This window comes from Pseudoduganella buxea, from assembly GCF_009720835.1.
In the GTDB taxonomy this organism is placed as follows: Bacteria; Pseudomonadota; Gammaproteobacteria; order Burkholderiales; family Burkholderiaceae_D; genus Rugamonas; species Rugamonas buxea.
In genome coordinates, this window is sequence record NZ_WNKZ01000025.1 from 1 (window position 1) to 57,671 (window position 57,671).

General features: G+C 65.4%; 41 protein-coding genes (1 of these 41 running past the window's edge). 16 read left to right on the forward strand and 25 right to left on the reverse strand.

Going from position 1 to position 57,671, the window contains the following annotated elements; all coding sequences use genetic code 11:
- Together GM672_RS10925 and GM672_RS10930 are read right to left on the reverse strand one after the other, a co-directional pair.
- Positions 1-626: HlyD family secretion protein (locus GM672_RS10925; protein WP_371867055.1), on the reverse strand; the 626-nt coding region annotated here is incomplete at its 3' end.
- Positions 627-769: 143 nt separating this feature from the next.
- Positions 770-2,041 (reverse strand): glucan 1,4-alpha-maltotetraohydrolase domain-containing protein, encoded by a 1,272-nt coding sequence (locus GM672_RS10930; RefSeq protein ID WP_155470567.1) that lies wholly within the window; start codon positions 2,039-2,041, stop codon positions 770-772.
- 297 nt (positions 2,042-2,338) lie between these two features.
- On the opposite strand from GM672_RS10930, the gene GM672_RS10935 reads away from it, so the two are divergent.
- The 4 genes from GM672_RS10935 (at position 2,339) to GM672_RS10950 (ending at position 10,203) form a co-directional block, all read left to right on the forward strand.
- Positions 2,339-5,458 (forward strand): alpha-1,6-glucosidase domain-containing protein, encoded by a 3,120-nt coding sequence (locus GM672_RS10935; protein ID WP_155470568.1) that lies wholly within the window; start codon positions 2,339-2,341, stop codon positions 5,456-5,458.
- 322 nt (positions 5,459-5,780) lie between these two features.
- Entirely contained in the window at positions 5,781-6,809 is a 1,029-nt protein-coding gene (locus GM672_RS10940; RefSeq protein ID WP_229417675.1) for a glycosyltransferase family 9 protein, read from the forward strand.
- A gap of 1 nt (position 6,810) precedes the next feature.
- On the forward strand, positions 6,811-7,869 hold the full coding sequence (locus GM672_RS10945; RefSeq protein WP_170300016.1) for a glycosyltransferase family 4 protein: 1,059 nt from the start codon (positions 6,811-6,813) through the stop codon (positions 7,867-7,869).
- A 246-nt stretch (positions 7,870-8,115) separates the two neighbouring features.
- The gene (locus GM672_RS10950) at positions 8,116-10,203 is read left to right on the forward strand and encodes a diguanylate cyclase (RefSeq protein ID WP_229417676.1); all 2,088 of its coding nucleotides are present in this window, start codon (positions 8,116-8,118) and stop codon (positions 10,201-10,203) included.
- Here the strand turns inward: GM672_RS10950 and GM672_RS10955 are convergent.
- Positions 10,200-12,398 carry an OsmC domain/YcaO domain-containing protein gene (locus GM672_RS10955; RefSeq protein WP_155470570.1) on the reverse strand — a complete coding sequence of 733 codons (2,199 nt, stop codon included), beginning with the start codon at positions 12,396-12,398 and terminating at the stop codon, positions 10,200-10,202. The genes GM672_RS10950 and GM672_RS10955 overlap by 4 nt on opposite strands.
- Positions 12,399-12,571: 173 nt before the next feature.
- Here GM672_RS10955 and GM672_RS10960 point away from each other — a divergent pair, with 173 nt between their 5' ends.
- Together GM672_RS10960 and GM672_RS10965 are read left to right on the forward strand one after the other, a co-directional pair.
- Complete coding sequence (locus GM672_RS10960; protein ID WP_155470571.1) at positions 12,572-12,940, forward strand: DUF485 domain-containing protein; 369 nt, start codon at positions 12,572-12,574, stop codon at positions 12,938-12,940.
- Entirely contained in the window at positions 12,937-14,622 is a 1,686-nt protein-coding gene (locus GM672_RS10965) for a cation acetate symporter (protein WP_229417677.1), read from the forward strand. The genes GM672_RS10960 and GM672_RS10965 overlap by 4 nt, the downstream gene beginning before the upstream one ends.
- Positions 14,623-14,770: 148 nt before the next feature.
- Here GM672_RS10965 and GM672_RS10970 read toward each other — a convergent pair whose 3' ends face one another.
- Both GM672_RS10970 and GM672_RS10975 read right to left on the reverse strand, forming a co-directional pair.
- Positions 14,771-16,360: a L,D-transpeptidase family protein gene (locus tag GM672_RS10970; protein WP_170300017.1), complete on the reverse strand. Its 1,590-nt coding sequence runs from the start codon at positions 16,358-16,360 to the stop codon at positions 14,771-14,773.
- A gap of 14 nt (positions 16,361-16,374) precedes the next feature.
- Complete coding sequence (locus GM672_RS10975; RefSeq protein WP_155470573.1) at positions 16,375-17,631, reverse strand: acetate/propionate family kinase; 1,257 nt, start codon at positions 17,629-17,631, stop codon at positions 16,375-16,377.
- A 392-nt stretch (positions 17,632-18,023) separates the two neighbouring features.
- Between GM672_RS10975 and GM672_RS10980 the strand changes: the two genes are divergently transcribed.
- On the forward strand, positions 18,024-18,539 hold the full coding sequence (locus GM672_RS10980) for a LecA/PA-IL family lectin (RefSeq protein ID WP_155470574.1): 516 nt from the start codon (positions 18,024-18,026) through the stop codon (positions 18,537-18,539).
- Positions 18,540-18,821: 282 nt separating this feature from the next.
- Here GM672_RS10980 and GM672_RS10985 read toward each other — a convergent pair whose 3' ends face one another.
- The 3 genes from GM672_RS10985 to GM672_RS10995 all read right to left on the reverse strand — a co-directional run bounded on the left by GM672_RS10985 (position 18,822) and on the right by GM672_RS10995 (position 27,793).
- Entirely contained in the window at positions 18,822-21,248 is a 2,427-nt protein-coding gene (locus tag GM672_RS10985; protein ID WP_155470575.1) for a GH92 family glycosyl hydrolase, read from the reverse strand.
- 25 nt (positions 21,249-21,273) lie between these two features.
- Entirely contained in the window at positions 21,274-24,591 is a 3,318-nt protein-coding gene (locus GM672_RS10990; protein WP_155470576.1) for a GH92 family glycosyl hydrolase, read from the reverse strand.
- Positions 24,592-24,667: 76 nt separating this feature from the next.
- Positions 24,668-27,793 carry a TonB-dependent receptor gene (locus tag GM672_RS10995; protein WP_155470577.1) on the reverse strand — a complete coding sequence of 1,042 codons (3,126 nt, stop codon included), beginning with the start codon at positions 27,791-27,793 and terminating at the stop codon, positions 24,668-24,670.
- Positions 27,794-28,494: 701 nt separating this feature from the next.
- On the opposite strand from GM672_RS10995, the gene GM672_RS11000 reads away from it, so the two are divergent.
- From GM672_RS11000 to GM672_RS11015, 4 genes are all read left to right on the forward strand, one after another.
- Positions 28,495-29,769, forward strand: coding sequence for a dicarboxylate/amino acid:cation symporter (locus GM672_RS11000; protein WP_155470578.1), 1,275 nt, complete (start codon positions 28,495-28,497; stop codon positions 29,767-29,769).
- Between the two features lie 38 nt (positions 29,770-29,807).
- Positions 29,808-30,806, forward strand: a complete 999-nt coding sequence (locus GM672_RS11005) for a porin (RefSeq protein WP_155470579.1) — start codon at positions 29,808-29,810, stop codon at positions 30,804-30,806.
- 128 nt (positions 30,807-30,934) lie between these two features.
- The gene (locus GM672_RS11010; protein ID WP_229427749.1) at positions 30,935-32,719 is read left to right on the forward strand and encodes a sensor histidine kinase; all 1,785 of its coding nucleotides are present in this window, start codon (positions 30,935-30,937) and stop codon (positions 32,717-32,719) included.
- A 1-nt stretch (position 32,720) separates the two neighbouring features.
- Complete coding sequence (locus GM672_RS11015) at positions 32,721-34,082, forward strand: sigma-54-dependent transcriptional regulator (RefSeq protein WP_155470610.1); 1,362 nt, start codon at positions 32,721-32,723, stop codon at positions 34,080-34,082.
- A 173-nt stretch (positions 34,083-34,255) separates the two neighbouring features.
- On the opposite strand, the gene GM672_RS11020 is transcribed toward GM672_RS11015, so the two are convergent.
- From GM672_RS11020 to GM672_RS11045, 6 genes are all read right to left on the reverse strand, one after another.
- Positions 34,256-35,308, reverse strand: a complete 1,053-nt coding sequence (locus tag GM672_RS11020; RefSeq protein WP_155470581.1) for a hypothetical protein — start codon at positions 35,306-35,308, stop codon at positions 34,256-34,258.
- 105 nt (positions 35,309-35,413) lie between these two features.
- Entirely contained in the window at positions 35,414-35,917 is a 504-nt protein-coding gene (locus GM672_RS11025) for a hypothetical protein (protein WP_155470582.1), read from the reverse strand.
- Complete coding sequence (locus GM672_RS11030) at positions 35,918-36,673, reverse strand: hypothetical protein (protein ID WP_155470583.1); 756 nt, start codon at positions 36,671-36,673, stop codon at positions 35,918-35,920.
- Between the two features lie 3 nt (positions 36,674-36,676).
- The gene (locus tag GM672_RS11035) at positions 36,677-37,294 is read right to left on the reverse strand and encodes a DUF4150 domain-containing protein (protein ID WP_155470584.1); all 618 of its coding nucleotides are present in this window, start codon (positions 37,292-37,294) and stop codon (positions 36,677-36,679) included.
- Positions 37,287-38,762: a DUF2169 family type VI secretion system accessory protein gene (locus tag GM672_RS11040; protein WP_155470585.1), complete on the reverse strand. Its 1,476-nt coding sequence runs from the start codon at positions 38,760-38,762 to the stop codon at positions 37,287-37,289. The genes GM672_RS11035 and GM672_RS11040 overlap by 8 nt, the downstream gene beginning before the upstream one ends.
- A gap of 11 nt (positions 38,763-38,773) precedes the next feature.
- A complete protein-coding gene (locus GM672_RS11045; RefSeq protein ID WP_229417678.1) occupies positions 38,774-40,900 on the reverse strand; it encodes a type VI secretion system Vgr family protein in 2,127 nt (708 codons plus the stop codon).
- On the opposite strand from GM672_RS11045, the gene GM672_RS11050 reads away from it, so the two are divergent.
- A complete protein-coding gene (locus GM672_RS11050; protein ID WP_155470587.1) occupies positions 40,899-41,510 on the forward strand; it encodes a Rap1a/Tai family immunity protein in 612 nt (203 codons plus the stop codon). The genes GM672_RS11045 and GM672_RS11050 overlap by 2 nt on opposite strands.
- The gene (locus GM672_RS11055) at positions 41,507-42,016 is read left to right on the forward strand and encodes a T6SS effector amidase Tae4 family protein (protein WP_155470588.1); all 510 of its coding nucleotides are present in this window, start codon (positions 41,507-41,509) and stop codon (positions 42,014-42,016) included. Before GM672_RS11050 ends, GM672_RS11055 begins: the two co-directional genes overlap by 4 nt.
- A gap of 88 nt (positions 42,017-42,104) precedes the next feature.
- On the opposite strand, the gene GM672_RS29730 is transcribed toward GM672_RS11055, so the two are convergent.
- On the reverse strand, positions 42,105-42,335 hold the full coding sequence (locus tag GM672_RS29730; protein WP_229417683.1) for a hypothetical protein: 231 nt from the start codon (positions 42,333-42,335) through the stop codon (positions 42,105-42,107).
- Positions 42,336-42,502: 167 nt separating this feature from the next.
- Here GM672_RS29730 and GM672_RS11065 point away from each other — a divergent pair, with 167 nt between their 5' ends.
- Entirely contained in the window at positions 42,503-43,168 is a 666-nt protein-coding gene (locus GM672_RS11065; RefSeq protein ID WP_229427748.1) for an alpha/beta fold hydrolase, read from the forward strand.
- Positions 43,169-43,391: 223 nt separating this feature from the next.
- On the opposite strand, the gene glpK is transcribed toward GM672_RS11065, so the two are convergent.
- From glpK to glpD, 8 genes are all read right to left on the reverse strand, one after another.
- Complete coding sequence (gene glpK / locus GM672_RS11070) at positions 43,392-44,891, reverse strand: glycerol kinase GlpK (RefSeq protein WP_155470589.1); 1,500 nt, start codon at positions 44,889-44,891, stop codon at positions 43,392-43,394.
- Between the two features lie 88 nt (positions 44,892-44,979).
- On the reverse strand, positions 44,980-46,671 hold the full coding sequence (locus GM672_RS11075) for an ABC transporter substrate-binding protein (protein WP_371867056.1): 1,692 nt from the start codon (positions 46,669-46,671) through the stop codon (positions 44,980-44,982).
- A 115-nt stretch (positions 46,672-46,786) separates the two neighbouring features.
- On the reverse strand, positions 46,787-47,071 hold the full coding sequence (locus GM672_RS11080; RefSeq protein WP_155470591.1) for a DUF2160 domain-containing protein: 285 nt from the start codon (positions 47,069-47,071) through the stop codon (positions 46,787-46,789).
- A gap of 2 nt (positions 47,072-47,073) precedes the next feature.
- Positions 47,074-47,898, reverse strand: coding sequence for a carbohydrate ABC transporter permease (locus GM672_RS11085; protein ID WP_155470592.1), 825 nt, complete (start codon positions 47,896-47,898; stop codon positions 47,074-47,076).
- Positions 47,899-47,947: 49 nt separating this feature from the next.
- Positions 47,948-48,838 carry a carbohydrate ABC transporter permease gene (locus GM672_RS11090; protein ID WP_170300018.1) on the reverse strand — a complete coding sequence of 297 codons (891 nt, stop codon included), beginning with the start codon at positions 48,836-48,838 and terminating at the stop codon, positions 47,948-47,950.
- Positions 48,835-49,932, reverse strand: a complete 1,098-nt coding sequence (locus GM672_RS11095) for an ABC transporter ATP-binding protein (protein WP_155470593.1) — start codon at positions 49,930-49,932, stop codon at positions 48,835-48,837. Before GM672_RS11095 ends, GM672_RS11090 begins: the two co-directional genes overlap by 4 nt.
- A complete protein-coding gene (locus GM672_RS11100; RefSeq protein ID WP_170300019.1) occupies positions 49,919-51,019 on the reverse strand; it encodes an ABC transporter ATP-binding protein in 1,101 nt (366 codons plus the stop codon). Before GM672_RS11100 ends, GM672_RS11095 begins: the two co-directional genes overlap by 14 nt.
- A gap of 56 nt (positions 51,020-51,075) precedes the next feature.
- Positions 51,076-52,653, reverse strand: coding sequence for a glycerol-3-phosphate dehydrogenase (glpD, locus tag GM672_RS11105; protein WP_155470594.1), 1,578 nt, complete (start codon positions 52,651-52,653; stop codon positions 51,076-51,078).
- A 518-nt stretch (positions 52,654-53,171) separates the two neighbouring features.
- On the opposite strand from glpD, the gene GM672_RS11110 reads away from it, so the two are divergent.
- Positions 53,172-53,942, forward strand: a complete 771-nt coding sequence (locus GM672_RS11110) for a DeoR/GlpR family DNA-binding transcription regulator (RefSeq protein WP_155470595.1) — start codon at positions 53,172-53,174, stop codon at positions 53,940-53,942.
- 401 nt (positions 53,943-54,343) lie between these two features.
- On the opposite strand, the gene guaA is transcribed toward GM672_RS11110, so the two are convergent.
- Both guaA and guaB read right to left on the reverse strand, forming a co-directional pair.
- A complete protein-coding gene (gene guaA / locus GM672_RS11115; protein ID WP_155470596.1) occupies positions 54,344-55,954 on the reverse strand; it encodes a glutamine-hydrolyzing GMP synthase in 1,611 nt (536 codons plus the stop codon).
- A 60-nt stretch (positions 55,955-56,014) separates the two neighbouring features.
- Positions 56,015-57,475, reverse strand: coding sequence for an IMP dehydrogenase (guaB, locus tag GM672_RS11120; protein ID WP_155470597.1), 1,461 nt, complete (start codon positions 57,473-57,475; stop codon positions 56,015-56,017).
- Positions 57,476-57,628: 153 nt separating this feature from the next.
- Here guaB and GM672_RS11125 point away from each other — a divergent pair, with 153 nt between their 5' ends.
- A protein-coding gene (locus GM672_RS11125) for a DUF4124 domain-containing protein (protein WP_155470598.1) crosses the window boundary here: on the forward strand, positions 57,629-57,671 show its 5' end (the start). The gene runs 458 nt beyond the window's last position; only the first 43 of its 501 coding nucleotides appear in the window; the start codon lies at positions 57,629-57,631; its stop codon lies beyond the right edge, outside the window.

Genomic DNA, 57,671 nt, shown 5'->3' on the forward strand with positions numbered 1-57,671 from the left:
GCCTCGACGGCCGCGCGGGCAGCGCGCTCATGGGCCTGCGCCGCCACCAGCGCCGCGCCGGCCGTGCGCACGCGGGTGCGGTCGTCGTCCATTTCCTGGGTCGTCGCGGCGCCCGCCTGCGACAGCACGAGGGAACGCTGCAGCCGCACGTGGGCCGCTTCCAGTTCACTGGCGTGCTGGGCCACCACGGCGGCGGCAGCCTCGCGATCGCTCTCGCGCACGGCCAGCTGGGCACGCGCACCCGCCACGGCATCGCGCGCCTGCTGCTCGTGCGCGGCCGCCTCGTCGCGCCCGGCTTGCAGCGAGGCCGTGTCCATGCGCGCCAGCAGCTGACCGGCCGCGACAAAGTCGCCTTCCTGCACGAGGATGTCGGCAATACGGCCGGGCAGGCGGGTGGCGACGTCGATTTCAGTGGCTTCGATGCGGCCGTTGCCGCTGACCAGGCCCGGGGCCGTCCCGGCGGGCCGGGCCAGCAAGTACCACGCCCAGCCGAGGAGCACGGCAACGGCCATGATGGCCGCGATCGCCGCCACGCGCCGTAGCGGCGAGCGCCTGCCGGGCGGGGAACCCGGCGGCGGCTTGACTGCTTCGCCCGCGGCCGGCGCTGCGGCGGGAGGTATCGACACGGTGTCGTTCATCGGCTAGGGTACGGTGGCTTGGCCCGGCGGCCGCATGGCACCACTGTACGAGCCGAGGCGCGGCCGCTTCCATGATCGTGATCAAGCCCGATGCAGCCCCCCGCCGTGCCGGGGGGCCTGCACCTGCGCCGCTACTTGATCCAGACGGCGTAGTTGGTACCCGACGCCTGCAAGGTCCAGCCCGTGCCGGGGCTCCAGCTGTTCGGGCCGATCTTCATGGCCAGCTGCCGCGTGCTGCCCGTGACGATGGCCGCGTACAGGCCCTGGGTGGCCTGCTGGATGGCGACGGCCGACGTCGACGTCACGCCGGCCGCCTTGCGGGCCTTGATCAGGGCGCCGATCGGTGCCTTCAGGTTCCAGTCGTAGACGTGCGGATAGAACACGGTGGGAATGCCCGGGTGGCTGAGGATGTAGGCATAGCCTTCCATCACGCTGCCGCAGGGCGCTGCCCACAGGTTCTGGCCGGAGCCGCAGGAGGCCGCCGGACCCGTGTCGTGGTTGTCGACGAAGGTGACGGACATGGCCGGCCACCAGCCGATGGCGCCCTGCGGCTTGCCGGCGCTGTCCTTCAGGCGCCAGTAATTGCCGTTGGCCAGGGCGTCGTTCAGGATGCCCTTGGTGGTGAAGTCGAAGGCGCCGCACGCATTGCCCGTGCCGTTGATCCAGTTCATCAGGGCCTGGCGGTTCGCGTTCATGTCGTTCAGATTGAAATCGGGCCACAGCTCGCCCACGCAGAAGTCCGGCGCGAAGGCGTTGGCGTACTTGGCGACGTAGCTGGGGTCGAAGCCCTTCACATAATCGAAGCGCAGGCCCGTGAAGCCGGTCGGTTTCAAGGTGTAGTTCAGCCAGTGGATGATGCCGTTCTGGGTTTCGCCCACGTTCGTGTGGTCCAGGTCGCGCCCGGCGCTGAAGCCCGGTCCCGTGTCGGCATTCCCCAGGCCGCAGTTGCACTCGTCGTTGTTGACGATCGTGTAGGTGCTCCAGTTCGGGCTGGTGAAGTCGGACCAGCCCGTGCTGCCGACGCGGTGGTTGACGACGATGTCGGCGATCGACTGGATGCCCACGCCCTTCAGTGCATTGATGGCCTCGAACAGGTCGGACGAGGTGCCGTAGGACGAATTGAGCACGTCCAGCTTGCGCGGCAGGTAGCCTTCCTTGGCGGCCGAATCGGACGGCGGCGGGAACCACACGTGGGTGACGCCCAGCGCGGCCAGGTCGCTCGACTTGCCGGCCAGCGTGTCGTACCAGGTCGGGCTGGCCTGGTTGGCCGAGTTCCAGTGGAAGCCCTGCAGCAGGATGGCCTTGCTGCCCCCTGCCTGTTGCGTGGGCGTGGCGGCCCCCGCGGTCGATACGGCTGCGAACGTCCCTGCCGCCAGGGCGGCGGCCAAAATGTGTTTCTTCATATTATCTCCTCCAAGTGTCGATAAGCCGCCCGCTGCCAGCGAAGCCGACTACAGGCGAAATGTAGTCATACTACTGATCGTGAAGGGTCTCCTGTTCCCGGAGCTCCCCGTCAGATGCGTCGATTCTTGGGGTATCCATGCATCCATGTCAACTGAATTCACCCGGATGCGGTAGTTTTGATACACCAAACCTGACAGAGTAAACAGTGCGTGTAGTTTGGGTACAATGGCTTGCCGGCGTCGCTGTGCGCGGCCGCGCTCGCTTCCCGGCATTCAAAAAATCCAGAAGGAGACACCATGTTCATCAACCGTAGTTTCGCCGGGCACGCCGCCCTGGCGCTGGCGTATGCGGGCCTGTTGGCCGGCTGCGGCGGCGGCAGCGAAGACCAGCAGGCCACGTCCGCCAGCCCGGTGCGCCTGGGCGCCGCCGTCGTCAGCGCGACCGCAAGCGCAGTCGCACCCGGCACCATCCGCATGCACTTCCACCGCATCCAGAACGATGCCGCCCAGTGGGGCGTGTATTCCTGGGACGGCCCGCTGCAACCGAGCCCCGCGTGGATTTCCGGCCGCTTCATGTTCACCGGCAGCGACGCCTTCGGCGGCTACACGGACATCGCCCTGGCGCCCGGCAAGACAGCGATCCAGTTCCTCGTCACGGATGGCAGCGGCAACAAGAACTGCGGCAACGACCAGCAGGCCGTCCTGCCGGCGGACGTGGCCACCAACGGCACGGAAGTGTGGATGCTGGAAGGCGACTGCACGGTCTACACGAGCCCGCCCGCCCTCACCTACGGCAATTTGACGAGCGCCAAGGCGCACTGGCTGTCCGGCACGACCCTGGCCTGGCCGGGCGCGCCGGCGGGCGCCACCTACAAGCTGTACTACGCGGCCAACGGCGGCATGACGGCCGGCCCGGATGCAAATACCGGCCTGGCCGGCGCCGAAGGCAGCTTTGCGCTGCAGGCGGCCAGCCTGCCGGACGCGCTGCGCCAGAAATTCCCCCACCTGGCCGGCGCCACGGCCCTTCGCCTGAGCGACGCCGATGCCGCCCGCGCCGCGCGCCTGGCCAGCGGCCAGTTCGCCATCGCCCAGTTCGCCGCCAACGGCAGCCTGGTGCAGGTGACGTCGCTGCAGCAGGCCGGCATGCTGGACGACGTGTTCGCGACGCGCGCCGCCAGCGCCCAGCTGGGCCTGTCGTTCGACCGGGGCGTGCCCACCTTCCGCGTGTGGGCACCGACGGCCAAGTCCGTGCGGCTGACCGTGTATTCGGCACCCACGGGCGGCAAGTCGGACACACTGCCGATGACGCTGGATGCAGCCAGCGGCGTGTGGCGCTACACGGCACCGAACGCCTCCTGGACCAACCGCGCCTACTACACCTACACGGTGCAGGTGCTGTCGCGCTGGGCCAACAACACGGTGGTGACGAACACCGTCACCGACCCGTATTCCGTCAGCGTGTCGGCCAACAGTGCGCGCAGCTTCGTCGCCGACCTGGACAGCGCCCAGCTGAAACCGGCGGGCTGGGACGAGCACCGCATTCCGAAGCTGGATTCGCCCCTTGACATCGCCCTGTACGAGCTGCACATCCGCGATTTCTCGGCGTCGGACAGCACGGTGCCGGCCGCGCACCGGGGCAAGTACCTGGCCTTCACGGACACCGAGTCCGCGCCGATGCGCCACCTGAAATCGCTGCAGAAGGCCGGCATGACGCACGTGCACCTGCTGCCCAGCTATGATTTCTCCAGCGTCAACGAAGCCGGTTGCGCCACGCCGGCCATCCCGGGCGGCGCCGCCGATGCGACGATACAGCAGGCGGCCGTGGCCGCCACGCGCGACAGCGACTGCTTCAACTGGGGCTACGATCCCGTCCACTACAACACCCCCGAAGGCAGTTACGCCACCGACACGAGCAACGGCGCCGTGCGCGTTCGCGAGTTCCGCGCCATGGTGCAGGCGCTGCACGAAGCGGGCCTGCGCGTGACCTTGGATGTCGTCTACAACCACACCAGCTCGGCCAAGCAGGACCCGCTGTCCGTGCTGGACCGCATCGTGCCCACGTACTACTACCGCCAGGGCGCGGAAGGCAACCTGCTCAATGACAGCTGCTGCGCCGACACGGCCCAGGAAAACGTCATGATGGCGAAACTGATGCTCGACTCGGCCAGCCTGTGGGCGCGCCAGTACAAGATCGACAGCTTCCGCTTCGACATCATGGGCTTCACGCCGCTGGCGCTGATGCAGCGCATGCAGGGCGCCGTGGACGCTGCCGCCGGCCGCCCCATCTACCTGTACGGCGAAGCGTGGAACTTCGGCGCCGTCGCCAACGACGCCCGCTTCGTGCAGGCCCGCCAGGCCAATATGTTCGGCACCGGCATCGGCTCGTTCAACGACCGCATCCGCGACACGGTGCGGGGCGGCGGCTGCTGCGACACGGGCGCCTCGCTCGTCAACCAGCAGGGCTTCGTCAACGGCGCCTGGTTCGATCCGAACGGCCAGTCGACGCAGACCCGTGACGACGCCTTGCGCCTGGCGGACCTGGCCCGCGTGGCCCTGTCCGGCACCTTGCGCGACTACCGCTTCACGGACCGCTTCGGCACCGTGCGCAGCAATGCCGAGATCGACTACTTCGGCCAGCAGGCGGGCTTCGCCGGCAGCCCGGCCGAGACCATCAACTATGTCGAGGCGCATGACAACCAGACCCTGTTCGACGTCAACGCGCTGAAGCTGCCGCAAAACACGCCGCTGGCGGACCGGGTGCGGGTGCAGACCCTGGGCGCGGCCGTCAATATCCTGTCGCAAGGCGTGCCCTTCTTCCACGCCGGCCAGGAAATCCTCCGCTCCAAGTCGCTGGACCGGGACAGCTACAACGCCGGCGACTGGTTCAACCGCCTCGACTACGGCTACACGTCGAACAACTTCGGCGTCGGCCTGCCGATGGCCGGCTCGAACGAATCGAGCTGGTCCATCATGGCGCCCGTGCTGGCCAACCCGCTCATCAGCCCGGACACCCGGGCCATCCTGGCGGCCCGGGCCGGCTTCGAGGAGCTGCTCGCCATCCGCAAGGACAGCACCTTGTTCCGCCTGCGCACGGCCAAGGACGTCAGCGAACGCCTGGCGTTCCACAATACGGGACCGAATCAGGTGCCGGGCATCGTGGCAATGAGCATTTCAGGCGACCAGCCGAGCCACTACCCCGGGGCGCAATATAAAAAGGTCGTCGTCGTCTTCAATGTCGACAAGACGGCGAAAAGCGTGGCCATTCCCGAGTTGAAAGGCTTGAAACTGCAGTTGCACCGCATCCAGAAGAGTGGCAGCGACGCGGTGGTGAAAACCTCTGCCTATGACACCGCCATCGGCAGTTTCACGATCCCCGCGCGCACCGCGGCCGTCTTCGTGCAGAACGCCGGCGACTAAAGCGGCGTGACGACCCGGCACTGACGCAAGCCCCTGGAAACAGGGGCTTTTTTGTCGCTTCGGCGGCACTTGCAGTAAAGCGTTGTAATGCCTTGTAAAGAATGCGGTGGCGGCATACCCAAATTGCCACCGAAAACGGTAAAATCCGGCACGTTTCTCCTTGGCGAACCGGCCACACTTTATTCACAGGCTTGCGTAAAACCGGGAAAGATCGGAAGATGCTTGCGCGCGCCTGAATGAAACACTTTTCGTGACGACGTTTCGCAAGGGCTCCATCGAACCCTGATAAAGTTATTTGACCATCCCAGTAATGCCGCCTGCCTTGTCCCGTATTCTCATTTGCCGAACCGATAATATCGGCGACGTCGTGCTGACCCTGCCGCTGGCGGGTTACCTGAAGCAGCTGCTTCCCGGCGTGCGCGTGGACGTGCTGTGCCGCGCCTACGCGGCGCCCGTCGTCAGCTGCTGCAGCTTCGTCGACCGCACCCTGCGGCTCGAGGAGCTGGACGTCGACCGCCTGTTCGAAGAGGAAGACTACGATACCGTCATTTTCGCCTTCCCCCACCGCGCGCTGGGCCGGGCGGCACGCCGGGCCCGGGTGCCGAACCGGGTCGGCAGCAGCCACCGCCTGCATCACTGGTGGACCTGCAACCGGCTGGCCCATTTCAGCCGTGTGCGCTCGCGCCTGCACGAAGCCCAGCTCAATTTCGCCCTGTTGAAACCGCTCGGCATCGACTACGTGCCGGCCCTGCGCGACATCTGCGGGTGGTACGGCCTGCAGGCGCCACGCCTGCCGGAAGTGGACGAACTGTTCCGCGCCGCGCCGTTCAACCTGGTGCTGCACCCGAAATCGAACGGCAACGGCCGCGAATGGTCGCTGGAGCGCTACACGGAACTTGCGGCGACCCTGGCAGGCGACCCGGGCATAGCCATCTGGATCACGGGCAGCCGCGCCGAAGGCGAACTGCTGGCCCGCGACGCCCAGGCCTTGCTGGCCAGCCCGAACGTGCACAACCTGTGCGGCCGCTTCGACCTGCGCGGCCTGGTCGCGCTGATCGGCAGCGCCGACGGCCTGATCGCCAGCGGCACGGGGCCGCTGCACATGGCTGCGGCCCTCGGGCGCAACACCCTGGGCCTGTTCCCGCCGGTACAGCCGATCGACATCGCGCGCTGGGGCGCCCTGGGCGCGAACGCCACGTCGGTCAGCGGCGAACGGCAGTGCGACAGCTGCACGGGCGCGCAAAGCTGCGTGTGCATGGCGGCGATCAGTGCCGGCCAGGTGGCCGACGTCGTGTTCCAATGGCGCGACGCCGCCAGGCGCCATGCCGGCAAGCGCATCATGGCCACGTAAGATGCGGCCGAGCCTGCTCATCACGCTGGACTCGATGCGGCACGAGAACACGGGCCTGCACACCTTCGGCAAGAGCCTGGGCCGGGAACTGGCCCGCCAGGGCGCCGGCCGTTTCGACATGAGCGCCTATACCTACCCGGCGCAGAACGGCATCCTGGGCAGCCACGTGGCGCATGTACGCCACCGCAAATACCACCGCTGGATCATGCCGCAGGGGCGCCGCTTCGACGTGGTCCATTTCGCCGACCAGTACTGCCGCTTCGGCGCCGAACGGGTGCGCGCCAGGACGGTAATGACGGTGCACGACCTGAACCAGGTGCACGAGCAGCCGGCGAGCAGCCCCCGGCTGCAACGCCACCTGCGCCGCATGGCCCGCAAGATCGCCGCCGTCGACCGCGTCGTGGCGATCTCGGAATTCGTCAAGGGCGACATCCTGCGCCTGTTCCCGGACGCGGCGGACAAGATCTCCGTCATCTACAACGGCGCCGATGCCGGCAGCGTCCCCGCCGGCCACCGGCCCCGCCACATGCCGCCGGGTCCGTTCCTGTTCACCGTCGGCATGGTCTGCCCGAAGAAGAACTTCCACGTGCTGGTGCCGCTGTTGCGGGGGAACGACTTCACGCTCGTCATCGCCGGCGTCGTCAAGGAAGACTACCGGCAAGCCATCGTGCGCGAGGCCGCGCGCTTCGGCGTGACGGACCGCGTCGCCATCACAGGCCCCGTCAGCCAGGCCGACAAGGACTGGTATTACGCCCACTGCGAAGCGTTCCTGTTCCCGTCGCTGGCCGAAGGCTTCGGCCTGCCCGTGCTGGAAGCCATGCACCACGGCCGCCCCGTGTTCCTGTCGCGCTCGACCAGCCTGCCGGAGGTGGGCGGCGATGCCGCCTACTATTTCGACAGCTTCGAGCCCGGGCACATGAGCGCCGTACTGACCGAGGGCATGGCGCGCTTCGCCGCCGACGGCGGCCCGCGGCGGGTACGCGACCATGCCGCGCGGTTCTCGTGGGAGAACGCGGCGGCGGCCTATCTCGACCTGTATCGGCAGGTGCTGGCGGCCTGAAGGCAGGCCGCTTGCGAGTCCCGGCCTGTTGCGGGCACCGCATGGCGGCGGCCCCGGCGAACGTACTGCGCATCTTGCCTTTCCGGCAAACAGATGCGCAATTGCGGCAGCGACTGTGTCGCGCAAGACGCACACCGCCCCCGCAGCTGCACGGATTTCCAGCTCTGTCGAAATTTCCGGTTAGCAACTGCGATACAATTGTCCCAGACCGCGGCAAGCGCGCGCCGCACCAACCCAGGACCGTCTTTGGCAGCTCCCGCCCCGTCAACCCTGCTTTCGTCCGTCGTCCGGACGGCCCGGCTGCGCCGCTGGGCGGCGGCTCTGCTGCTGTGCCCTGCCCTGGCGTTCGGCGAGGACACGCTGGCCACGCGCCTGGACGACGCGGGGGCCAAGGCGCGTTCCGTGCCGGACCAGGCCCTGCGCGAGTTGCGCGCCATGGCCGGCGAAGTGGCCACCGCGCCGCCGGCATTGCGGGCGGACTTCCTGTATTTTTCCAGCACGGCCGAGCGCACGGCCGGCGACGTGCCCCGCGCCCTGGCGCTGGCCGACGAGCTGGTGGCGTTCGGCGAACGGCAAGGCGACGACGTGGCGCTCGTCAAGGGCCTGCTGGAGCGCGCCAATGCCCAGTGGATGCTGGGCAAGGTGCCGGCCTCGCACGCGACATCGCTGCAGGCCGAACGCGTGGCCCGGCGCATCGCCGACGTGGCCGTCAAGGTGCAAAGTGCCATCAGCGCCGGCCAGGCGTACCAGGAACAGGGCAATTATCCGGCCGGCCTGGCCAGGCTGCAGGGCGCCGTGGACCTGGCGCGCCAGATCGAGGGCGACACGGCGCCGCTGGGGAACAGCCTGTACGCGCTGGTGTGGCTGTACCTGAACATGGGACAGCTCGACAAGGCCGCCGAAGCCCAGCGCGAATCGCTGCTGCTGGCCCGGGCGGCCGAATCGCCGGCCCGCATCGCCGTGGCGCTGGGCACGGAATATGCGCTGGCAATCGAACAGAAGGCGTTCCGGCGCGCGCGCCGTGCCCTGCTCGAAGCGCTCGGCCTGGAACGCAGCATCGGCGCACGCCAGATGACGGCCACCACCCTGGTCTACCTGTCCGACTCCTACCTGAAGGAGCGAAAGTTCCAGGAAGCGCGCACCTATGGCGCGCAGGCGCTGCAGGCGGCCATCGACGTCAACAGCGTCAGCGATATCGCCACGGCCCGCGTCAACCTGGGCCAGGCCTACCTGGGCCTTGGCCTGCTGGCCGAAGGCAAGCGGCACGTCGATGCCGGCCTCGCCACCTATGAAAAACAGGGCGACAAGCCGGAGCTGCAGGCCGTGCTGCTCGAATACGGCGGCGCGCTGGAGCACGCGGGCGACTACCGCGGCGCCATCGGCGCCTATCACCGCGAGCGCGACATCGCCCGCGAGATGTTCGCCGACGAACGCCGGGCTGCCGTGCTGGAGCTGCAGGAAAAATACGATGCCGAGCGCACGCAGCGCCAGATCGAAGCGCTGCGCCGCGACAACCGGGCGGCCGGCGCGGAACTGGAACACCGCCGGCTGCAACAGCGCATCTGGTGGCTGCTGGCCGGTGCGTGCGCGCTGGCCGCCGCCACCGTCGCGCTGATGTACCGCAAGGTGCGCCAGGCCAACGCCCGCCTGGCAGAAAGGAATGTGGAACTGAAGCGCCAGGGTTCGCTCGATCCGCTCACCGGCTTGTACAACCGTCGTCACTTCCAGGCATTCATGGCGGCAGGCCAGGAGGGCGGCGGGCGCCGCGCCACGGACGGCGACACCGTGGGCGCGCTGTTCCTGCTGGACGTGGACCATTTCAAGCACGTCAACGATACCTTCGGCCATGCGGCCGGCGACGAGGTGCTCAAGCTGATCGCCGCCGGCCTGCGCGAGGCGCTGCGCGAGACCGATATGATCGTGCGCTGGGGCGGCGAGGAATTCCTCGTCTTCCTGCCCGCCGTGGCGCGCGCCGGCCTGGACGACGTGGCGCGCCGCATCCTGTACGGCATCTCGTCAAGAACCGTGGCGTACCAGGGCGCAGTCATTCCCGTCAACGTCTCGGTCGGCTTCGCGCCCTATCCGCTCATGGCAGGCACGACGCCGCTGGCCTGGGAACGGGTGGTCAACCTGGCCGACATGGCCCTGTACCTGGCCAAGTCCAATGGCCGCAACCGCGCCGTCGGCGTGCGCGGCTTCCCCGGCCTGGACCGTACCACGGTGGAAGCGGTCGAAGCCGACCTGGAACACGCGTGGCACGCGGGCTTCGTGGACCTCGCCGTGGTGCCGGGCGGCGCGCCCGGCGAGGCCCGGCCGGAAGGACGAACGGACTAGCCGCCCGCTGCCGCCCTGGCCCGCGCCGCATGCAGCTTCCGGTAGCTGTCGATCAGGCGGTCGTGCCGGTCCAGGCCCTCCAGCGCCATGCTGGTGGGCGTCAAGCCGTGGAAACGCACGCTGCCATCGACGGAGCCCAGCACCGCATCCATCCGCGCATCGCCGTACATGCGGCGGAAATTGGCGACGTAGTCTTCCAGCGCCAGCTCGTCGTCCAACGTCACCGTCAGCACCGCATCCATGGCCTGGTAGAACAGGCGGCGTTCGACCGTGTTGTCGTTGTACTGAAGGAAGGCGCTGACCAGGTCCTGCGCATCCTCGAACTGCTTCAGGGCCAGGTGGACCAATAGTTTCAGTTCCAGCACCGTCAGCTGGCCCCACTCCGTGTTCTCGTCGAATTCGACACCGATCAGGGTGGCAATATCGGCGTATTCATCCAGCTCGTTGTTCTCCAGGCGCTCCAGCAGGTCGGCCAGGGCCGCGTCATCCAGGCGGTGCAGGTTCAGGATGTCGGCGCGGAACAGCAGCGATTTATTGGTGTTGTCCCACACCAGGTCTTCCACCGGATACACCTCCGAGTAGCCTGGCACGACGATGCGGCAGGCGACGGCGCCCAGCTGGTCGTACACGGCCGTGTAGACTTCCTTGCCCATGCCTTCCAGCAGGCCCAGCAAGGTGGCCGCTTCCTCGGCGTTGGCGTTCTCGCCGTGTGCGGAGAAATCCCACTCGACGAACGCGTGATCGGCCTTGGCGCTGAAGAAGCGCCACGACACGACGCCGCTCGAATCGATGAAGTGCTCGACGAAGTTGTTCGGCTCCGTCACGGCGTTGCTGGCGAACGTGGGCGGCGGCAGGTCGTTCAGGCCTTCGAAGCTGCGCCCCTGCAGCAGTTCCGTCAGGCTGCGCTCGAGCGCCACCTCGAAGCTGGGGTGGGCGCCGAACGAGGCGAACACGCCGCCCGTGCGCGGGTTCATCAGGGTCACGCACATCACGGGGTAGGTGCCGCCCAGCGACGCGTCCTTGACCAGCACGGGGAAGCCCTGCTCTTCCAGGCCCTGGATGCCGGCGACGATGCCGGGGTATTTCGCCAGCACGTCCTGCGGCACGTCCGGCAGGGCCAGTTCGCCCTCCAGGATTTCGCGCTTGACGGCACGCTCGAAGATCTCCGACAGGCACTGCACCTGGGCCTCGGCCAGCGTATTACCGGCGCTCATGCCGTTGCTGACGTACAGGTTTTCCAGCAGGTTGGAGGGGAAGTACACGGTGGCGCCGTCGGACTGGCGGGTGAACGGCAGCGAGCAGATGCCCCGCGCCGCGTTGCCGGAATTGGTGTCGACCAGGTGCGAGGCGCGCAGTTCGTCGTCCGGGTCGTAGATGTCGAGGCAGTACTCGTCCAGGATTTCCTTCGGCAGCGCGTCCTTCGGGCCGGGCTGGAACCAGCGCTCGTTCGGGTAGTGCACGAAGGGCGCGTTGGCGATCTCCTCGCCCCAGTAGGCGCCGCCGTAGAAGTGGTTGCAGTTCAGGCGCTCGATGAATTCGCCCAGGGCCGACGCCAGCGCGCTTTCCTTCGTCGCGCCCTTGCCGTTGGTGAAGCACATGGGCGAATGGGCGTCGCGGATATGCAGCGACCATACATTGGGCACGATATTGCGCCACGACGCGATCTCGATCTTCATGCCCAGGCCGGCCAGCAGGCCGGACATGTTGGCGATGGTTTCTTCCAGCGGCAGGTCCTTGCCTTCGATGAAGGTGCGCGCGCCGGCCGGCGCCAGGGTCAGGAGGGCCTGCGCGTCCGCGTCCAGGTTCTCCACTTCCTCGATGACGAACTCGGGGCCTTCCTGCACCACTTTCTTCACCGTGCAGCGCTCGATCGAGCGCAGGATGCCCTGGCGGTCCTTGTCCGAGATATCGGCCGGCAGCTCGACCTGGATCTTGAAGATCTGGCGGTAGCGGTTCTCCGGATCGACGATATTGTTCTGCGACAGGCGGATATTCTCCGTCGGGATATTGCGGGTATTGCAGTACAACTTCACGAAATACGCCGCGCACAGGGCCGACGAGGCCAGGAAGTAGTCGAACGGGCCGGGTGCCGAGCCGTCGCCCTTGTAGCGGATCGGCTGGTCGGCGATCACCGTGAAGTCGTCGAACTTCGCTTCCAGACGCAGCTTGTCGAGAAAGTTGACCTTGATTTCCATGAGAGTAGTCCTGTTGGTATGACGGTGCGGCGGCGATGATCCGCGCAGGGGCCGACAGTGTACATGATCGGGCTTCCGTGCACGTAAGCACCGGGTAAGCAAGCCACCCTACTATCCGACCATGGCTGCATGGCACCACCTGGCTGCGCCACATAAAAAACATTGGAGACAATATGGAACAAGACGTCCTGCAACGGGTCAAGAACGACCCCAATTACCAGAAGCTGGTCAAGACACGCTCGCGCTACGGCTGGAAGCTGACGTGGGCCGTGATGATCGCCTACTACGGCTTCACGGCCCTGAATGCCTTCGACAAGGAGTTCATGGCGGCCAAGATCGGCGACGGCGTCATGTCGCGCGGCGTGCCGCTGGGCCTGGCCGTGATCCTGTTCACGGTGGCCGTCACGGCCATCTACGTGCGCCGCGCCAACCGTGAATTCGACGCGCTGACCGAGGCCATCCACGCCAACGCCGCGTTTGCACCGTCGTCGCAAGCCGCGGCAGCGGCCAGCGCAGCCCGTGCCGAAGAGGTGCGCGCATGATGCACGCTTCCCGCCCCGCCGTCCGCGCTGCCGTTCGTTCCACGGCTGCGCTGGCATTGCTGGCCGCAGCCGGCGCCGCCGTGGCCGCGCCCGACCTGGGCCAGTCCGTCAAGCAGGCCACCAACTGGACGGCCATCCTCATGTTCAGCGCCTTCGTGCTGATGACGCTGTTTATCACCAAGTGGGCCGCCAAGCGCACCCGCTCGGCGTCGGACTTCTACACGGCCGGTGGCGGCATCACGGGCTTCCAGAACGGCCTGGCCATTGCCGGCGACTTCATGTCCGCCGCTTCCTTCCTGGGTATTTCCGCCGCCGTGTTCATCAACGGCTTCGACGGCCTGATCTACGCCATCGGCTTCCTCGTCGGCTGGCCCGTGCTGACCTTCCTGATGGCCGAGCGGCTGCGCAACCTGGGCCGCTTCACCTTTGCCGACGTGGCGGCCTACCGCTTCGCCCAGAAGCCGGTGCGCCTGTTCGCCGCCTCCGGCACGCTGGTCGTCGTGCTGTTCTACCTGATCGCCCAGATGGTGGGCGCCGGCCAGCTGATCAAGCTGCTGTTCGGCCTGGACTACTGGATCGCCGTCGTGCTCGTCGGCGTGCTGATGATGGTCTACGTGCTGTTCGGCGGCATGACGGCCACCACCTGGGTACAGATCATCAAGGCCGTGATGCTGCTGGGCGCCACCAGCTACATGGCATTCGCCGTGCTGGCCCTGCATGACTTCAGCCCGTCCGCGCTGTTCGGCAAGGCCGTCGAAGTGCACGCCAAGGGCGATTCCATCATGGGCCCCGGCGGCTTCATCAAGGACCCCATTTCCGGCATCTCGTTTGGCATGGCGCTGATGTTCGGCACGGCCGGCCTGCCGCACATCCTGATGCGCTTCTTCACCGTCCCCAGCGCCAAGGAAGCACGCAAGTCGGTGCTGTGGGCCACGACGTGGATCGGCTACTTCTATGTGCTGGTGTTTATCATCGGCTTCGGCGCCATCGTCCTGGTCGGCACCAGCGCCGACTTCAAGGACGGCGCCGGCAAGCTGCTGGGCGGCGACAATATGGCGGCCGTGCACCTGGCCAAGGCCGTCGGCGGCGACATCTTCCTCGGCTTCATTTCCGCCGTGGCCTTCGCCACCATCCTGGCCGTCGTGGCCGGCCTGACCCTGTCGGGCGCATCGGCCGTGTCGCATGACCTGTACGCCACCGTCATCAAGAAAGGCAAGCCGGCGCCGGGCAGCGAACTGCGCGTGTCGAAGTTCACCACCATCGTGCTCGGTGTCATCGCCGTGCTGCTGGGCATCGTGTTCGAGAAGCAGAACGTCGCCTTCATGGTGTCGCTGGCCTTCGCCATTGCCGCCTCGGCCAACTTCCCCGTGCTGTTCATGTCCGTCCTGTGGAGCAAGTGCACGACGCGCGGCGCCACCGTGGGCGGCTTCCTCGGCCTGTTCACGGCCGTCGCACTGACGGTGCTGTCGAAATCCGTGTGGGTCGACGTCTTCCACAACGCCACGGCCATCTTCCCCTACACGTCGCCGGCGCTGTTCTCGATGACGGTCGGCTTCGTCGGCATCTGGCTGTTCTCGGTCACGGACAAGAGCCCCCGCGCCGCCATCGACAAGGCCGGCTTCGAGGCGCAGGAAATCCGCTCGGAGACGGGCATCGGCGCTTCCGGCGCGCACGCGCACTGACGTTGCATCGGCGCCGTCAGGCCGGACGACGGCGCAACGGCAGCAAGGGCTGGGTCCTGTACGGGGCCCGGCCCTTTTCGTTTTCGCCACTGCCGCGGGCAAGCCGCCAAGCGGACCGTGCAGGCCAAGGACCCTGCCGCGCCGCGATTCAAGGACGCGCTCTGTCCCATGCGGCGCCGAGCTTTCGATCGAGCCCGTACACATCTTCCAGGAATGTCACGGTGCCGTCGTCCTGCGCCACCGCCGTGGCATAGAAGATCACCACCGGTACCGGTGTCTGCAGTTGAACCACCCGAACCGCGCCCGGCGCCATTGCCCGCGCCACCGCGTCGGCATGCCAATGAACCGGGTCGGCCAGCACGAAGCCGGCAAGCGCGGCGGGGTCCTCCACGCGGATGCAGCCATGACTGAAATCGCGCCGCGCGGCATCGAACAGTTCACGTGCGGGGGTGCCATGAAGATAGATATTCATGGCGTTCGGCAAGCCGAATTTGACGGGACCCAGTGCATTCGATGGACCCGGCCGCTGGCGTATCCGCAGCGTGCCGCTACGCAACGCGGCCAGATCGGCCCGGCCCGTGCCCTGTGCGCCAGTGCCCACCAGCTCCATGTCGTGCCGCCGCAGGTAACCCGCATCGCGTGCCAGGCGTGGCAGCAATTCGTGGATGGCGATACTGCGCGGAACATTCCAGTAGGGATTGAATTCCACATATCGCATCGTGCCGATGAATACGGGCGTGGGTGTGCCCGCGGCCTTGCCGACGATTACGCGCATATCCAGCAAGGGGCGGCCGCCCTGCTCGCGCCGGTCGATGGCCCACAGGCGATAGGACGGCAGGTTCACGACGACCAGGCGCCCCAAGGGCAGCGGCGGCAGCCAGCGCAGGCGTTCCATCGCCAGTGCGATCTGCCGCACGCGCTGCCGCAGCGGCACGTTGAGCGCCGCCACCGTGGCGGGGCCGGCCACGCCGTCCTCGCGCAGCCCATGACGGCGCTGGAACGCCATGACGGCGGCGGCCACCTGATCGGAGTAGCGGCCATCGGCGACCTCGGCAGCGCTCGGCGGCAAATCGCCCAGTTCGGCCAGCCGGCGGGCCAGCGCGCCGGCGCCGTCGTCACCCGCTGCAAGGGGGCGCCCTGCCGGCAAGGTCACGGCCGTATCGCCGCCGGCGGCCATTGCGCGGTGACGCTGCAGCGCGGTACGCAGCCGGCCATAAATCGCCAGCGTTGGCGCCGCATTGGCGCGCAGCTCTTCCAGCCGGCCAAGCGCCAGGGCACCCTCGAGCAGCGCCGCAGCGTCGAACGCGGCCGCCGGGCGAGGGTCGGCAGAGCGCACCGTGCCGCGCGTGCGCCCGGCGTGCAAATCGGTGATATAGCGCAGCATGGCACCGGTCAAGGCGATGTCGTGGCGGGCCGCGTCACCGGCTCCCCCGTCACCAGCGCCTGGCAGGGGGCGCAGGCGGTAATCGGCAGGCTCCAGGCCATCGTCGTCGGCGTGCACGAGCATCGCCAGCGCCGCCTGCGCGTCTGCGGTGGATGTCCAGGCCGGGACCCCGCCACGCAGCGCATAGAAGCGCTGCGTGGCGGCGGCTTCGTGGCCCGCCTCCACGCCTGCCGTCGGCAGTTCCGCCAGCAGCCGGCGCAACTGCGGCGCATTGTCCGGCGCCAGCGCGACGGATGCGCCGGCGGCCCAGGCAAGCATCCATGCAACGAAGACGCGCCGGCCGGAGCGGGTCATCTTGCTCCGCGCCATCATGCGACCGGCGTGCCCGGCCCGCGCACCGTGGCCGGGTGCGCCAGGGGCGACGTCAGCACCATGCAGTCGCGCGACATCACCCACTCCTCGCACGTGGCTTCGATCGCCACGGTGACCGTACTGCCCGCCGGGCTGATGCAGCGTGCGTTGGATGCGTCAAGGCGGGCATCGAGCTGCACGCCGAGCCCGCCCAGCGCCGCGCAGATGCGCTGCCGCAGCAGCGTATCGTGCTCGCCGACGCCGCCGGTGAAGACGAGGATGTCCAGTCCGCCAAGCACCGCCGCGATGGCACCGACCTCGCGCACGACCTGGCGTACGTACAAGGCCAGCGCCGCACCGGCCCGCTCGGCAGCCGGGCCGCCCTGCGTTTCGCGGCGCAGCAGCACCTGGGGATCGGCGGACGCGCCTGACACACCGAGCAGTCCGGCCTCTTCGTGCAGCAGGCGGTCCAGTGCGGCCGTATCGCCAAGCTCGCGCAGCAGGTGGCGCATGGCCTCCGGCGGCAGCGCACCCGCGCCGGTGCCGGTCATCAGGCCGTCCGCCGGCGACAGCCCCGGGCTGACGGCGACACTGCGCAGGCGCAGCATGCCGCACAGGCTGGCAGTACTGCCGAGGTGGGCGGCGATGACGCGGCCACGTGCCCGCGCGCCGAAACGGCGCGGCAGCATCATGGCGAGGTACTCGAAGGACAGCCCATGGCAGCCGTTTCGGCGCAGGCCGGCTTCCCAGTACCGGTGCGGCAGCGGCAGCATCCGTTCGGCCAGCGGCAACGTACGGTGGAACCATGTGTCGAATGAGGCAACCTGCGGCACGCCCGGCCAGCGGGCGGCGACCACGCGCGCCATGCGCAGCGCATCGCGCTGGTATCGCGGCACCGGTTCGGGCGCCGCCTCCAGCGCGTCCAGCGAACGGTCATCGAGCCGCAGCGCGGCGCCATCCAGCCCGCCAGCCACCGGCAGCCGGTAGCCGATCGCGCGCAGGGTTCGATTGCCCAGCCACGCCTCGGAGCGCGCCAACAGGCAGGCGACGGCGCCCAGGAAGGGATCGGCAGCCGGCGCCAGGTCGCTGCTGCCACCCTCGCTGTCGCGCCAGCGCGAATCGGCGCCTCCGATGTCGGTGACGCTGCCGCGCCACAGCGGTCGCTGCGCCGGCAGCGGCGTGCATGCGTCAAAGATCGCGCTCTTCAGGCTGGCAGTGCCTGCATTGAGCAGCAGCAGTGCCTCGCTGTCGGGCTGGCGGGTCGTATCGTCCATGGCAGGTATCCGGTAATGGTACAAAACAGCTTACGCCATCGCTGCCACGGCGGGGGGCACCCGCTTGATCCTGGTCAAATCGCGCCGCACCGGCAAGTCTCGCCAGGTACGACGAGTTGGTTGGGCGCGACGGCACGTCGGATCGCGATGCGACGCGCCGTGGCGTCGCCTTGCGTTGCGTACCGGACAATACGCCCGCTCCTTGACGCATCTCAGCTTCCCCGGACGGTGCGACCCGGCCTGCCTTGCTCGCGGCTACCCTGTCAGGAGGGAGGGCGGCCGCTGTCATCGTCGGCGCGTGCGATGGCTGCACACCGACCGCTACCCAGGCGACATGCAGCACTTGCGGCATCGACCGCGTTTTCACGCAACCAATTCTCAAGGAGAGGGACATGATCCAGGCATGGCAATTAGGAAGGCGGGCGGCGGCACTTGCTGCCCTGTACAGTGTGACCACCTTCGCTGCCGTCGCGGCCGAGCAGGCCGGCTTCAGCAACCGGTGCCTGCGGGTTCCGGCCAACCAGCCATGGGTGGCGACGGGAATCACGGTGTCCCCCGACGAATTCGTCTGCGTGGCAGGCGAAGGGCTATGGTCGCATGGCGGCCAGGGAGTCCAGCAGATCTACCCCTATTATGGTCCCGAGGGGTGGGACAGGGACGTGCCGCAGGAAGAAGGCAGCGAGATCCTGCACATCGGCGCGCTGGTCGGCAGGATCGATGACAACTTCCCCTTTCTTATCAGGCAGCAATTCTGCTTCATCCCGCGCGTGACTGGCGAGCTGCGGCTGTCGATGGACGACGCGCCTGGAACCCATGGCAACAACGAAGGTTACCTGCGCGTGCGCGTCGTGACATGGCCGGTCTGGAACAGGCCGCAACGCTACACCTTGCGCGTCGCCTGTCCGTGACGGATCAAGGCCGGATACCTGCCCTGCAGCCGGCTGACCGTCGCCGCAGTCGGTGAGCGTCCAGGTCGGCCTTGCCGGCGCCGTCCTGGTCGAGCAAGGGATGCAGGACCCGGCCCCGATCGGCCGATTCCCCGCGTGCCGGGCAGCGCCTTGCGGCGGCGGTGCCGCCGCATCGTTGTAAAGGAACACGTTGCAAAAGCGCCGCAGTGCGGCGCAATTACATCGAAAAGTCCACCGCCCAGGCCGAACGGCCTGGTGGTCGATGCGGTCTGGGCGGGCCGATCAGCGGGCGATGTCGCCCGGCGCCTGTGGCAGGCTGGCACCACGCGTGCCCCAGCCTTGGGTGTCCGGTTGCGGTGCGAGGCGGTATATCAATGTGCCGGCCTGCTGCAGCTGCTCCCAGTCCAGCCAGACCCGTTGCAGGGGCCGCCCGGCCCATTGGACCGACTGCACGAAGCGGCGCTGGCCCGGCACTGCGCCGGGTGCCTCGATGCGCAAGGTGCGGCCCGGCGCGACGTCGATTTCCGTGCGCGCGAAACGGGGCGCGTGCAGCAGGAAGCGGCCGCTGCCCGGCGCGTCCGGATACAGGCCCAGGGCGCTGAACAGGTACCACGCGGACATCGTGCCCAGGTCGTCGTTGCCCGTGACGCCGGCCGGACCGTTGCCGAACAGGGTTTCCGCCGCGCGCAGCACCGTCGTCGTCTTCCACGGCTGGCCCATCAGGGTGTACATCCATGGCGCGTGCAAATCCGGTTCGTTGTTCGGGTTGTAGCGGAACTGGGCGTAGTAGCTGTACGGCCCGACGACCCACGACTTGCGCACGGCCTTCGGGTCGGCCAGGACGGCGTCGTAGTCGAAGAACTGGTCGAGCCGGCGCAGGGCCTGGGCCGTGCCGCCCATCGCCTGCGCCAGGCCCGGCACGTCCTGCGGTACCAGCCACTGGTATTGCCACGCCGTGCCTTCATGGAAGCCATGGTCGCCCCGGGGATCGAAGCCGCTGCCGACATCGGCGAACCAGCTGCCGTCGGCCAGCCGCGGGCGGGGGAAGCCCCGCTGCCCCGTCGGCGCATCGACGACGGCCGGGTCCCACACCTTGCGCCAGTTCAACGCGCGCTGGGCCAGCGCCTGTGCATCCGCCTCGTGTCCCAGCGCTTTCGCCATGCGGGCCAGCGCGCCGTCGGCCAGCGCATACTCCAGGGTCGCGGAGGCGCCGTGGTGGGGGTCGGTGTCCATGCCCTTGGAAATGAAACTACGCTCGTACTGCACAAAGCCCTGACGCAGGTAGCTGGGGTTGCCCGAGCGGCCCTGGGGTCGGATACCGAAGGCGGGCACGCCGAAGGCGTTTTCCCGCAGCGCCGCATAGGCTTCCTGCTCGCGCCCTTGCAGCGCGCCGAAGCGCCACAGGTCGACCAGGTAGGGCGTGACGGGGTCGCCCGTCATGATATTGGTCTCGAAGTTGGCGTAGCCCCAGCGCGGCAGCCAGCCGCCCTGCTCGCGGATCTTCAGCACGGAGTTGGCGATATCGCGCGCCCGCGCGGGCCGCAGCAGCGCCAGCAGCTGGTTCTGGGCGCGGTAGGTGTCCCACAGCGAGAAGTACTCGTAATAGGTCCAGTCCTTCGCCGTGTGAACCTGGTCGTCATAGCCACGATAGCGGCCGTCGGCGTCGTTGCCCGTCATCGGCTGCAGCAGTGCGTGGTACAGCGCCGTATAGAACACGGTGCGGTCGTCCCTGCTGCCGCCTTCGATACGCACGCTGGCCAGTTCGCGCTGCCACGCGGCCTGCGCCTTCTCGCGCATCGTGTCGAAAGCCAGCGGCTGCCCGCCGGCATAGCCCTCGGCCTGCAGGTTGCGCCGCGCGCCCTCCGGGTCGACGTGGGAGATGGCGCTGACAGCCGTGACGGCCTTGCCCTGCCCGACGTCGAAGCTCAGCCACGCGCCATGGGGCTTGGCCTCGCCCTGCTGGCTGGCCCCCTTCGCGCCGGGCCAGCCGCCCCGGTCGTCCCAGATACCGTGGGCGACGACGGGCCGGTCGAACACGATGCGGAACCACGTGGTGTACTTGGCGCCGCCGCAAAAGCTTTTCGTGACGATACGGCCTTCGACGCTGCGCCCGTCCACCGACACTTCGCTGCCGATGACGGAATGGCGCTCGTTGGCCTGGCCCAGGTTCAGCAGCAGGTGGCCTGTCGTCGCGCCGGCGGGAAAGGTGTAGCGCTCGGCCGCCGCGCGCGTCAGCGCCGTCGCCTCCGCCGTGATCCCGCCGTAGCTGGTCAGCTTGACCTTGTAGTAGCCGGCCTGGCCAACCTCGCCGTCATGACTGTACTTGGCGGCGTAGCTCTTGTGGTCGAAGCTGCCCGGCTTGGTCGTGTCGAAGTCGCCGCCGGGACCGATGCGGCCCGTGACGGGCAGGATGGAAAGCTGCCCGCCCTGCTCCCAGCAGCCGGCGCCGGACAGGAAGGAGTGGCCGAAGCCGCGGATGCGCTCGTCGCTGTAGCGGTAGCCGGCGTAATGGTCCGTGATGGGGCTGACCTGGATCATGCCGAACGGCGCCGACGCGCCGGGGAAGGTATTGCCTTCGTCCTGGGTGCCGATGAAGGTGTTGACGGGCGTGTCACCCGTCTTGGGCACCGCCGCGAGGGCCGCGGCCATGGGCAGCACGCAGGCGAACAGGGTCGCCTGCACGGCGCGTAATTTCATGGATGTCGTCATGGTAAATCCGAGAATGAGGGTGATATCACGGCTGAGGCTTCGCGACGGGCTGCAGCAGTTCCAGTTCCGCCAGGTCCAGCGCCGTGCCGTTGTCGAAGCGCAGGCGGTATTGTCGATAGGCGCCGGGCGCGGCAACGCGGAACGGCCGCAGTTGCCGCGCCCAGTTGAAGCGCTCGCCGCGCCGCCGGTCGATTACCTTCCAGCCGCCCTTGCCGCCTTTGCCTTCCAGGGTCCAGCCCAGGGCGGCCGGCGGCACCTTGCCGCTGGTGATGGTGTAGTAGGTGAACGCCGTGGCGTTGCCGAAGGTGAAACCGACGCTCGCGCGGGCCGGCAGCGGCTGCGACGTCGCCGCGTCGTCGTCGACCAGCGCAGCGGCGGCGACCTGGCCGCGAACGGACACCGTCGCCGCGCCGCTGCGGTCCTCCAGCCTGGCCGGCAGGCGCCCAGGCGCCGTCATCGACGGGGGCAAGGCCGCCGCTTCGCTGCCCCAGGCCGAGGGTGTGCTGCCCATCGTGAACTCCAGGGTAGCGCCGGCGGCGATGTCTTCGTGGCGTATCCAGGCCCTGGGCCACGGCTTGCCGTCGACCTTCAGGGACTGGACGTAGACATTCTCGGTGCTCTGGTTGTTGGCGATGACGGTCAAGGTCTTGCCGGTGTCAAGGCGCACGTCGGCGCGGCTGAAGGCGGGCGAGCCGATCACGTATTCCGGCGCCCCCATCCGCAGCGGATACAGGCCCAGCGAGGCAAACAGATACCACGCCGACATTTCGCCGTTGTCCTCGTCGCCCGCGTAGCCCTGGCCGATTTCGCTGCCCAGGTACAGCCGCGCCAGGATCTCGCGCGTGACGCGCTGGGTCTTCCACGGCTGGCCGGCGGGCACGTACATCCACGGGATGTGATGCGAAGGCTGGTTGCTGTGGGCGTACATGCCCATGCGCACGTCGCGCGCCTCCGTCATTTCATGGATAACCTGGCCGTAGCTGCCGCTGAACGCGGGCGCGGCCGTTTCCGGCGTGGCGAAGAAGGCGTCCAGCCGGCCGGCCAGCGCCGCGCTCCCGCCGTGCAGGGTAGCCAGGCCTTCGGCATCATGGGGCGCGGTGAAGGCGAAGTTCCAGCCGTTGGCCTCCGTGTAGTCGCCGCCCCAGCGGCGCGGTTCGAACCGGGCGGCCGGCTCGCGCCATTGCCCGTTCGCGTCGCGGCCCCGGAAGAAGCCGGTGGCCGGATCGAACAGGTGGACGTAATCGCCGGCCCGTGCCTGGAAGTAGCCGGCTTCGTCCCGGTAGCGGCGCGCCAGTGCGGGATCGCTTGCGTCCCGCGCCAGCGCCTGGCCGAACTGCGCCAGGCCGAAGTCGTTCAGCGCGCCTTCGAGCGTCCACGACAGGCCTTCGTGGACCGACCCATCCACATAGCCCCGGTACATCGACCGCGCCAGGCCCTTGCGGCCCACATTGGCGACGGGCGGCACGGCGGTGGCGTTCTTCAGCGCCGCCTCGTAGGCCTCGTGCGCGTCGAAGCCCCGTACGCCCTTCAACCATGCATCGGCAAAGGCCACGTCGGAACTGGTGCCCACCATCAGGTCGGCGTAGCCGGGCGAGGACCAGCGCGCGACCCAGCCGCCCTCGCGGTACTGCTGCAGGAAGCCGTCGACCATCTCGCCCGCCCGTTGCGGCGCCAGCAGCGCGTATGCAGGCCACGTCGTGCGGAAGGTGTCCCAGAAGCCGTTGTTGACGTAGTTCTTGCCGGGCCGGACCGGGGCCGACGTGCGCTGCGCGTCGCCGCCCGCGTTCCGGTCGGACCAGCCGCTCTGGTCGGCGTGGCGCCACTCGGGCCGGTCCTTCGTGCCGACGTTCTCGTGCGCCGCGTTCGGGTACAGGAACAGGCGGTACAGGTTGGAATACAGCGTCGTCAGCTGGTCCGCGCTGGCGCCCTGCACCGCGACCCGGCCTAGCTCCGCGTCCCACGCGGCCTGCGCCCGCTCGCGGACGGCGTCGAAACCGGCATCGCCGATCTCCAGCTCGAGGTTGCGCCGCGCCTGCTCCACGGAGATCAGCGAGGTGGCGATGCGCATGCGTACTTCGCCGTCGTCGCTCGCGGCGAACTTGACGTAGCCGGTGGGCCGGCCCGTGTCGATGGCGGCGCTTGCCGTCCAGCGCTGGTCGAAACGGGCGTAGACGAACATGCGCCCGGCGCCGTTCGACAGGCCGCTGCGCGTGTCCGTATAGCCGTGCAGGGTTTGCGTGGCCGCGTCCAGCGTCAGGCCGCCGCGCCCGTCGACGTTATCGAACAGCAGGTTGGCGTCGCCACCTTGCGGGAAGCGGAAGCGGAAGATGGCGGCATGATCGCTGGGTGCGATCTCGGCGCGGATGCCGTTGTCGAAGTCGACGCGGTAGGTGTAGGGCCGCGCCAGTTCGCGCTCGTGCGAGAACGACAGGGCCCGGCGCACACGGTCCGCGTCCGGTTGCCCGCTCGTGTTCGACGGCATCACCTGGAAGGTCTGGCGGTCGCCCATCCATGGGCTGGGCTGGTGACTCAGGGACAGGGCCTGCAGGCGCGGCCGGTTGTCCGGGCCGTTCTGTTCGTTCCACCGGTACAGCCAGCCCAGGGTGCCGGCATCCGTGACGGGCGTCCAGAAGTTGAAGCCGTGGGGCACGGCCGTGGCGGGAACGTTGTTCCCCCGCGAGAAGGTGCCGTTGGCCTGGGTGCCGCGGGTGGTCAGCACGTAATCCGACGGGCGGGCGGCCAGCGCCGGTGCTTCGGTCTTGACGACGATGTCGTCCAGCCAGCCGCTGGCACCCTTGGCGCCGGGCCGCATTTCCAGCTCGATGGCCACGATGCGCCGTCCCGCGAGCGCGCCCAGCCGCAACTCCTTGTGGGCCCACTGCTGCGGATACAGGGCCTTCGATTGCGCCTGCGCGGCGGCGCCCAGGCGCACGCCGTGGTGGTCCGGCACGGCCAGGCTGGATACCCGCTCGCCGTTGTCCAGCAGCAGATCGAGCGAAACGCCGGTGGAGGCCTCGGTGTCGCCGTCGACGATCTCGGGCAGCACCTTCCACGAAAGCTGTGTGTCGGCGCCGATGGCGATGTCGACGTCGAACAGCCGCAGGCGGCCGCCGTTGCCGTCCGCGCTGTAGCGCAGCGCACGCGAGCCGGTGTAGCCCACGCGGGGCTTGGCGGCATACGGGCGCTCGGGGCCGTCGCCCGCTTCCAGGCTCAGGCCCTCCCCCGTCAGCTGGCCGGGAAAGCGTTCCCCTGCCTCGAAGGAGGTGGCGAAGCCGGTGGCACCCGCGCTGCCGCAGGCAAGCAGCAGCGCCACGGTCGCCAGGTGATGGTCATGCATGGTCATGTTGGTAACACTTCCTGGAGAATGGGAAATCGACCGGCTTCTCGGGCCGGTCACGCGCGTCGTATTTCAAGCCGGCTTAGAACTTGTAGTTCAAGCCGACATAGCCGACGCGGCCCGCATAGCCGTTCGAATAGAAGCGGTTCTCCGTGTCGTTGCCCAGGTGGGCGCGCGTTTCTTCCCGCGTCACGTTCAGCACGGAAGCCGTCAGGCTCAGCTCCTTCGTGATGTTGAAGGCCGCGTTCAGGTCGATCTGCGCATACGGTTCGTCGTACACGTTCAAGCCGTTGACGAGGCCGTTCACCACCTCGCCGCGGCGGTTGTAGGACGCGCGCAGCATGTAGCGGTCCGTCGAGTAGAACACGGTCAGGTTGGCCTGGCTCTTGGCGCTGCCCACCAGCGGCGACTTGCCGATCTCCGTACCGTCCGCCAGGGTGATGGCGGCCTGGTTGGTCTTGTTGTACGTGTAGTTGACCTGGAAGCCCAGTCCGGACGCCAGCGTGTGCTGCGCGTACAGTTCGACACCCTGCGACACGGCATCGCGCCCGCCGGCACTGGTCGAATAGTTCTGAAGGGTGACGGTCTCGCCGCCCACGTTCAGCGACGTGTCGCGCACCACCGGCACGGAGAAGTTGCTGACGTTCTTGCGGAACAGGCCCATGCCCAGCACGGAACCGCGCTGGAAATACCACTCCAGGCCCAGGTCGTACTGCGTGGCCTGGTAGGGCTCCAGGTCCTTGTTGCTGCCCGAGCCGAACCAGCCCTGCTGGTCGCCGCCACCGATGAGCCGGCGGTCGTTGACGTATTCCTGGCTGTAGTAGTTCAGGCTGCCAGGCGCGGCGATGTCGCCATAGCTGGGCCGCGCCACCACCTTCGAGGCGGCCGCGCGCAGCAGCAGGGTGTCGCTCAGGTCGTAGGCCAGGTTGAAGCTGGGAAGGACGTCCGTGTAGCTGCGGTCCAGCGCGCTGACAACGTAGGACGATACGTGCCCGGAGGCCGGGTTGGTTTTGCTGTCCGGCACGACCGTAAAGCCGCTGGTGCAGCCGGAACCGGCCGGCGCGCCGGCGGCGGGCAAGCCACCGGCCTGGCATGGCGCCGGCTTGCCGTCCGGGCCGTTGAAGAAGTAGTCCTTGTAGTAATCGACCTGGTCCGTCGAGTCCGCGTGCTGGCGGGTGCGCGCCACGCGCAGGCCGACGTTGCCGCGCAGGCGGTCCGCCTTGATATTGGCCTGCAGGTAGAAGGACGAAATCTTCTCGTCGACATTGAAGATGAAGTTGTCCTCGTTACGCGTTTGCATGGCGCCATAAGTCTGGCCCAGGTAGGCGATATAGGCCGGGTAATCGATGGCGGGGAAGGCGCTGGCCCTGATGCCGCCCGTGATATTGCCCAGCGACTGGGCGTAGAGGAACTCGGGGCGAAATTTATTGGCCGACGCATCGCAACCGTTCTGGTAGCGGTTATCGTAATTGCCGGCGTCCAGGCCCTTGCAGGCCCAGTAGTTATTGCCCGTGCTGCGGTGGGTGCCGCCGTCGCGGTATTTGCCGCCGAATTGCAGCGAGTCCAGCCATTTGCTGTCCGCATGCCACGTGAAGTCGGCCTGCGCGTAATTCTGCTTCGTGCTGTTGCGGGTCCACGAGGAGGACGTCGAACCCAGGTCGATTTCGCCGATGCCCTTGCCCAGGTTGGCCATCAGGTCCGGCGCGAAAGTCATCGTCGGCGTCCCCGTCACGTCCCAGGACGTGGCGGTATTCCCCAGCGACCAGCTGCCGTCGGCATTCTGCATGCGCGGCTTGATCGGCATGCCGAACTGCATTTCCGGGCCGCCCTTGGCCCAGGTGCGCCCCGCCTTGAACGTGGCGTCCAGCGATTTGCCGCGCCATTCGATTTCGATATCGGCCGTCTGCGACAGCGCCTTCTCGCGGCTGTAATTGCCGGCAATTTGCGGCGTGGGAATCGTGCAGTCGTCCGGACCGAAGCCGCCCGTATTGGTCAAGCCCCCGGCTGCTGCCTGGTCGGCGTTGCAATAATAAGCCTTGCCCGGGTGCGCACTGTATTGGGCGCCCGTGACGATGGTCTTGCTGGGGTCGAACGTCAAGCCGTCGAGCAGGCGCCCGCCCGGCCAGTTGCCGTCGCCGTTATAGCGGGCGATGCTCCATTCCGGTACCTTCAGCGAGTTGGTTTGGGAAGTTTGCGACAGGTCGAAACGGAAGTAGTTCGCCGTCATGTTCAGGTTGCGCAGGGGCTTGAACTGCAGGGTCAGCTGTCCGCCCTTGCGTTCGCGCTTCTCGGTCCTGACATTGAGGTTGACCGAGGTGGGCATCATGAAGTTCGTGTAGTACTTGCCGGACTGGTCGTAAAAGCCCGACTGGCCCCACCAGTAGGACGTCAGGTCCGACTCCTTGCCATGGATATCCGTGGCGGGATGGGTATCGTAGTCGTCCGCATACCACTGCCAGTTTTCCGTGCTGGCGCCCATCGTCCGCGTCGTGCGCTTCTGCTGGGTGAAGCCCACCAGGATGCCGAAGCGCTTGCTCTCGTCATGCCATGAATACTGGCCGGAGAACTGCGGGTCCGTCTTCTTTGTCGTGTCGGCCCACGTGCCTTCCATATTGACGAAGCCGGAATTCGGCTTCATGTCCAGCGGCCGGCGCGTGCGCAGGATCACGGTACCGCCGATGCCGCCTTCGTCGAGGCGCGCTTCCGGCGTCTTGTACAACTCCGCGCTGGACAGCATATTCGCCGGCATCAGCATGTAGTTGAACGAACGCGAAGGATCGCCATTCGATTCGGCCGTCGCCACGTAATTGCCGTTCAACTGGGTCAAGGTCAATTCGGACGACAGACCGCGCACGCTGACATTCTTGCCTTCGCCGCCGCTGCGCGTCACCACCACGCCCGGCACGCGCTGCAGCGCATCGGCCACGTTCTTGTCGGGGAATTTACCCACATCCTCGGCCGTGATGACTTCGACGATGGAATTTGCATCGCGTTTCTGGTCCAGGCTTTTCTCGATCGCATAGCGGTAGCCGCTGACGACGACCTTCGATACGGGGGCCGCGTCCGCGCCCTGCCCGGACTGGTCCTCGATTGACGCAGTCTGCGCCTGCGCCGTGGAAAGCGACAGCAACGCAATGCCGACCGCCACGGCGATCGGCGTCGCGCGGCAACGGAATTTCTGTCCAACGAAATGGCTTTCAAAGCTCATACATGTCTCCTGATCGTGCCCTTTGCGGGCTTTTTTTGTAAGGCGCGGCGCCCGGCATCAGCCATCGTCCGAAAAGAGATGCGCGCTCGCGCTCCCCGGTAACGTCCATGAGATAAACAGGCCGCCGTCGATTTACTAAACACGCAATTCGCGCGGCATTATGCGGGACCAGCGCATCCCATGATGTGGAACTTAACCGAAGCAAGTCAGCTCGGCACGGCAACTTGTTCAATTCCCGGGTGTTTAGTGAAATTTAGTAAACACGCACCGATTGATAGCGCTAGCTACTCTTTTGCGCGGCTTTTTGCGTGCGGCTGCAAGCAGCAAGGTCGATCGCTGAACGGGAAAATATTGGACTGGCCTGTAGTGCAGGCAGTGCACATGACTTTGCCGCCTGGGCGAGGATTCTCGTGTCGGAGATGGCCGGCGCCGCATGACTCGCCGGGCACCTGCCGGAGCGCGCGAGCATTCCCGGCACGTTCCGTATGCCGGCCGGGCATGCGCCCGTGACTGGCATGTCCAAATACTTGGAATGCTCAAAACGTCAAAGTCCAAGTCCTTGGACAAATCGCCGCCGAACATTAGAAGAACTTCAACAAATTCAGTTACTTAGCATTTTCACCAAACCAGGCACAGCACTTGCTATTAAGGAGCCACTCCGCGGTGGCTCACCGCGGTTTCTATAAAAAATGGAGACTGCAATGCAGAAGAAGCGCCCCCTCACCTTATATATCCTGATCGCGATGCTGCTCGGTATTGCGGTCGGCTATGCCTGCCACACCGTCTTTCCCGACAAAACGATCACCACGGAGATTTCCGCCCACATTTCGCTGGTGACGGATATCTTCCTCCGGCTGATCAAGATGATCATCGCGCTGCTGGTGTTCTCCACCTTGACCATCGGCATCGCCAACCTGGCGGACGGCAAGGCGGCCGGCCGCATCGGCGCGAAAGCGTTCGCCTGGTTCCTGCTCGCTTCGCTGGTATCGCTGGCGCTGGGCATGGCGCTGTCCAACCTGCTCCAGCTCGGCACGAACCTCGGCTTGCCGTTGCCTGCCGCCGATGCCAGCACGGGCCTGAAGACCGCCGCTTTCACCTTGAAGGACTTCATCACGCACGTGGTGCCCAAGTCGCCGATCGAGGCGATGGCCAACAACGAGATCCTGCAAGTGCTGGTGTTCTCCATCTTCTTCGGCTCCGCGCTCGGGGCGCTGGGCGAATCGGGCAAGCGCCTGGTGGCCGTCGTCGATGAGCTGGCGCAGGTGATGTTGCGCATTACCGGCAGCATCATGACGATGGCGCCGTTGGCGGTGTTTGCCGCGATGGCATCGGTCGTCACGACCAACGGCCTGGGCATCCTGGCCACGTTCGCCAAGTTCATGGGCGGCTTCTACCTGGGCCTGTTCTGCCTGTGGGCGCTGCTGATCGGCGCGGGCTTCCTCGTGCTGGGGCCGCGCGTGTTCCGCCTGATCGGCCTGATCCGCGAACCATTCCTGCTGGCCTTCTCCACCGCCAGTTCGGAAGCGGCGTATCCCAAGCTGCTGGTGGCGCTGGACAAGTTCGGCGTGCAACGCCGCATCTCCAGCTTCGTGCTGCCGATGGGCTATTCGTTCAACCTGGACGGCTCGATGATGTACTGCACCTTCGCCGTGCTGTTCATCGCCCAGGCCTACGGCATCGACCTGTCGATGGGCACGCAGATCACCATGCTGCTGCTGCTGATGCTGACCTCCAAAGGCATGGCGGGCGTGCCACGCGCTTCGCTGGTGGTGATCGCCGCCACCCTGACCCAGTTCCACATTCCAGAAGCCGGGCTGCTGCTGCTGATGGGCGTGGACCAGTTCCTCGACATGGGCCGGTCGGCCACCAACGCCGTCGGCAATGCCGTGGCCACCGCCGTGGTGGCGAAGTGGGAAGGCGCGCTGGAGGAGAGCACCCCGCTGCCCGACGAACACCGTCACGTCCACGCGGCGTGAAGCTGGCCTCATCAATTCAAGAACAATACGGAGATTCCATGAAATACGCATTGACCGCCGCGCTGGCACTGGCCAGCGTGGCCGCCCACGCACAATCGCACATCAATATCTACGGCGTGCTGGACGCCGGCCTCGTGCTGGAACGCGGCGGCCCGGCCGGCAGCCGTACGGATCTCAGCAGCGGCGTCGGCTCCGGCTCGCGGCTGGGGTTCAAGGGCACGGAAGACCTGGGTGGCGGCCTGTCGGCGGACTTCGTGGTCGAGAGCGGCTTCAACGTCGATACCGGCAAGTCCGGCCAGGGCGGCGTCATGTTCGGCCGCCAGGCCTGGGTGGGCTTGAGCGGCGCGTTCGGCAGCGTGAGCGCGGGCCGCCAGCTGTCGTCGTACTACAAGGGCTTGCGCGACGTGGCCGATCCATTCTGCGACGGCTTCGCCGGCCAGGCCATGAACATCATCGCCGGCAACAGCCGTGTCGACAATTCGGTCATTTACGGCACGCCCACGGTCGCCGGATGGTCGGCCGAGGTGACCTATGGCGCCGGTGAAGTGCCGGGCAACGATGCGACCACGCGCAGCCGCAAGCGCGTATTGAGCGGTGCGCTGAGCTACGCACCCGGCCCATTCGCCGTGGTGCTGGCGCACCATCGCCGCGAGGATGCCATGCTGCCGGACCATGTCCGCAACTCGCTGCTGGCGGCGCGCTACACGGTGGGCGCTGTCACTGCCCACGCGGCCTTCGTGCGCACCCGCAGCCTGGGCGGTGCCGGCAGCCATGATGCCTTGCTCGGGCTGGCCTACAAGACCGGTCCGCACCGCGTGCTGGTCTCCGCCATCCGTCATGAGGACCGCACGGCCGCACGGCGCGATGCGCGGCAGTTCGCCGTCGGCTACCTGTACACACTTTCGCGTCGCAGCGACCTGTACACGGCTTACGGCCACATCCGCAACGACAACGGCGCCACCTTCACGGTCGGCAATGCCAGCAACGACGGCAGCGGCAACGCCGCCTTCAACCTGGGATTGCGCCACGTGTTCTAGGCCGGGGATTTGCTATAGTGGCCATGATGCCAGCCCCGCCCGAAACCATAGCCGGTCCAGCCAACCAGGCAGCCTCCTTTCGGCCGCATTGGCGCCATTGGCCCTATTGGCCCCATCTTGGGTGGTGCGTGGCGCTGGCAGTGGGCGTGGCACTGGCCTGCGCCGCCTACTGGTGGACGGCGAGCATCAGCACGGAGCGGTTGCGTGCCGCCGGCGCGCAGCGCCTCGAGGTCTACGCGGCCAGCCTGGAAAACCTGCTCGACAAATACGACTTCCTGCCGCACATGCTGGAACTGGACAAGGACGTGCTGGCGCTGCTGGAGCACCCGGCGGATGCCGCACGCCGGCGGGAGGTCAACCTCTATCTGGAGCGCCTGAGCCGGCAGGCCGGATCGCGCATCATCTATATCGTCGACCTGCGGGGCAACACCTTGGCAGCAAGCAACTGGCGGCAAAAGGACAGCTTCGTCGGCGACAATATCCGCTTCCGGCCCTATCTTCAGGACGCGCTGCGCGGCCGCCCGAGCGGCTTCTACGGCGTGGGGACCACCAGCGGCGAGCCGGGTTACTTCTACGCACGCGGCGTCTACCGCGACGGCCGGATGCTGGGTGTGGCGGTGGCGAAGGTAAATATCGAGGAGCAGCAGCGCGGCTGGGTGCAGGGCGCGGACAAGGTGATGCTGGCCGATGCCAACGGCGTCGTGTTCCTGTCCTCCGCGCCAGCCTGGAAGTACCATGCCGTGCGGCCCCTGCCCGACAGCGTACGCGCCCGCCTGGAACAAACGCGCCAGTATCAACGCCTGCCCCTGCCGCCGCTGCCCTTGCGCGACGTGGAGGAGCGCGACGATGGCACGCGCGTGGTCGCCCTCGACGGCAGTGCGCAGCACCTGCTGGCGCAGACACGCTCCCTGGCGCCACGCAACTGGACCTTCATTTACCTGTCGGACCTCAGCCAGGCGCGCGCCAGCGCCCGCGTCGCCGCCCTGTTCGTCTGCACGGCCTACGGCTTCCTGCTGCTGCTGTTCCTGTTCGTGCGCCAGCGTCTGCTAGCGAGGAAACAATTGCAGGATGCCTACGCCAACCTGGAGCGGATGGTGGCCGAGCGCACCGCCAGCCTGGCGCGCACCACGCAAAGCCTGAGCGAGGAAGCGGCAGTGCGGCGCCAGGCCGAGCTGCAACTGCACCGCACGCAAAACGAGCTGTACCAGGCCGGCAAGATGGCGGTGCTGGGCCAGATGTCGGCCAGCATCACGCATGAACTGAACCAGCCGCTGACCGCGCTGCGCACCATGTCCGACAACGCCCTGCTGCTGTTCGAGCGTGGGCGCCTGGAGGAAGCCAGGCAGAACCTGGCGCGGATCTCGCAGATCGTGGCGCGCATGGGCGGCATAACGGGCAAGCTGAAAAGCTTCGCGCGCAAGTCCAGCGCCGGGCTGGCGCCCGCGTCCATCCACACGGCGATTGCCAATGCGCTGGTACTGGTGGAACGCCGCATCGAGCTGGACAAGGTTAGGTTCACGCTCGATATCGGCCAGGACGACATGTACGCGCTGTGCGACAGCAACCGGCTGGAACAGGTGCTGCTGAACCTGATGAGCAATGCGCTGGATGCGCTGGGCACTTTGGCGCGTGACGTGCACCGCGAACTGTCGGTGAGCGCGACCCAGACGCCGGCATCGGTGCAGATCCGCGTGCGCGACAGCGGTCCCGGCCTGTCCGACGAAGCGCATGCCCGCCTGTTCGAGCCCTTCTTCACGACCAAACCGCAAGGCGAAGGCCTGGGGCTGGGCCTGGCCATCTCGGAACAGATCATCCGCGACTTCGGTGGTAGCCTGCGGGCAGAGCGGCTTGAAGCCGGTGCCTGCTTCATCATCGAACTTAACAAGGCATCGCTGGAAAAACATCATGAATGAAATGGAAGCAATGATCGACGTCATCCTCGTCGAGGACGATGCCGCCGTGCGCGAGGGCAGCGTCCAGGCGCTCGACCTGGCCGGCTTTGCCGTGCGTGGTTTCGACAGCGCGGAACCGGCGCTCGCCCTGCTGCACGCGCACTGCCGCGCCGTGCTGGTAAGCGACGTGCGGCTGCCCGGCATGAGCGGGCTGGAACTGCTGGCCGCCGCGCGCGCCATCGACCCCGCCCTGCCGGTCATCCTCGTCACCGGCCATGGCGACATCGCGATGGCGGTCCAGGCGATGCATGACGGCGCCTACGACTTCATTGAAAAGCCCTACTCGTCCGAACAACTGGCCGACGTGGTGCGGCGCGCCGTCGACAAGCGCCGCCTGCAGCTGGAAGTGCTCGAGCTGCGCCAGCGCCTGGCGCACAGCCAGGGCATCGACGCCGCGCTGCTCGGCAACGCGCCGGCCATGCGTGAACTGCGTCGCCTGATCCTGGCGGTGGCAAGCCAGCCAGCCGACGTGCTGGTGTATGGCGAAACGGGCACCGGCAAGGAACTGGTGGCGCGCTGCCTGCACGAGTTCAGCGAACGCGCCAGCCATCCTTACGTGGCCATCAACTGCGGCGCGATACCCGAGACGATCTTCGAGAGCGAACTGTTCGGCCATGAGGCGGGCGCGTTCACGGGTGCTGGCAAGCGCCAGGTAGGCAAGATCGAGCACGCTTCCGGGGGTACGCTGTTCCTGGACGAAATCGAGAGCCTGCCGCTGGCCATGCAGGTCAAGCTGCTGCGCGTGCTGCAGGAACGCTATATCGAACGCCTGGGCTCACACCAGCCGCTACCGGTGGACGTGCGGGTGATCGCGGCGGCCAAGGCGGACCTGAAGGAATTGTCGGACAAGGGCCAGTTCCGTGCCGACCTGTACTACCGCCTGAACCTGATCGTGCTGCAGATCCCGCCCCTGCGCGAGCGGCGCGAGGACATCGCGCTGCTGTTCGAGCATTTCATGCTGGACGCGGCGCGCCGCTACCGGCGCGAGGTCCCGGCCGTACCCGCCGCGCACATGCAGGCGCTGATGCGGCACGACTGGCCGGGCAACGTGCGCGAGCTGCGCAACGCGGCCGACCGCTACGTGCTGGGCCTGAGTGGCGCCCTGCCCGGCGTTCCTACCAACGGCGCCGCCGGCGACGCTCTCGGGACAGGACAGTCCTCGCTGGCCGACCAGGTCAACACCTTCGAGCGCGCGCTGATCGAACTGGCCTTGCGCAACGCCGACGGCAATGTCAGCGCGGCCTGCACGGCGCTGGGCCTGCCCAAGCAGACCATGTATCACAAGATGCAGAAGTATGGGGTGGTGGCGGAGGAGTTCCGGTAGCGCCGCTTCGATTGGGTCGCGCAGGGCATTGCGGCCGGCCGTGACCGCATTGCCCCCCGCGCGGCGCGAGCGCGCCTTGCAACGCATGTGAAACCGTCCATCCGAGAACACGAACCAATTTGCACCAGGACTTGCTGGGTGCCTGCAAGTTGCTGAGCGCGACCTTGCCCTGCCTAGGTCGGCTGCTCGAGCAAGGGCGAGTCCAATAGCGACTGCGAATAGTAGGAGTGGGCGGCAATATATACCCGATTAACACGTTGTTCCATTACGCTGAAGCCCACATGCAGCAGGAACTCGGGCAGATTCCAGACGTAGTAGCCGCTCAACGTATTGGCTTTTCCGGTGACGGGATAAACGCCGACCTTCTGCAGGACGCGCTCCGGCGTATCGTCGAAGCAAATACCTTTCGGTAGCTCACCGTCGAATCCGCTCGACCAGTACAGGCCCTTGCGAATATAGCGCGCACCGGACAATACCGCCTCGGGAGTGGACGTCGCGTTCGACTGACGGAAATACAATTCGACGCCGTGGGTCGCCAATGCGTCGATCTCATGCGGGCAATCTTCGCCCGCGGCCGGCGCGGAAAAACCCGAGAGGTCAATCCCGGTGAACCGATCATCCGCCCGCACGGTGTCCCAGCGATGCGTCAGCCGCGCTTGCAGGGCATGAATGTCGGGTTGTACGATTCGTGGCAGTACCGTCGCCTTTGCTTTTTTGGGCTTCAATCCCACCTGAATAACGCTGATCCCCGCATTCCCATCGGCGTATTTCACGAGAATCCAGCGATCAGGCAAATCGAAGCGCTCGAGCCTGAATGGCGCGACCAGCGGGAACTGCCAGACTCCCGGACCAAGCTTGCCGATCACGTCGTCGCGCATGTCGCTGAACGAAATACCGAATGGAAGTTCGCCTTCGTACCTGTTGTGGCCGTAGTAGCTTTCGCCGGCGTATAGCTGCACATTGGTGATGATGGGAGGCTGGGTGATGAGCAGATCGTTCGCGTGGTAAAAATCCGGCGGGCAGAACGTGATAGAAAATCCTTGTTCCTTGAAGAATATCCCACCGATGGGAGAATGCTCCGGCATCTCGAAGTCAGGCGCGTCAGCATATCGAAAGACGGACTGGTCGATCGATGCCAGAGGCAGTCCCAGGTGCGACAGGAACAGATTGGCGTGGGTGGCAGCACTGGAAGTCATCTTGTATTCACTATTGATTCGGCTCTTCACGATCCGGCCCCGCACCGCCCTGCGCCCGATAGGGTACCGATCGGCCAGCACGCAGGGTTGCCCTGGTTCGTGTTCGACCTGGGCAGCGATGGAAGCCCGGCAGGGTCAGTCCCAATCCAGCGGAACCGGGGCTTTCATCTTCGCCTTCGACAGGTCGATGAAGGAAATTCCCTGGTTGTCCGGCAGGAAGCAGAGTCCGATCGTGGTGCCCTGGTGGTTATACCACGCGTACACGCGATTTGGACCGGAAGGATGATTCAATGTGGGCTCTCCAAAAATCCTGACGGCTTCGTCCAACGTCGATCTGAATGTCAAGCCATACGGCAGTGCATCCGGATATTCCGAGAAACCACTGTCGTTAACAGCGCCGTACGCCTGCACCGACGTGAGGACCATGTCGCCCGTGTCGAGAAGCGGACCGTAGAACTTGAGGTAGTGACGGTCCGTGTCGAACCCCAGCGAGATGCCTTTCTCCTTTACGCTGATCCTGTCGACAGGCGTTTCCTTGAAGACTGGCCGATGGGATATTCCGTGCGCCGTCAGGTAGGCATCGAATTCGGTGTTTTGCGCGGGCAATCCAAAAAATTGGACGACTTCGTTAATTTTCATTTATTTCCTCGGGTTGTTTTTGATCGCGTCCTTGATCAATTTCTTCAAGTCGTCGAGATATTCTGCATGGGTTTTCTTGCGGATCTTGTCCGCAGCCTTCTTGTACTTCTCCAGGCACTCCGGATCCATCTCCTTTTCCGTGTCTTCATCATCCATCGCCTCTTCGATCGCATCGAGGTCTTTTTCCGCGGCCTTCTGGAGGTCTTGGGCATCCTGGGAGACTTGCTTCGGCGTGTTCCGATGGCCGTAGGTACGGCTGTGATTCTTGTGATCAGCCTTCGGCGTTGCGATTGTTTTGCCGGCCTTCGAAATTGCCCCATTGTCGCCGAACAGTGCTTTCTCGGCGCCTTCGCTCAATGTTATGCCCGCCTCGGCGATCATATCCCTTGCCGCCTCCTGCAGTGCGGCCTTCGACGGAATATGGTCGCGATCGAACTTGTTGTCGCCGGACTTTTTTTGGAGGTCTCCGTAGCTGCCGTCCTCGCCACAATCGAGTTTTTTCTTGCCGACTACGGTGGTCGTCCCCGTCTTCGCGGCAGACTCCTCTTTCTCCTTGGCCTGCGCTTGCGCCTGGGCAGCTTCGGCGGCCTTTTCGGCAAGCTCGGCTGCTCGCGCAGCCTGCGCCGCCAGCCGGGCCGCCTGGGCCGCCTGATAGGCCACGCGGGCCCGATTGGCAATAATGGCCGCGCGCAGCGCAAGCAGGCCTGCGCCGATCAGCTCGGCCGCTGCCGGGACGGCAAGGACAAACACTGGCATCGTCTAACCCTTTTTCCCAGGGATGAATTCGGCGCACGGCGCGGCCTGGATACCCGCTTTCCTGGCGACGGCCGCCATACCTAGCAGCTTTCCCGTTTCCGCGTACGCACCCAGCGAAGGAACCAGTGCATCGCCTTGGGCAGCCAGGAAAGCCGCCTCCTCCGGTGTTTCTGCCTGGACCGGCGGACTACTGTCGTCGGAGCCTGCCGCTGCGGCCACGCCGCCCGCCGCGGAAGGTACCTGCGCCGTGATATAGATGCCAGGGTTATTTCCCCCGTTCATCACGTTCGGATCGCCCTGCCGTACGACATACTTCCCCTCGGCACGAAAATGGCTCGCGGCGCCCGTAGGCTTGACATAGCCGTTGACCGTATTGGACTTGACTCCCTTGGCGACGCCAGGGTCATCGCCTCGGCAATTCGGCTGCTGCGTACGATCCAGTACATAGGCCGGGTCGCCATTGAAGCGCACCGTCGGCGTGATCGAAACGCTGTTCGATAGATCCTGGGTGGTCGCGTATGGCAGGGGTGGCGTGCTCGCCCCGACAGGGGTCTTGTTGAACGACGGTGCCGTACACACTGCCTTCAGGATACTGTTGCGGCGGGCGCCGATCTTACCCATGGTGGTCCTCCAGCGGCACCGTCAATGACGCGAGCAGGTCCTCGACGGCCATGTTGTCCAGTTCCTTGTCGAGGTGACGGGTGAAGTCCGCCTCGAACTGCTTGTGTAAATTGACGTCTACTGCCCTGATCTCGGGCGTTTTTTCCAGGACCGCGCGCCAGACAACGCTGACCTTGCGGCCGTCCGGTTCGATGATCACTGTGTCGATCTTCATCGTATGAAAGAACATGGTCCCGTTTTTCATTCGCACCAGCAGCGTGCACGAGTGACCCGGCAGTTGCAGCCGCACTACGGTATCGCCGCCCCTGCTGCCGGATCCCGCGCTACCGGGCGCGCACAGGTTGGTCAGCTCGACATATTCGTCGCCTTGCAGGAAGTCGGTCTGCTGATCAGGCGGCGCGGCGTTCCAGACGCCGAAGTCGAAGTCCTCCGGCAGCCAGGCATTACCCTCGACGAAGCGCTGATCGATCGTCCCGCACAGCGCACGCCGCTGCGGATGCCCTTTTGTGCGCACGCCGAAGCCGGCCAGAATGGCGGACACTGCCTCCGGCCCGTGATTTTCCGTCTTCTGCATCATGCAGAATTTAGCCGCCGTGAAGGGCTGACCTGCCGGCTCGATCCGCGGCGCGGGAATGCGCTCGACTCGCGCCGCCCGCAGGAACCAGGGCGCCGCATAACCGCGGCCCACGGCGTTGCTTTCGAATGCCTCCAGCGCCGCCGGGGCCTGCGGGTCCGGCGCAACGACGGCATCGTTTGCCGCGCGCGCCGATACAGGAATACGCTCCTTGTCGTGCAAGCGTTTCGCGCCAGGCTCGTTGTGCCGGATGCGACATTCTCCCCCGAAGGCGTACTCGTACCGGAGGGGCACGGACGAGAACGGCTGCGGTGCTGTCAGCCGCCAGACGCGTGGCTTGAACAAGCCCAGGGTGCAAGCCTGCGCCACGCTCGCGAGGACGCGGATCGGCCATGCTGTCCGTAGCAGTTCGCGTTCACCAGTAACGGTCAGTGTCTTGTCGATCAGCCGTCGTCCCTGCACCGGATGTTGCTGAGCGTGAGCGACCGCTTCCTGCCATTTCACGAGCGCAGCCGTATCGGGCTCGACAAACTGGTTCAGGCCCTGCGGTCTGGGCGGCAGCGTCGCCGCCGTATCGGGCCTGCTGAGGACCAGCCGGACATCGAAGCGCTGCGGCGAAGTGCCAGCCGGCGCGTGGGCCATGGCGTTGACGATCACATCGCACTTCGGTTTGTAATGGCACAGGTCCGACTCCTGACGAACGCTGCTCTCGTTGAGGGCGCCGAAGTACTCGTCCACTTCGCACAAGGGCTCCTGCTCTTCCGCATAGACCAGCAGGCCGTCCGCACCCCACGTCAGGGTCTGGCGCAAGACGAAGACATGAAATGCACGGTCGAACTGATCGATGCCTTCGAATGCAAGCGCGGGGAACGGCGTATGGTTGCGGAAATCCACCGGTGGTCGCCCTAGTTGATATCCACGTCTTTGCCGGAAATTTGCACGGGACCGCTCGCTTCGAAACTGAACTGGCTGCCGTTGATGATAACGGTGCCGTCGGATTTCATAATCAGTCGGGATTTGCCGACCGTGATGGACAGTTCGTCCCCGGCGCTGATGGATATCTTCTGCCCGACCTTGGTGATCTGGCTGGCGCCGACCAGGGTCGTCATCATGGCGCCGACGTTCAGGCTGTAGGCCAGGCCGACGTTCTCGATCCGGCCCATCCCCACGTTCTGCATATAGCCCATGCCCACGGTCTCGGTCTTGAACCTGCCGACGTAGGTCGACCAGTTCTTGCCGATATCGTCCTTCTCGTTGCGCTCGACGCTCTTGACCCGGTTGCCACCGATACTGATGTTCTCGTGAACATCCACCCGTTCCGTGCGATTGTTGTGGACCGTGATCTTTTCGTCGTTATCGACCGTCTCCGTGCGGTCGCGCTTGATATGGGACGTCTCGTCCCGATCGATCGTCTTGCGGCGGTCGTTGCCGACCCACTTGTCCTCGTCGTGCTCGACTTCGGTCAACTGGTCTTTTTCCGCGTGCAGCCACAGCTGCTCCCTGCCCTTGGCGTCCTCGAACCGGATCGCGTTGGCGTGGTCGTAGCTACCGCCCGGCGTCGAGCGGGACAGGATGCCGCTCTGAGTCTTGCTGGCAGGCAGTGGCCAGGGCGGCATGGTGTCGGCGTTGGGCAGCATGCCGGTGATCAAAGGCCTGTCGGGATTTCCGTCCAAAAACTGGACGATCACCTCGCTGCCGATGCGCGGGATGGTCGTCATGCCGAAATTGGCGCCGGCCCACGGCGTTGCCACGCGCACCCACGCGGAACTGCGGTCGTCGTTCTTTCCCGCCCGATCCCAGTGGAACTGGACTCTCACGCGACCGTATTCGTCCGTGTAGATCTCTTCGCCAGCGGGTCCAACGACCAGGGCTGTCTGTAGTCCGTGAATCTTCGGTTCGATACTGTTCAAGCCGCGTGATGGGCGCCACGGGACCCGGACGCGGCTGCACACGATCCGGTTGGCATACACGGATGTCCCCGAGTCCGCGTCCTGGTAATTGTTGCTTGCGGTGTGGTTTGCCTCGATGATCAGGAAGCGCTGGTCATTCGCCTCGACTGCATCGAAGTGCTCCGTCAGTTCGAAGGACCGGCCGGCCTGCACAGTGCGATCGTTCCCATGGCCCTGGAAACATTTACCGTTGGACTCGATTTCCTCCATGCGCAGCTTCGCTTGCGCTTCGCCTCGCGCCAGGTCGGGGAAACCGTAGGCGCCGGCGTACTCGTAGATTTCGACCGGGAGGACATCCCCCTGCACGTTCAGCGTCGGCACGTCAACGGTGACACTGCGCGGCTTCTTGAAGTCGAAACTGGACAACGCCACTGACGAGGGCACCAGGCGCCGGATCGGCGTCCAGTCTCCAAGGCCGTCGTCCTCCAGGCTGCCCGCTTCGCGCTGGAATGGAATGTCCTCGCGCGCCCCGTCGATGGGCGGCGCGACAGTGGAGTCGTCGGACAGGATCAGCGTGTGCCCTGTGGCCGTGTGCTCGTACCAGTAGTACCACCCGAGGGATTCCCAGCGTCGATGCAGGTAGTTGTAGTCGGTTTCGCCGTACTGGCACGCGAACGTCATTTCCGGGTCCGCCCCGGCTATGCGAAATTCCGACGACCGGACGGAATAATCCCGGAATATCTCGTCGGTCTGGTCGGCGAGCGAGAGGTTATGGAACAGATAATTGTCGCGCCTGAGCTTCAGGTAGGCCAGCCACGGGCCCAGGACCATGGTGTAGTAGACGAACGCGCCATCGGTGTAGTCACGACGGAACTCGAATACGTAGCCGTTGAAATACCGCAGGCTGCCATCCTCGCGCACGAGTTCGACCGTGACCATTTTCCCGAGAACGTCCTTAAGCTCGATGTTCTCTTCGTTGGAAAGGACCTCGACGACAAAGCGAAAATCCCGCGATAACGCTTCCTTTGCCTCCATCCGGCTCGCCAGCAGCGTGGACGCGGGGCCGTCTTCATTGGGGAAGTTCAGGCGCAGCAGGCGGTTGTTCTGTCGCATTTTGTCGAACAACTCGAGGACAACGTTCATGGGCATGGTGGTAAGCCGGTGCAGTAATGACGGTCTAGGGATCCTCTGTCAGCCGGCGAACCGCGCCGAGCCGACAGCAGCAAGTGAACATTATAGTCAAAAAATTACCAAAGTGATAAAGTTAAGGTTCGAATATGATGCAGGAACGATGAAATCCCTGCAGTACTCCACCGAGTTTACATGTCATACAACGGACATCGCCATGGAATACAAAGCCGCCGCAAGCCTGTGCAAGATCGCCGTCCTCGTCTTCGGGGGCCAGTCGTGGTGCCTGAACGGAACGGCGGCGGAAACGCCGTACGTTTATCCGTTCAACACGATGACAGGGACCGAGCTTGTGCAAAAGCTGACCACCGAGCCCGTTTCGGACAGCGACTATCGGGAGAGTGATCGGGCCCACTATTACCTGGCCGGCATAAAGGATGGGACCCAGGGCATTATCTGGTGCTTCAAGCGTGCCATGCTGCCAGATGAGCTCAATTATGAGATTGTGCATGCCCTGAAAAAGCGCCACCGGGCCGCGGAACTGAGCGGAAACGCCGCGCCCCTGGTCCTTGCCGAGTTACGCCGTCGCTATCCCTGCACCGGCGATCCGAAAGACAAGCAATGAGCAGAAGCCAACGCGGTATCGCACGTCGCCCCTCCTTCGCGGCTGTGCGGGAGGCATTTCCATCGCGCAAAGTGGTATCGCGCGAGATGCTGTTCGAGGAGATCGGCATCGAAGCGCTGATGCACGATCCCGCCTATGAAAACACTTGTGCGATCCGGATGAGCTACGCGCTGACAAAAGCCGGAGTTGTGTTGCGCAAGGGCGGCCTGAAATTCAACAAGGGTCCATTCGCCGGCAGGCGCATCGAACCGGGCATGCGCAAGCTTTCGGAGCACCTGGTGGAGTTGTGGGGTCCGCCGCAGAGTTTCGCGGTAAACGCCGAAGCGGTCGATGCGCTCACCCTGCAGCAGGGAGTTGTCTCGTTCTTCTTCGGCGAGATGCTTTCGGCGGGCGCCGCCCAAGGTCACATTGACCTGCTCATGCCCCGCTGGCCGGGATTCGAAGAGTGTGCGAACACCTGCTATTTCGGCAGCGACAAGAAGATCTGGTTCTGGCCGCTTCCCTGAGCCCTGCCGCCGTGCCGTCGGTATACGGGACAACAGAAAAGCGGACCTCATGTATGTAAAACAGCACCTCAGGGGCTTTCTCTCATAATCAGGGGCTTTCTCTCATCCATCGGGCAAAGGCTGCCAGCGCCAGCCGCTCGTCAAACATTCGCTCGAACCTCGCCGGCGGCTTGCCCAAAATGTCATACACCGCCGGGTTCAATCCCCGGACCTCGTGGATGATCCGGTTCGACACCTGCCAGCCGTGTCGAGGAGATTCGGGCTTGGCACCGTAATGCCTTACCGCCAGGCCCACTGCCGCTTCCCAACGTCGTGGCATGAGCGAGATCGGCTTTCATTCCGTCCTTCCACTGCGCATGGAACCGGCGTTTTCAGCTTAACCCCTCTTAACCTCCCTTAACGCGACAATCCTTGCGACGGCGAATACAGTAGCAATCAGACACCGTTTCGGTGTGCCCGATAAACCCTGACCTGCTGGAGAAAACCGTGAACCGACCTGATTCGATTGACCAGATTGATCGCCAACGCCCTTTGGAGCGGCCCGCCCTGGTGGTCCCCGTCATTCACTATAACAAGGTGAACATCGACGGCGTGAACGTGTTCTACCGCGAGGCCGGCCCTGCCGACGCGCCGGTGCTGCTGCTGTTGCACGGCTTCCCCACGTCGTCCCATATGTTCCGCAACCTGATCCCCCTGCTGGCCGACCGGTACCGTGTGATCGCACCGGATTATCCCGGCTATGGCCAGAGCGATTCACCCGACCGGTCCGGATTCGACTACACGTTCGACAACCTGGCGGACGTGATCGAGAAGCTGACGGTCGCTCTGGACCTGACGAAATACAGCATGTACGTGATGGACTACGGCGCGCCGATTGGTTATCGGCTGGCACTGAAGCACCCCGAGCGGGTGCAGGCATTGATCGTCCAGAACGGCAATGCCTACACGGAAGGGCTGGCCGCATTCTGGGATCCGATCAAATCGCTGGACAAGCGCGAGGCGCTGGCCCATCTCGTGACGCTGGAGCTGACGAAGTTCCAGTACACGGATGGTGTCAGCGATACCAGCCGGATCAGTCCCGACAACTGGGTGGTGGACCAGGCCTTGCTCGACCGGCCCGGCAATCGCGAGATCCAGCTGGATCAAGGCTGAAAATGCAACGCGCAGCAGTTCTTTCGATGCGCCTTCCGTCACGCCGACGTAAGCCGCTACTAGGGAACCGCTGATTTATTCATGGCGGCGATCTTCGCCATGAGAAAACGCGCCCAACTGCGCCGCAAATGCCCCGCCATACCCCGGTATGACAGGGCATTTGCGTCTTGCCGGACACGTTTTCAAGACGAATCTCATCCACCAGCAACAAATCAGCGCTTCCCTAGCCGACGGCCGGTTCGACACACCCCGACCGCAACTGCGTCACCGCATGCTCCCACCCCTGCACCCGGCGCATCGCTTCATCCCGGTCAGTAGCCGGTTCGAAGACGCGGTCCACGCGCCACTGCGCGGCCAGGTCGTCGGTGCCGTGGTGGACCCCCGCGGCCAGGCCGGCGAGGCTGGCCGCGCCCAGTGCCGTGGTCTCCGTAACCACCGGCCGCACGACGGGAATGCCGAGCAAATCAGCCTGGAACTGCAGCAGCAGCGAATTGGCGCAGGCGCCACCGTCCACGCGCAATTCCGTGATGGGCGCGGCCGCGTCGCGTTGCATCGCCTGCAGCAGCGCGGCGCTCTGGAACGCGATCGACTCCAATGCCGCCCGGGCGATGTGGGCAACCGTGGTGCCGCGCGACAGGCCGAACATCGCACCCTTCGCGGACGGCACCCAGTACGGTGCGCCCAGTCCCGTGAACGACGGCACGAACACCACGCCGCCGGCATCCGGCACCGAGGCGGCCAGCGCTTCGATCTCGTTGGCCTGCTTGATGGCCTTCAGGCCGTCGCGCAGCCACTGCACCACGGCGCCGCCAATGAAAACGCTGCCTTCCAGCGCATACTGGTGCAGGCCATTGGCTTCGCACGCGGCGGTGCTGATCAGGCCATTGTTCGATGTGGCGCACTCGCTGCCCGTGTTGAGCAGCATGAAGCACCCGGTGCCATACGTGTTCTTGGCCATGCCGGGCTGGAAGCAGGCCTGGCCGAACAGCGCGGCCTGCTGGTCGCCGGCGATGCCGCCGATGCAGACTTCCGCGCCCAGCCACTGCGCCTGGGTCATGCCAAACAGGTGGCTGGACGGGTGTACCTCGGGCAGCAGTTCGGCGGGAATCTCGAGCCACGCCAGCAGCTCGGCATCCCAGCAGCGCTCATGGATATTCCACAGCATCGTGCGGGCTGCGTTGCTGACGTCCGTGACGTGTTCGCGTCCGCCCGTCAGATTCCACGCCAGCCATGAGTCGACGGTGCCGAACGCCAGTTCGCCGCGCTCGGCGCGGGCCCGCGCCCCGTCGACGTTATCGAGGATCCATTTCAGCTTGGTGGCCGAAAAATACGGGTCCAGCACAAGGCCCGTCTTGGCGCGGATCTTGTCCGCCAGGCCATCGGTCCGCAGTTGCTGGCACAGCGCCTCGGTGCGCCGGTCCTGCCAGACGATGGCATTGAAAATCGGACGGCCGGTGGCGCGTTCCCATACGACGGTCGTTTCGCGCTGGTTGGTGATGCCCAGCGCGGCGATGTCGCCCGCCTTCAGGCCGGCCTTGACCAGCACCTCGCGGGCGGTGGCCAGCTGGCTGCGCCATAACTCGTCGGGATCGTGCTCGACCCAGCCGGGCTGCGGGAAGATCTGCGTGAATTCCTGTTGGGCCGTGGCCACCACTGCGCCATCGCGAAACACGATGCTGCGCGAACTCGAGGTGCCCTGGTCCAGAGCCAGTAAGTAGGCCATGTGTGATCCTGCTCCAAAATGAAACGAAACGCGCGGCGCATCCGGAACGAATACGCCGCGCGAGGGGTACAGCGGCGTGATACAGCGATCAGCGTACCTTGCCGGCCTGCCAGGCTTTCAGCAACTGGTCGTAAGGGATCGTCTCACCCTTCGGCTTTTCGTTGGCGACCTTGGCCCATGGTGCGGCATTATTGGTCAGCATCGTCGCCGGATCCTTCTTGTCGTTCAGCTTCGGTGCGCACTTCGCCATGCCGGCGCGCTGCAAACGACCGAGGATCTTGTCCATTTCGTCGGCCAGATTGTCCATCGCGCCCTGCGGCGTTTTCTCGCCGGAGATCGCCGTGGACACGTTCTTCCACCACAGCTGCGCCAGTTTCGGATAATCCGGCACGTTGTTGCCGGTCGGCGTCCATGCCACGCGCGCCGGGCTACGGTAGAACTCGACCAGGCCGCCCAGCTTCGGCGCCATGTCCGTCATCGCCTTCGAGCGGATGTCGGAATCGCGGATGAAGGTCAGGCCGACGATCGATTTTTTCAGCGACACGGTTTTCGACGTGACGAACTGGCCATACAGCCACGCGCCCGCCAGGCGGTCAGGCGGAGTGCTCTTCAGGTAAGTCCACGAGCCGACATCCTGGTAACCGTTCTGCATGCCCTCTTTCCAGTACGGGCCGTGCGGGCCAGGCGCCATGCGCCATTTCGGCGAGCCGTCGGCATTCACGACCGGCAGGCCGGCCTTTGTCATGCTGGCGGTGAAGCCGGTGTACCAGAAGATCTGCTGGGCGATATGGCCCTGCGACGGCACGGGACCCGATTCCGAGAACGTCATGCCCAGGGCCTGCGGCGGCGCGTACTTCTTCATCCAGTCCAGGTATTTGGTCAGCGCGTACACTGCGGCCGGCGAGTTGGTCGCCCCGCCACGCGCCACCGATGCGCCCACTGGCGTGCACTTGTCGGCCGCCACGCGGATGCCCCATTCGTCCACCGGCAGGCCGTTCGGCAGGCCCTTGTCGGCGGCGCCGGCCATCGACAGCCACGCATCGGTGAAGCGCCAGCCCAGCGACGGGTCCTTCTTGCCGTAGTCCATATGGCCGAATACCTTCTTGCCATCGAGTTCCTTGACGTCGTTGGTGAAGAAGCTGGCGATGTCTTCATACGCCGACCAGTTCTGCGGCACGCCCAGGTCGTAGCCGTACTTGGCCTTGAACTTGGCCTGCAGGTCCTTGCGCGCGAACCAGTCGGCGCGGAACCAGTACAGGTTGGCGAACTGCTGGTCGGGCAGCTGATACAGTTTGCCGTCCGGCGCCGTGGTGAAGCTGGTGCCGATGAAGTCCTTCAGGTCCAGACCGGGATTGGTGAACTCCTTGCCGGGACCGGCCATGTAGTCGGTCAGCACGACGGTCTGGCCATAGCGGTAGTGGGTGCCGATCAGGTCCGAGTCGTTGACCCAGCCGTCATAGATCGATTTACCCGACTGCATCGAGGTCTGCAACTTCTCCACCAGGTCGCCCTCCTGGATCACGTCGTGCACGACCTTGATGCCGGTGATTTCCTCGAAGGCCTTGGCCAGCACTTTCGATTCATACACGTGCGTGTCGAGCGACTCGGACACCACGTGGATTTCCTTGACGCCCTTGGCCTTGAGCTTGGCGGCGGCATCGATGAACCAGTTCATTTCCTTCAGCTGCTGCGCGCGGTCAAGGGTACTGGGTTTGAATTCGCTGTCGACCCATTTTTCGGCCGACTTGCTGTCGGCCAGCGCATTGCCGCTCATGGCCATCACGGCAACGGCGATTGCGATGACGCCAGGCTTGAATACCGCTTGCTTAGTTTGAATCATGTCTTCTCCATGTTTTTGTTGTCGTCTTTTCGGAAAAACCGGTACTACTTTTTGCCTACGCTTTCACCATGATGATCGCCATCGCGGCAAACCCCAGCGCCGTGCCGATCCACTGGCTCAGGTCCGTGAAGCCGACCCATGCCAGGTTGATATACGCGGCCGTCAACAGCCCGATGAACAGGCGGTCGCCACGTGTCGTGCGCATCGGCAGAAAGCCTTTGCGTTCGACTGTTGGCCAACGCAGTTCAAGAACCGTCATCCCCGCCAGCATCAGCGCGATGCAGCCGAAGAAGACGGCCACCGGCATCGTCCACGCCATCCATGCAAATGACCACTCCATCGTCACACCCTCCCCATCGCGAAACCTTTGGCAATATGATTGCGTACGAACCAGATGACCAGCATCCCCGGCACCAGCGTCAGCACACCGGCGGCGGCCAGCACGCCCCAGTCCATGCCCGCGGCCGACACGGTGCGCGTCATGATCGCGCTGATCGGCTTGGCGTCCACGGATGTCAGGGTGCGCGCCAGCAGCAGCTCCACCCAGCTGAACATGAAGCAGAAGAAGGCGGTCACGCCGACGCCCGCCTTGATCAGCGGCAGGAATATCTGCAGGAAGAAGCGCGGGAACGAGTAGCCGTCGATATACGCCGTTTCATCGATCTCGCGCGAGATGCCGGACATGAAGCCTTCCAGGATCCACACGGCCAGCGGCACGTTGAACAGCATGTGCGCCAGCGCCACGGCGATGTGCGTGTCCATCAGGCCCACCGTCGAATACAGCTGGAAGAACGGCAGCAGGAACACGGCCGGCGGCGTCATGCGGTTCGTCAGCAGCCAGAAGAACATGTGCTTGTCCCCCAGGAAGCGGTAGCGCGAGAAGCCGTAGGCGGCCGGCAGCGCGACCAGCAGCGAGAACGTGGTGTTGAGCGCCACATAGATCATCGAGTTGATGTAGCCGTTGTACCAGGACGGGTCGGTGAAGATCGTCCTGTAGTTGTCCCAGGTGAGGTTCCGGGGCCACAAGGTGAAAACGGACAGCGTTTCCTCGTTGGTCTTGAGCGACGTGTTGAGCATCCAGTACAACGGCACCAGCGTGAAGATCACGTACAGCACCATCATCACGCCACGCGGGATGCGGTTGTTCTTGACGATTGCCTGGCTCATCGGGGCGCTCCGCTGGATCGGGGAGCCGACGGCCGCGTCTTGCAGGTCTCTAGGCATGGTCGCTCTCCGCATTGTTGTTGCTGTTGCCGGCCTTTTGCATCCAGTTGTACAGCACGAAGCTGAACAGCAGGATGATCAGGAAGTAGATCAGCGAGAACGCCGCCGCCGGGCCCAGGTCGAACTGGCCGACCGCCTTCTGCGTCAGGTACTGGCTGAGGAACGTGGTCGAGTTACCGGGCCCGCCGCCCGTCAGCACGAACGGTTCCGTGTAGATCATGAAGCTGTCCATGAAGCGCAGCAGCACGGCGATCATCAGCACGCCGCGCATCTTCGGCAGCTGGATGTGACGGAACACGGCCCAGCGGCTGGCGCCGTCGATCTGCGCCGCCTGGTAGTAGGCGTCCGGGATCGAGCGCAGGCCGGCAAAGGCCAGCAGCGCCACCAGCGGCGTCCAGTGCCACACGTCCATCAGCAGCACGGTCAGCCATGCATCGAGCGTGTGCGACGTGTAGTTGTAGTCGATGCCCAGCATCTGCAGCCCATGGCCACCGAGGCCGATATCGGCGCGCCCGAAGATCTGCCAGATCGTGCCGACGACGTTCCACGGAATCAGCAGCGGCATCGACAGCAGCACGAGCGACAGCGAAGACTTCCAGCCTTTCGACGGCATCGCCAGCGCCAGCGCGATCCCGAGCGGAATCTGCACCAGCAGCACGCACAGCGAGTAGATCAACTGGCGCGCCAGCGCGGCGTGCAGTTCCGGGTCGCGCATGATTTCGCGGAACCATTCGAGGCCGACAAACACCGTTTGACCGGGGCCGAGAATGTCCTGCACCGAGTAGTTCACCACCGTCATCAACGGCAGGATCGCGGAGAACGCGACGCAGACGAACACCGGCAGGATGAAGAACCAGGCCTTGTTGTTATAGGGCTTGTTCACCGCGCGATCCTTTCGTCGTTGCAGAAGAAGATGGTTTCGGGACGCGCCAGGCGCAGCCAGTGGCGGCCCGCCTGCACCGGGATCGCGGCATCCAGCCTGCCTTTCAGCGGATGGCCGGCGATCGTGCCCGTCACCAGCTGGCACGTGCCAAGATGCTGCACGTGGCGAATCTCCGCCTCCAGCGCGCCCTCGGTACCGGCTGGTGCGAGTTCGACGAACTCGGGCCGGATGCCCATCGACAGCGTGCCGTTCGCACGCTTCAATTGCGCCACGCGGGCCGGATCGACCGACACGCGGGCGCTGCCGATATAGATGCCATTGGTGTCCGCCGCATCGAGCTTGACCGGGTAGAAATTCATGCCCGGGCTGCCGATGAAGTAGCCGACAAACGTATGGTCGGGCCGCTCGAACAGCGCATCGGGTGCGCCCTTCTGGACAATCTTCCCGTCCGTCATGACGACCACTTCGTCGGCAAACGTCAGCGCCTCGACCTGGTCGTGCGTCACGTAGATCAGCGTCAGCTTCAGCTGCTGGTGGATCTGCTTGAGCTGGCGGCGCAGCTGCCATTTCAGGTGCGGATCGATGACCGTCAGCGGCTCGTCGAACAGGATCGCCGAGACGTCCTTGCGCACGAGGCCCCGGCCCAGCGAGATCTTCTGCTTGGCATCCGCCGACATGCCGCTGGCGCGCACCTTCAGCGCATCCTTCATGCCGAGGATCTCCGCCACCTCGTGCACGCGCTTGTGCACCTCGGGCTCCGGCATCTTGCGGTTACGCAGCGGGAAGGCCAGGTTGTCGTAGACCGTCATCGTGTCGTACAGCACCGGGAACTGGAACACCTGTGCGATATTGCGGCCGCGCGTGGGGGTGTCCGTCATGTCCCTGCCGTCAAAGAGCACCTGGCCATGCGACGGCACCAGGAGGCCCGAGATGATGTTCAGCAGCGTCGATTTGCCGCAGCCGGACGGGCCAAGCAGCGCATAGGCGCCACCGTCCTCCCACACCATGTTCATCGGCTGCAGCGCGTAGTCCGATGGTGCCTGCGGGTTCTTGCCATAGGCATGGCCCAGATTGCGAAACTCAATGCGCGCCATGACTCGCCTCCCCCGGTGCGCGCAGCAAGGCGCCATCCGCGTCGAAAATAAACAGTTCCCGCGGATCGACCCATGCCGCTACCCGCGCGTCGATCGCCACCGAATGCACACCCGGCACCTGCGCCACCATGCCCGCGCCGCCCAGGCGCAGGTGGACATAGGTTTCGGAGCCGCTCAATTCGGACAGGTCGACAGTGCAGTCCATGCGGTTGACCTGCGCGGCGCCCGGCTTGAGTGCCACGTGGTGGCAGCGGATGCCGACCTTGCACGGCTGGCCCTTCGCCAATTGCAGCGCGGGGCCGCCGACGCGCAGCACGGGGCCGTCGTCGAGACGCACCGTGTGGCCATCCTCCATGCGGCCGGCCAGCACGTTCATCGGCGGGTCGTTGAAGATCGCAGCCGCACGGATCGAAATCGGCTTGCTGTAGGTGTCGAGCGTGGGGCCCGTCTGCAGGATGCGGCCGGCGTCCATGACGACGGTCTGGCCGCCCAGCAGCAGCGCTTCCTGCGGCTCGGTCGTCGCATACACGACGGTCGTGGCGCCATCGGCAAACAGCGAGGCCAGTTCGGCGCGCAGTTCTTCGCGCAGCTTGTAATCGAGGTTGACGAGGGGTTCGTCCAGCAGCACCAGCGGCGCCTTTTTCACCAGTGCGCGCGCCAATGCACAGCGTTGCTGCTGGCCGCCGGACAGTGCGCCCGGCAAGCGCTGCAGCAGATGGCTGATGTGCAGCTTCTCGGCCATCTCCGCCACGCGCTGGCGCACTTCGGCATCGGGCCGGCGCTGCAGGCGCAGCGGCGCGGCGATATTGTCGAACACCGTCATGGCCGGGTAATTGACGAATTGCTGGTACACCATGGCCAGCTTGCGCTCACGCACGCTAACGCCCGTGACGTCCTGGCCATCGACCAGCACGCGGCCTTCGGTCGGGCGATCGAGCCCTGCGATGACCCGCATCAGCGTGGTCTTGCCCGCTTGCGTGGGTCCGAGCAGGACGTTGATCGTCCCCGGAACCAGTTCCAGGTCGAGGGGGTACAAATGCGTCTCTGCCCCCACCCGCAAGCTAATATCCTTCAGCTGCAGTTTCACTGCTGTCTCCTGTTCTTGTTGCTGCTTTTCTTCTTGATGTTACTGCCCGGTTACCTTCAGGTGCCTGCCGTTTGCCTGATGCCGACCTCCTGCCCGCCGTGCTCCGCGCCCGATTGCTGCGTCATCCATTGCTGCAACCGTTCCACGTCCGCCGGCTTGCTGTGCAGGCCGCACTTGGTGCGCCGCCACAGCACGTCTTCCGCACTGCGCGCCCATTCTACCTGCATGAGGTAGCCAACTTCCCGGCTATAAACGCCCGGCGTCAGCTCGATGCCCAGATCGGCCACGCTGATGGCATCGCCCAGCATCTTTTCGGCGCGGCTGCCGTAATTGCGTGCGTAACGGTGCGCCAGCGCTGGCGGCAGCCACGGATGGCGCCCCTGGAAACGCCGCAGGAAACCGGCGAAGTCATAGCGCTCGATCAGCATGCCGGGGAACTGGAGGTCGCCGCCGGGCAACGGGGCTTTGGCCGTCCAGTCGGGCGCCGCCGTACCGAGGCGGCGCTGCAGCAGCGCGACGCCTTCTTCGGCCAGCTTGCGGTACGTGGTGATCTTGCCGCCCCAGATATTCAGGAACGGCGGCGCGTCGTCGGGACATTCGAGCAGGTAGTCACGCGTGATGGCCGACGCCTGGCTGGAATTGTCGTCCAGCAGGGGGCGTACGCCGGAGTAGGTGCCGACCACGTCGGCCGGCGTAATCTGTCGGCTGAAATAGCGGTTGGCCATCTCGCACAGGTACGCGGTTTCTTCCGGGCTGATCGTGACGCGGCCGGGCTCCCCGGTGTATTCGAGGTCCGTGGTGCCGATCAGCGTGAATTCCTCCTGGTACGGAATGGCGAAGATGATGCGCTTGTCCGGGTTCTGGAAGATGTAGGCGTACTCGTGTTCGAACAGCCGCGGCACGATGATGTGGCTGCCCTTGATCAGCCGCAGCCCGTAGCTGCGGCCGGCGCTTAGGGCCGAGGCGGCGAACTGGCCCGCCCACGGACCGGCGGCGTTGACGACGGCGCGTGTGCGCACTTCGATGCGGCCCCGTTCGGCGCTGTCCAGCGTGGCGCGCCAGCCGTCGCCATCACGCCGCACCGACGTACATGGCGTGCGCGTCAGGATGGTGGCGCCGCGCTCGCTGGCGTCCATGGCATTAAGCACGACCAGCCGTGCATCGTCGACCCAGCCGTCCGAATAGACGAAGCCCTTGTTGAAGCGGCCTTTCAGCGGCGCCCCGGCGGGATGATCGCGCAGCGTGATGCCTTCGGAACCGGGCAGGAACTCGCGCCGCGCCAGATGGTCATACAGGAACAGGCCGGCGCGGATCATCCACGAAGGGCGCTGCGTCGCATCGTGCGGCATGACGAAACGCAGCGGCCACATGATGTGCGGCGCCGTGCTCAGCAGCACCTCGCGCTCCTGCAACGCCTTGCGCACCAGCTTGAATTCGTAATATTCCAGGTAGCGCAGGCCGCCGTGAACCAGCTTGGTGCTGGCCGAGGACGTGTGCTGCGCCAGGTCGTGCTGCTCGCACAGCACGACACGCAAGCCGCGGCCGACGGCATCGCGGGCAATGCCGACGCCGTTGATGCCGCCGCCGACGATCAGGACGTCGCAGTCGAGGGACGCTTCCGTGGAAGGCGCCATCACTGCACCGACCCGCGCGCGTCGCCCGGGATGCCGCTCGCGCAGGCGGGATGGGTTGAACTTGGGGCGCGAATATGGTCGTTTTTGTTCATATCCTGTCTCTTATCGTTTTATCTGTCGCTGGGCGTATCCCACGGCGGTGTCTGAAGCGGCAGCCTCGTCCGCGCCGACTGCGCCGTTGAGGACAGGCACCTGTCTCAGCGTCTCCGACCCTGCGACAGGTGCCTGTCCCGGACTTTGCTGCCTTGAGCATCCACCATCAGGCGCCAGTCGAAACCTGCATCAGCGAGAATTCATTGTACATATTTCCACATTACGAACAACAATATTTTTGCGTTTCTGTTCGTTTGAGTTCGCTAAAAGCACGGCACATGTTCACTTTTGCCAACACGTCACGCTTTTGTCCCTGTCAGGGCACTCGGCACTGTCGAGTACACCACGACGTGAACTATAATGAACCGGTCCGGCAGCCAGCGCGGTGCCAGAGTGCCCTTCCCGCATCCAGCCACCATTCGCCGATGACCCCACGCCACCGCAGACTGCTCGACCACATCCGCCAGCACGGCGACACCTCCGTAGAAGACCTGGCGCGCGTCCTTGGCGTGACCACCCAGACGATCCGCCGCGACATCCGCGAACTGGAAGACGCACGCCTGCTGGCGCGCTATCACGGCGGCGTCAGCATTCCGTCCACGGTGGAGAACATCGACTACGACCAGCGCCGCGTGATGGACAGCGACGCCAAGCGCCGCATCGGCCAGCTCGCCGCGGCGCAGGTGGAAAACGGCCGCTCGCTGATCATCAATATCGGCACGACGACAGAAGAAGTGTCGAAAGCGCTGCTGCACCACCGCGGCATCCGCGTGGTGACGAACAACCTGAACGTGGCATCGATCCTGTCCGGCTGCGACGACGCAGAAGTCATCGTCGCGGGCGGCCTCGTGCGCAAGCGTGACCGCGGCATCGTCGGCGAAGCCACCATCGACTTCATGCGTCAGTTCAAGGTCGACATCGGCATCATTGGGGTCTCCGGCATCGAAGCCGACGGCACCTTGCTCGACTACGACTACCGCGAGGTGCGCGTCACGCAGGCGATCATGGAGCAGTCACGCCAGGTATGGTTGGTTGCCGACCACACCAAGTTCGGGCGGCATGCGCTGGTGCGGCTGGGAAGCATTGCGCAGGTGGATAAGTTCTTTACGGATTTGCCGGTGCCGGCGGAGGCGGCGGAGGCTTTCGAGAAGGCCGGGGTGGAGGTGATCGTGGCGGGGGCTGAGCAGGAGAAGTGAACCGCTCCGGCGAACCTGGATGGCGCCGGCACACCGCCTCTCCCTGTCGCAAGGGCAATGCGACAGGGCTACCGCAGCGCCGAACACGGACGGCGAGCCTGTCGGATTTTCTGTGTGATTCAGGGTCATGAAATAAAGCCGAATGGATGGTTCCATGACCGTTCGGCGGGCGCGGCGCAAGGTCGCAATGACCTGCTCCTGCCCCGCTGGCCGGGATTCGATGCGTGTGCAAACGCCTGCTGTTTCGGCAGCGACAGGAAGATCTGTTTCTGGCCGCTTCCCTGAGCCCTACGGCCGTGGGACAACAAAAACCCGGACTGCATGCATGTAAAAAAGCCCCTGGCAATCAGGGGCCTTCTCGCATTTTTCGAACGAACGCTGCCGGCGGCAGCCGAGTCAAATCATTCCCACTCGATCGTCGCCGGCGGCTTGCCGGAGATGTCATACACCACCCGATTCAAGCCCCGCACCTCGTTGATGATCCGGTTCGACACCTTGCCCAGCAGCTCGTGCGGCAGGTGGGCCCAGTGGGCCGTCATGAAGTCCTGGGTCTGCACGGCGCGCAGCGCGACGACGTAGTCGTAGGTGCGCCCGTCGCCCATCACGCCGACCGATTTGACGGGCAGGAAGACGGCGAAGGCCTGGGACGTGGCTTCGTACCAGTTGCGCGGCACACTGTCCTGGTCGAAGCCCGGCACCACCACCGCTTCGTACGGGGTGTTGCGCAGTTCCTCGATGAAGATGGCGTCGGCGCGGCGCAGCAGCTCGGCGTACTCGTGCTTGACTTCACCCAGGATGCGCACGCCCAGGCCGGGGCCGGGGAACGGGTGGCGGTAGACCATTTCGTGCGGCAGGCCCAGGGCGACGCCGAGTTTACGCACTTCGTCCTTGAACAGTTCGCGCAGCGGTTCCAGCAATGCCAGCTTCATCGTTTCCGGCAGGCCGCCCACGTTGTGGTGGCTCTTGATGGTCTGGCCCTTCTTGCCCTTGCCGGCCGATTCGATCACGTCCGGGTAGATGGTGCCCTGCGCCAGCCATTTCGCGCTCGGCAACTTGGCCGACTCGGCCTGGAACACTTCAACGAATTCGCGGCCGATGATCTTGCGCTTCTGTTCCGGGTCCGTCACGCCGGCCAGGTGGCCCATGAACTGCTCGGTGGCGTCGACGCGGATGACTTTCACGCCCAGGTTCTTGGCGAACATATCCATCACCATCTGGCCTTCGTTCAGGCGCAGCAGGCCATGGTCGACGAAGACGCAGGTCAGCTGGTCGCCGATGGCGCGGTGGATCAGGGCCGCGGCGACGGACGAATCGACGCCGCCGGACAGGCCCAGGATGACTTCATCCGTGCCGACCTGGGCGCGGATCTTTTCCACGGCTTCGGAGATGTAGTCCGGCATGTTCCAGTCGGACTTGCAACCGCAGATCTCGTGCACGAAGCGGCCCAGCATGGCCTTGCCCTGCACCGTGTGCGTCACTTCCGGGTGCCACTGCACGCCGAAGAACTTGCGCTCCTCGTCGGCCATGCCGGCGATGGGGCAGCTTTCCGTGCTGGCCATCAGCTTGAAGCCGGCCGGCATGTCGAGCACCTTGTCGCCGTGGCTCATCCAGACCTTCAGCATGCCGTGGCCTTCGTCCGTGACGAAGTCGTTGATGCCGTTCAGCAGGCTGGTGTGGTTGCGGGCACGCACTTCGGCATAGCCGAATTCGCGCACCAGGCCGTTTTCCACCTTGCCGCCCAGCTGGGCCGCCATGGTCTGCATGCCGTAGCAGATACCCAGCACGGGCACGCCCAGCTCGAACACGGCCTGCGGCGCGCGGGGCGAATCGCCTTCCAGCGTCGAATTGTGGCTGCCCGACAGGATCACGCCGGCGGCGCCGTAGTTGCGGACGAACTCGTCCGACACGTCGTACGGATAGACTTCGGAAAACACGCCGGCATCGCGCACGCGGCGGGCGATCAGCTGGGTAACCTGGGAACCGAAATCGAGGATGAGGATTTTAGAGTGCATTGAATGAACTGTGGCTAAGCAAAAGAAAAACGCCGGCGCGGGCCGGCGTTGAGGGAACGCTTATTCCGAACGGTAGTTCGGTGCTTCCTTGGTGATCTGCACGTCGTGCACGTGCGACTCGCGCATGCCGGCCGACGTGATCTCGACGAATTCCGCCTTCTCGCGCAGCTCGTCGATGGTGGCGCAGCCGCAGTAACCCATCGACTGGCGCACGCCGCCCACCAGCTGGAAGATAATGGCCAGCACGGAGCCCTTGTAGGCCACGCGGCCTTCGATGCCTTCGGGGACGAATTTGTCGGCCTTGGCCGAAGCTTCCTGGAAGTAGCGGTCGGCCGAACCTTCGGCCATCGCGCCCAGCGAGCCCATGCCACGGTAGGACTTGTACGAACGGCCCTGGTACAGGATCACTTCGCCCGGCGCTTCTTCCGTGCCGGCGAACATGGAGCCCATCATGACGGTCGATGCGCCGGCCGCCAGGGCCTTCGAGATGTCGCCCGAGAAGCGGATGCCGCCGTCGGCGATGCAGGGCACGCCCGTGCCTTCCAGCGCCTGCGCCACGTTCGAGATGGCGGTAATTTGCGGCACGCCGACGCCGGCGACGATACGGGTGGTGCAGATGGAGCCGGGGCCGATGCCGACCTTCACCGCGTCCGCGCCGTACTCCACCAGCGCCTTGGCGGCGGCCGCCGTGGCGATATTGCCGCCAATGACGTCCACGTGCGGGTATTTCGTCTTGATGTAGCGAACGCGGTCCAGGATGCCCTGCGAGTGGCCGTGGGCCGTGTCCACCACCAGCACGTCCACACCGGCCTGCACCAGCAGGTCGATGCGCTCTTCGTCCTTGGCGCCGACGCCGACGGCCGCGCCCACCAGCAGCTTGCCGTGCTGGTCTTTCGACGCGTTCGGGTGTTCGGTGGATTTCTGGATGTCCTTGACCGTGATCAGGCCGCGCAGCTCGAAGGCGTCGTTGACGACGATCACGCGCTCCAGGCGGTGCTTGTTCATCAGGCGCTTCGCCTCGGTCGTGTCGGCGTCTTCATTGACCGTCACCAGCTTTTCGCGGGGCGTCATCTTGGCGCGCACTTCCGCGTCCAGCTCCTGTTCGAAACGCAGGTCGCGGTTGGTGATGATGCCCACCACTTCCTTGCCTTCGACGACAGGGAAACCGCTGATGCCGTACTGCTCCGTCAGCTTGATCACGTCGCGGATCTTCATGTCCGGCGGAATCGTGATCGGATCACGCAGCACGCCTGCTTCGAAACGCTTGACCTTCGCCACCTCGCGCGCCTGGTCCACCGGACGCAGGTTCTTGTGGATGATGCCGATGCCGCCTTCCTGGGCCATCGCAATGGCCAGACGGCCTTCGGTGACGGTATCCATCGCGGCCGACAGCAGCGGGATATTCAGCGAGATATTGCGGGTCAGTTTGGTGCGGAGCGACGTATTGGCAGGCAGAACGTTCGAGTACGCAGGGACGAGGAGCACGTCATCGAACGTGAGTGCTTTTTGGAGTAGACGCATAGTACATTTCCTATCGGCGCAAAAGTGAATTATACAGAAGTTCACGCCGGCCGTCCTTGCATGGTGGCAAAATCAAGCAGTTTTTGCCGCAAACGTTGACAGCGGACGCCGATCGCGGTGAAATGACCGATGATTCTCAAAGGAAATTAAGTCATGACTCTTCCTCACCGTGCGCTGGCCACCATCCTGCTGCTGG

Coding starts and splice junctions, on each gene's coding strand:
- GM672_RS10930 (WP_155470567.1), bottom strand. CDS start 2,041: ATGAAGAAACACATTTTGGCCGCCGCCCTGGCGGCAGGGACGTTCGCA.
- GM672_RS10935 (WP_155470568.1), top strand. CDS start 2,339: ATGTTCATCAACCGTAGTTTCGCCGGGCACGCCGCCCTGGCGCTGGCG.
- GM672_RS10945 (WP_170300016.1), top strand. CDS start 6,811: ATGCGGCCGAGCCTGCTCATCACGCTGGACTCGATGCGGCACGAGAAC.
- GM672_RS10955 (WP_155470570.1), bottom strand. CDS start 12,398: ATGGAAATCAAGGTCAACTTTCTCGACAAGCTGCGTCTGGAAGCGAAG.
- GM672_RS10960 (WP_155470571.1), top strand. CDS start 12,572: ATGGAACAAGACGTCCTGCAACGGGTCAAGAACGACCCCAATTACCAG.
- GM672_RS10965 (WP_229417677.1), top strand. CDS start 12,937: ATGATGCACGCTTCCCGCCCCGCCGTCCGCGCTGCCGTTCGTTCCACG.
- GM672_RS10970 (WP_170300017.1), bottom strand. CDS start 16,360: ATGACCCGCTCCGGCCGGCGCGTCTTCGTTGCATGGATGCTTGCCTGG.
- GM672_RS10975 (WP_155470573.1), bottom strand. CDS start 17,631: ATGGACGATACGACCCGCCAGCCCGACAGCGAGGCACTGCTGCTGCTC.
- GM672_RS10980 (WP_155470574.1), top strand. CDS start 18,024: ATGATCCAGGCATGGCAATTAGGAAGGCGGGCGGCGGCACTTGCTGCC.
- GM672_RS10985 (WP_155470575.1), bottom strand. CDS start 21,248: ATGACGACATCCATGAAATTACGCGCCGTGCAGGCGACCCTGTTCGCC.
- GM672_RS10990 (WP_155470576.1), bottom strand. CDS start 24,591: ATGACCATGCATGACCATCACCTGGCGACCGTGGCGCTGCTGCTTGCC.
- GM672_RS10995 (WP_155470577.1), bottom strand. CDS start 27,793: ATGAGCTTTGAAAGCCATTTCGTTGGACAGAAATTCCGTTGCCGCGCG.
- GM672_RS11000 (WP_155470578.1), top strand. CDS start 28,495: ATGCAGAAGAAGCGCCCCCTCACCTTATATATCCTGATCGCGATGCTG.
- GM672_RS11005 (WP_155470579.1), top strand. CDS start 29,808: ATGAAATACGCATTGACCGCCGCGCTGGCACTGGCCAGCGTGGCCGCC.
- GM672_RS11015 (WP_155470610.1), top strand. CDS start 32,721: ATGGAAGCAATGATCGACGTCATCCTCGTCGAGGACGATGCCGCCGTG.
- GM672_RS11025 (WP_155470582.1), bottom strand. CDS start 35,917: ATGAAAATTAACGAAGTCGTCCAATTTTTTGGATTGCCCGCGCAAAAC.
- GM672_RS11030 (WP_155470583.1), bottom strand. CDS start 36,673: ATGCCAGTGTTTGTCCTTGCCGTCCCGGCAGCGGCCGAGCTGATCGGC.
- GM672_RS11035 (WP_155470584.1), bottom strand. CDS start 37,294: ATGGGTAAGATCGGCGCCCGCCGCAACAGTATCCTGAAGGCAGTGTGT.
- GM672_RS11050 (WP_155470587.1), top strand. CDS start 40,899: ATGGGCATGGTGGTAAGCCGGTGCAGTAATGACGGTCTAGGGATCCTC.
- GM672_RS11045 (WP_229417678.1), bottom strand. CDS start 40,900: ATGAACGTTGTCCTCGAGTTGTTCGACAAAATGCGACAGAACAACCGC.
- GM672_RS11055 (WP_155470588.1), top strand. CDS start 41,507: ATGAGCAGAAGCCAACGCGGTATCGCACGTCGCCCCTCCTTCGCGGCT.
- GM672_RS29730 (WP_229417683.1), bottom strand. CDS start 42,335: ATGCCACGACGTTGGGAAGCGGCAGTGGGCCTGGCGGTAAGGCATTAC.
- glpK (WP_155470589.1), bottom strand. CDS start 44,891: ATGGCCTACTTACTGGCTCTGGACCAGGGCACCTCGAGTTCGCGCAGC.
- GM672_RS11075 (WP_371867056.1), bottom strand. CDS start 46,671: ATGGCCATGAGCGGCAATGCGCTGGCCGACAGCAAGTCGGCCGAAAAA.
- GM672_RS11080 (WP_155470591.1), bottom strand. CDS start 47,071: ATGGAGTGGTCATTTGCATGGATGGCGTGGACGATGCCGGTGGCCGTC.
- GM672_RS11085 (WP_155470592.1), bottom strand. CDS start 47,898: ATGAGCCAGGCAATCGTCAAGAACAACCGCATCCCGCGTGGCGTGATG.
- GM672_RS11095 (WP_155470593.1), bottom strand. CDS start 49,932: ATGGCGCGCATTGAGTTTCGCAATCTGGGCCATGCCTATGGCAAGAAC.
- glpD (WP_155470594.1), bottom strand. CDS start 52,653: ATGGCGCCTTCCACGGAAGCGTCCCTCGACTGCGACGTCCTGATCGTC.
- GM672_RS11110 (WP_155470595.1), top strand. CDS start 53,172: ATGACCCCACGCCACCGCAGACTGCTCGACCACATCCGCCAGCACGGC.
- guaA (WP_155470596.1), bottom strand. CDS start 55,954: ATGCACTCTAAAATCCTCATCCTCGATTTCGGTTCCCAGGTTACCCAG.
- guaB (WP_155470597.1), bottom strand. CDS start 57,475: ATGCGTCTACTCCAAAAAGCACTCACGTTCGATGACGTGCTCCTCGTC.